46 protein-coding genes, 3 tRNA genes and 3 pseudogenes (1 of these 52 running past the window's edge) are annotated in these 57,671 nt (G+C 36.4%); 42 read left to right on the top strand and 10 right to left on the bottom strand.

Annotation, left to right across the window (positions count from 1 at the left end; translation table 11 throughout):
* From ACFIKI_RS04460 to ACFIKI_RS04415, 10 genes and pseudogenes are all read left to right on the top strand, one after another.
* Positions 1-169: the final stretch of a twin-arginine translocase subunit TatB gene (locus tag ACFIKI_RS04460; RefSeq protein ID WP_375665851.1), read on the top strand. The gene continues 272 nt to the left of window position 1, outside the view; the window shows 169 of its 441 coding nt (coding positions 273-441); its start codon lies off the left edge, out of view; its stop codon occupies positions 167-169.
* Positions 166-948 (top strand): twin-arginine translocase subunit TatC, encoded by a 783-nt coding sequence (tatC, locus tag ACFIKI_RS04455; protein ID WP_375665850.1) that lies wholly within the window; start codon positions 166-168, stop codon positions 946-948. The genes ACFIKI_RS04460 and tatC overlap by 4 nt, the downstream gene beginning before the upstream one ends.
* A 61-nt stretch (positions 949-1,009) precedes the next feature.
* Positions 1,010-2,287 carry a serine--tRNA ligase gene (serS, locus tag ACFIKI_RS04450; RefSeq protein WP_375665849.1) on the top strand — a complete coding sequence of 426 codons (1,278 nt, stop codon included), beginning with the start codon at positions 1,010-1,012 and terminating at the stop codon, positions 2,285-2,287.
* A gap of 133 nt (positions 2,288-2,420) precedes the next feature.
* Positions 2,421-3,080, top strand: a complete 660-nt coding sequence (locus ACFIKI_RS04445) for a protein-L-isoaspartate(D-aspartate) O-methyltransferase (RefSeq protein WP_375665982.1) — start codon at positions 2,421-2,423, stop codon at positions 3,078-3,080.
* Between the two features lie 155 nt (positions 3,081-3,235).
* Positions 3,236-4,417 carry a peptidoglycan DD-metalloendopeptidase family protein gene (locus tag ACFIKI_RS04440; protein WP_375665848.1) on the top strand — a complete coding sequence of 394 codons (1,182 nt, stop codon included), beginning with the start codon at positions 3,236-3,238 and terminating at the stop codon, positions 4,415-4,417.
* Between the two features lie 671 nt (positions 4,418-5,088).
* Positions 5,089-5,550: a preprotein translocase subunit YajC gene (yajC, locus tag ACFIKI_RS04435; protein ID WP_375665847.1), complete on the top strand. Its 462-nt coding sequence runs from the start codon at positions 5,089-5,091 to the stop codon at positions 5,548-5,550.
* Between the two features lie 463 nt (positions 5,551-6,013).
* Positions 6,014-6,400, top strand: coding sequence for an Mth938-like domain-containing protein (locus ACFIKI_RS04430; protein WP_375665846.1), 387 nt, complete (start codon positions 6,014-6,016; stop codon positions 6,398-6,400).
* Positions 6,401-7,291: 891 nt separating this feature from the next.
* Positions 7,292-7,758, top strand: a pseudogene (locus ACFIKI_RS04425) (SMI1/KNR4 family protein).
* Positions 7,759-7,848: 90 nt separating this feature from the next.
* Entirely contained in the window at positions 7,849-8,481 is a 633-nt protein-coding gene (locus tag ACFIKI_RS04420) for a DUF6990 domain-containing protein (protein WP_375665845.1), read from the top strand.
* A gap of 34 nt (positions 8,482-8,515) precedes the next feature.
* On the top strand, positions 8,516-8,872 hold the full coding sequence (locus ACFIKI_RS04415) for a hypothetical protein (protein ID WP_375665844.1): 357 nt from the start codon (positions 8,516-8,518) through the stop codon (positions 8,870-8,872).
* A gap of 386 nt (positions 8,873-9,258) precedes the next feature.
* Here ACFIKI_RS04415 and ACFIKI_RS04410 read toward each other — a convergent pair whose 3' ends face one another.
* The 4 genes from ACFIKI_RS04410 to ACFIKI_RS04395 all read right to left on the bottom strand — a co-directional run bounded on the left by ACFIKI_RS04410 (position 9,259) and on the right by ACFIKI_RS04395 (position 13,510).
* Positions 9,259-9,903, bottom strand: a complete 645-nt coding sequence (locus ACFIKI_RS04410) for a hypothetical protein (RefSeq protein ID WP_375665843.1) — start codon at positions 9,901-9,903, stop codon at positions 9,259-9,261.
* Positions 9,875-10,156: a hypothetical protein gene (locus ACFIKI_RS04405; protein WP_375665841.1), complete on the bottom strand. Its 282-nt coding sequence runs from the start codon at positions 10,154-10,156 to the stop codon at positions 9,875-9,877. Before ACFIKI_RS04405 ends, ACFIKI_RS04410 begins: the two co-directional genes overlap by 29 nt.
* A gap of 574 nt (positions 10,157-10,730) precedes the next feature.
* Positions 10,731-12,515: an MFS transporter gene (locus tag ACFIKI_RS04400; RefSeq protein WP_375665840.1), complete on the bottom strand. Its 1,785-nt coding sequence runs from the start codon at positions 12,513-12,515 to the stop codon at positions 10,731-10,733.
* Positions 12,516-13,102: 587 nt separating this feature from the next.
* Complete coding sequence (locus ACFIKI_RS04395; protein WP_375665839.1) at positions 13,103-13,510, bottom strand: radical SAM protein; 408 nt, start codon at positions 13,508-13,510, stop codon at positions 13,103-13,105.
* A 2,234-nt stretch (positions 13,511-15,744) separates the two neighbouring features.
* Between ACFIKI_RS04395 and ACFIKI_RS04390 the strand changes: the two genes are divergently transcribed.
* Positions 15,745-16,605 (top strand): phytoene/squalene synthase family protein, encoded by an 861-nt coding sequence (locus ACFIKI_RS04390; RefSeq protein ID WP_375665838.1) that lies wholly within the window; start codon positions 15,745-15,747, stop codon positions 16,603-16,605.
* A gap of 815 nt (positions 16,606-17,420) precedes the next feature.
* On the opposite strand, the gene ACFIKI_RS04385 is transcribed toward ACFIKI_RS04390, so the two are convergent.
* Entirely contained in the window at positions 17,421-19,310 is a 1,890-nt protein-coding gene (locus ACFIKI_RS04385) for a peptidyl-prolyl cis-trans isomerase (RefSeq protein WP_375665837.1), read from the bottom strand.
* 156 nt (positions 19,311-19,466) lie between these two features.
* Here ACFIKI_RS04385 and tpiA point away from each other — a divergent pair, with 156 nt between their 5' ends.
* From tpiA to ACFIKI_RS04315, 14 genes and pseudogenes are all read left to right on the top strand, one after another.
* Positions 19,467-20,231: a triose-phosphate isomerase gene (gene tpiA / locus ACFIKI_RS04380; protein WP_375622166.1), complete on the top strand. Its 765-nt coding sequence runs from the start codon at positions 19,467-19,469 to the stop codon at positions 20,229-20,231.
* 82 nt (positions 20,232-20,313) lie between these two features.
* Positions 20,314-20,766, top strand: coding sequence for a preprotein translocase subunit SecG (gene secG / locus ACFIKI_RS04375; RefSeq protein WP_375665836.1), 453 nt, complete (start codon positions 20,314-20,316; stop codon positions 20,764-20,766).
* Between the two features lie 128 nt (positions 20,767-20,894).
* Complete coding sequence (locus ACFIKI_RS04370) at positions 20,895-22,523, top strand: CTP synthase (protein WP_375665835.1); 1,629 nt, start codon at positions 20,895-20,897, stop codon at positions 22,521-22,523.
* Positions 22,524-22,559: 36 nt separating this feature from the next.
* Complete coding sequence (gene kdsA, locus ACFIKI_RS04365; RefSeq protein WP_375665834.1) at positions 22,560-23,396, top strand: 3-deoxy-8-phosphooctulonate synthase; 837 nt, start codon at positions 22,560-22,562, stop codon at positions 23,394-23,396.
* A gap of 71 nt (positions 23,397-23,467) precedes the next feature.
* A complete protein-coding gene (gene eno, locus ACFIKI_RS04360) occupies positions 23,468-24,736 on the top strand; it encodes a phosphopyruvate hydratase (protein WP_375665833.1) in 1,269 nt (422 codons plus the stop codon).
* A 116-nt stretch (positions 24,737-24,852) separates the two neighbouring features.
* Positions 24,853-25,260, top strand: coding sequence for an NINE protein (locus tag ACFIKI_RS04355; protein WP_375665832.1), 408 nt, complete (start codon positions 24,853-24,855; stop codon positions 25,258-25,260).
* Between the two features lie 381 nt (positions 25,261-25,641).
* Positions 25,642-26,077, top strand: a pseudogene (locus tag ACFIKI_RS04350) (TM2 domain-containing protein).
* Between the two features lie 181 nt (positions 26,078-26,258).
* Positions 26,259-26,588: a septum formation initiator family protein gene (locus ACFIKI_RS04345; protein WP_375665830.1), complete on the top strand. Its 330-nt coding sequence runs from the start codon at positions 26,259-26,261 to the stop codon at positions 26,586-26,588.
* A gap of 118 nt (positions 26,589-26,706) precedes the next feature.
* Positions 26,707-27,747 carry a pyruvate dehydrogenase (acetyl-transferring) E1 component subunit alpha gene (pdhA, locus tag ACFIKI_RS04340; protein WP_375665829.1) on the top strand — a complete coding sequence of 347 codons (1,041 nt, stop codon included), beginning with the start codon at positions 26,707-26,709 and terminating at the stop codon, positions 27,745-27,747.
* A gap of 16 nt (positions 27,748-27,763) precedes the next feature.
* Positions 27,764-29,128, top strand: a complete 1,365-nt coding sequence (locus ACFIKI_RS04335; protein WP_375665828.1) for a pyruvate dehydrogenase complex E1 component subunit beta — start codon at positions 27,764-27,766, stop codon at positions 29,126-29,128.
* Between the two features lie 14 nt (positions 29,129-29,142).
* Positions 29,143-30,486 (top strand): pyruvate dehydrogenase complex dihydrolipoamide acetyltransferase, encoded by a 1,344-nt coding sequence (locus tag ACFIKI_RS04330; protein ID WP_375665827.1) that lies wholly within the window; start codon positions 29,143-29,145, stop codon positions 30,484-30,486.
* 222 nt (positions 30,487-30,708) lie between these two features.
* Complete coding sequence (gene lpdA / locus ACFIKI_RS04325; protein WP_375665826.1) at positions 30,709-32,169, top strand: dihydrolipoyl dehydrogenase; 1,461 nt, start codon at positions 30,709-30,711, stop codon at positions 32,167-32,169.
* A 67-nt stretch (positions 32,170-32,236) separates the two neighbouring features.
* Complete coding sequence (gene lipA / locus ACFIKI_RS04320; RefSeq protein ID WP_375665825.1) at positions 32,237-33,199, top strand: lipoyl synthase; 963 nt, start codon at positions 32,237-32,239, stop codon at positions 33,197-33,199.
* 2 nt (positions 33,200-33,201) lie between these two features.
* Positions 33,202-33,663 (top strand): type II toxin-antitoxin system RatA family toxin, encoded by a 462-nt coding sequence (locus tag ACFIKI_RS04315; RefSeq protein WP_375665824.1) that lies wholly within the window; start codon positions 33,202-33,204, stop codon positions 33,661-33,663.
* A 610-nt stretch (positions 33,664-34,273) separates the two neighbouring features.
* On the opposite strand, the gene ACFIKI_RS04310 is transcribed toward ACFIKI_RS04315, so the two are convergent.
* The 3 genes from ACFIKI_RS04310 to rirA are packed head-to-tail and all read right to left on the bottom strand — an operon-like array spanning position 34,274 to position 36,417.
* A complete protein-coding gene (locus ACFIKI_RS04310) occupies positions 34,274-34,762 on the bottom strand; it encodes a CinA family protein (RefSeq protein WP_375665822.1) in 489 nt (162 codons plus the stop codon).
* Positions 34,759-35,949, bottom strand: a complete 1,191-nt coding sequence (locus tag ACFIKI_RS04305; protein ID WP_375665980.1) for a bifunctional 2-C-methyl-D-erythritol 4-phosphate cytidylyltransferase/2-C-methyl-D-erythritol 2,4-cyclodiphosphate synthase — start codon at positions 35,947-35,949, stop codon at positions 34,759-34,761. Before ACFIKI_RS04305 ends, ACFIKI_RS04310 begins: the two co-directional genes overlap by 4 nt.
* Before the next feature lie 24 nt (positions 35,950-35,973).
* A complete protein-coding gene (gene rirA, locus ACFIKI_RS04300; protein WP_375665821.1) occupies positions 35,974-36,417 on the bottom strand; it encodes an iron-responsive transcriptional regulator RirA in 444 nt (147 codons plus the stop codon).
* Positions 36,418-36,586: 169 nt separating this feature from the next.
* On the opposite strand from rirA, the gene ACFIKI_RS04295 reads away from it, so the two are divergent.
* The 8 genes and pseudogenes from ACFIKI_RS04295 to ACFIKI_RS04260 all read left to right on the top strand — a co-directional run bounded on the left by ACFIKI_RS04295 (position 36,587) and on the right by ACFIKI_RS04260 (position 47,770).
* Positions 36,587-38,851 (top strand): ATP-binding protein, encoded by a 2,265-nt coding sequence (locus tag ACFIKI_RS04295; protein WP_375665978.1) that lies wholly within the window; start codon positions 36,587-36,589, stop codon positions 38,849-38,851.
* A 1-nt stretch (position 38,852) separates the two neighbouring features.
* Positions 38,853-40,211: a sigma-54-dependent transcriptional regulator gene (locus tag ACFIKI_RS04290; RefSeq protein ID WP_375665820.1), complete on the top strand. Its 1,359-nt coding sequence runs from the start codon at positions 38,853-38,855 to the stop codon at positions 40,209-40,211.
* 4 nt (positions 40,212-40,215) lie between these two features.
* A complete protein-coding gene (gene trkA, locus ACFIKI_RS04285; protein ID WP_375665819.1) occupies positions 40,216-41,592 on the top strand; it encodes a Trk system potassium transporter TrkA in 1,377 nt (458 codons plus the stop codon).
* A gap of 12 nt (positions 41,593-41,604) precedes the next feature.
* Positions 41,605-42,412, top strand: a pseudogene (locus tag ACFIKI_RS04280) (hypothetical protein).
* A 147-nt stretch (positions 42,413-42,559) separates the two neighbouring features.
* A complete protein-coding gene (clpP, locus tag ACFIKI_RS04275) occupies positions 42,560-43,192 on the top strand; it encodes an ATP-dependent Clp endopeptidase proteolytic subunit ClpP (RefSeq protein ID WP_273791156.1) in 633 nt (210 codons plus the stop codon).
* A gap of 183 nt (positions 43,193-43,375) precedes the next feature.
* Positions 43,376-44,650: an ATP-dependent Clp protease ATP-binding subunit ClpX gene (clpX, locus tag ACFIKI_RS04270; RefSeq protein ID WP_375665818.1), complete on the top strand. Its 1,275-nt coding sequence runs from the start codon at positions 43,376-43,378 to the stop codon at positions 44,648-44,650.
* Positions 44,651-44,833: 183 nt separating this feature from the next.
* Positions 44,834-47,260 (top strand): endopeptidase La, encoded by a 2,427-nt coding sequence (lon, locus tag ACFIKI_RS04265; protein ID WP_375665817.1) that lies wholly within the window; start codon positions 44,834-44,836, stop codon positions 47,258-47,260.
* A gap of 231 nt (positions 47,261-47,491) precedes the next feature.
* Positions 47,492-47,770, top strand: a complete 279-nt coding sequence (locus ACFIKI_RS04260; RefSeq protein ID WP_212112126.1) for an HU family DNA-binding protein — start codon at positions 47,492-47,494, stop codon at positions 47,768-47,770.
* Positions 47,771-48,669: 899 nt separating this feature from the next.
* Here the strand turns inward: ACFIKI_RS04260 and trmFO are convergent.
* The gene (trmFO, locus tag ACFIKI_RS04255) at positions 48,670-50,082 is read right to left on the bottom strand and encodes a methylenetetrahydrofolate--tRNA-(uracil(54)-C(5))-methyltransferase (FADH(2)-oxidizing) TrmFO (RefSeq protein WP_375665816.1); all 1,413 of its coding nucleotides are present in this window, start codon (positions 50,080-50,082) and stop codon (positions 48,670-48,672) included.
* 164 nt (positions 50,083-50,246) lie between these two features.
* On the opposite strand from trmFO, the gene ACFIKI_RS04250 reads away from it, so the two are divergent.
* The 6 genes from ACFIKI_RS04250 to ACFIKI_RS04225 all read left to right on the top strand — a co-directional run bounded on the left by ACFIKI_RS04250 (position 50,247) and on the right by ACFIKI_RS04225 (position 56,237).
* Positions 50,247-50,329 (top strand) — tRNA-Leu (locus ACFIKI_RS04250).
* A gap of 134 nt (positions 50,330-50,463) precedes the next feature.
* On the top strand, positions 50,464-51,891 hold the full coding sequence (gene tig, locus ACFIKI_RS04245; RefSeq protein WP_375665815.1) for a trigger factor: 1,428 nt from the start codon (positions 50,464-50,466) through the stop codon (positions 51,889-51,891).
* 125 nt (positions 51,892-52,016) lie between these two features.
* Positions 52,017-53,516 (top strand): Asp-tRNA(Asn)/Glu-tRNA(Gln) amidotransferase subunit GatB, encoded by a 1,500-nt coding sequence (gatB, locus tag ACFIKI_RS04240; protein WP_375665814.1) that lies wholly within the window; start codon positions 52,017-52,019, stop codon positions 53,514-53,516.
* Between the two features lie 181 nt (positions 53,517-53,697).
* The gene (locus tag ACFIKI_RS04235; protein WP_375665813.1) at positions 53,698-54,096 is read left to right on the top strand and encodes an NADH:ubiquinone oxidoreductase subunit NDUFA12; all 399 of its coding nucleotides are present in this window, start codon (positions 53,698-53,700) and stop codon (positions 54,094-54,096) included.
* Between the two features lie 88 nt (positions 54,097-54,184).
* Entirely contained in the window at positions 54,185-54,610 is a 426-nt protein-coding gene (locus ACFIKI_RS04230) for a DUF2155 domain-containing protein (protein WP_375665976.1), read from the top strand.
* 895 nt (positions 54,611-55,505) lie between these two features.
* Complete coding sequence (locus ACFIKI_RS04225) at positions 55,506-56,237, top strand: rhomboid family intramembrane serine protease (RefSeq protein WP_375665812.1); 732 nt, start codon at positions 55,506-55,508, stop codon at positions 56,235-56,237.
* Here the strand turns inward: ACFIKI_RS04225 and ACFIKI_RS04220 are convergent.
* Positions 56,234-57,064, bottom strand: a complete 831-nt coding sequence (locus tag ACFIKI_RS04220) for a TrmH family RNA methyltransferase (RefSeq protein ID WP_375665811.1) — start codon at positions 57,062-57,064, stop codon at positions 56,234-56,236. The two genes, ACFIKI_RS04225 and ACFIKI_RS04220, sit on opposite strands and share 4 nt — an antisense overlap.
* Positions 57,065-57,270: 206 nt before the next feature.
* On the opposite strand from ACFIKI_RS04220, the gene ACFIKI_RS04215 reads away from it, so the two are divergent.
* From ACFIKI_RS04215 to ACFIKI_RS04205, 3 genes are all read left to right on the top strand, one after another.
* Positions 57,271-57,354 (top strand) — tRNA-Tyr (locus ACFIKI_RS04215).
* Between the two features lie 31 nt (positions 57,355-57,385).
* A tRNA-Gly gene (locus ACFIKI_RS04210) sits at positions 57,386-57,459 on the top strand.
* A 120-nt stretch (positions 57,460-57,579) separates the two neighbouring features.
* Positions 57,580-57,671 (top strand): GTP-binding protein (locus tag ACFIKI_RS04205; RefSeq protein ID WP_002972655.1); only part of this gene is annotated, 92 nt, incomplete at its 3' end.

Genomic DNA, 57,671 nt, shown 5'->3' with positions numbered 1-57,671 from the left:
CGATAATTGGGATGTTAAGGAAACACACCATAAATCAAAAAAAGATAAAGAAATTTTGGAATGTGATCAAAAGGTAATCAAGAAAGATATGACAGTTTCTATAGCTGCTCATCATTCTGAAAACATTTTTGTTTCTCCTAAAGATAAAGAAAAAGAAGATGTGTCATGAATGTAAAAAAAGATGAAGTTGATGCTAATATGGCGCCACTTTTAGAACATTTAATTGAACTTCGTCAGCGAATTATTTCTGTCTTGGTTGCATTTATGATCGCTTTTATGATGTGTTTTCTTGTTAAAGATTATATTTTAAATTTTTTACTATGGCCATATCAGTGGGCAATGAAAATAGCAGAGGGTAATCCTGAGGGGATTCGTTTACAATCAACGCAAGTATGGGAAACTTTTTTAACGAAGATGAAGCTTTCTGTTTTTGGGGGAATCATTTTATCTTTTCCCTATACGGCTTTTCAGTTTTATAGTTTTATTGCACCAGGGCTTTATAAAAATGAGCGTATGGCTTTTTTACCATTTCTCATTGGGGGGCCTATTTTATTTTGTATTGGGGGAGCGTTTGTTTATGGTCTATTAGCGCCAATAATACTATGGTTTAGCCTTTCTCAACAATTTCTTCCAGATGTTCATTTAAAAATAGAGTTTATAGTGCGTATTTCTGATTATTTGGGCTTTATGACATCGTTTATCCTAATTTTTGGTTTGATTTTTCAATTACCTCTTGTCATCAGTCTTTTAACAAAAATTGGATTTGTAACGTCTCATGATTTGGCGTCTAAACGAAAATGGGCTATTTTGCTCTCTTTTATTATTGCGGCAATCATAACGCCGTCGGATTTTTTTACAATGTTTGCAGTGGCTTTACCAACGATAGCACTTTACGAGATTTCAATTTTAATTGCTTACAGTATAGAAAAGAGAAGAAAATCCGCTTAAGAAAAGTGTATAATCTTATGCGATAAGGAATGAATAAAAACAATATAAATGAGGAATTTTTATGCTTGATATTAAGTGGATTCGTGACAATCCTGAGAAATTAGATAAAGCACTCGTAAGTAGAGGTCTTGAGCCACAAGCTGAAAGGTTAATACAACTTGATCTTGTACGTCGGTCGCATATTGCTAAGGTGCAATTGGCGCAGGAACGTCGCAATGCTGTTTCAAAGGAAATAGGACAGGCTTTGGCTATATCTGATCAGCAAATGGCTGAACGTCTTAGAGCTGAAGTTGAAGAGATTAAAGCTTTTCTTTCCTCTGCAACAGTAGAAGAAAAACAGCTGACGGAGAGTCTTGAGAAAATTCTTTCAGCACTTCCAAATATTCCATTAGATGATGTGCCAGAAGGTAAAGATGAAAGTGATAATGTCGTCATTCGACATTTTGGTACACCTCCAACATTCAATTTTACACCAAAGGAACATTTTGATCTTGGACAAGATCTCAAACAGATGAATTTTGAACGAGCTAGTCGCTTGTCTGGAACACGTTTTACAGTACTTTCAGGGGCGTTAGCACGGCTAGAACGAGCATTAGGCCAATTTATGCTTGATGTGCATGTGAATGAGCATGGTTATACAGAAGTCTCAATACCTCTTCTTGTTCGTGATGAGATTGTTTACGGAGCAGCACAATTACCGAAATTTGCTGAAGACCTTTTTCGTACAACAGATGGTCGATGGCTTATTTCCACAGCAGAAGTGCCATTAACCAATTTGGTCAACGATGAAATTCTTGAAATATCAGATTTACCACTGCGATTTTCTTCTTTATCTCCCTGTTTTCGTTCAGAGGCGGGAGCAGCCGGTCGTGATACGCGCGGTATGTTGCGTCAGCATCAATTTTGGAAAGTTGAAATGGTCTCGATTACCAGTGAAGAGCAGTCTTTAATTGAATTAGAACGTATGACGGAATGTGCAGAAGATATATTAAAACGGCTTGGTTTGCCTTTTCGCACAGTGGTTCTTTCTACGGGTGATATGGGGTTTGCAGCGCGTAAAACCTATGACATCGAGGTTTGGCTTCCTGGTCAAGAATGTTATCGTGAAATTTCTAGCTGTTCAGTTTGTGGAGATTTTCAAGGTCGTCGTATGAATGCGCGCTATCGTAAAGACGGCGATAAAAAATTGCATTTTGTTCATAGCCTTAATGGTTCTGGTACGGCTGTTGGACGTTGTCTTATTGCCGTACTTGAAAATTATCAACAGGCTGATGGATCAATTATTATTCCAGATGTTTTACAACCTTATATGGGAGGCATGCGCTGTATTACTGCTTAATTTTACGAAAGGAGAGACAATATGCGTTTATTGCCAAGAGGTGATGATACACAGACGCAAGTTTTTGCCATTTTAAAAGAAGCAGTTTGTCAGTATGATAAAAGTGCACCTCCATTGGAGATTGAATGATACTATGGGGCAAAAGGGTATTTTACAATTTCGTGAGGAGTTAGCCGCTCTTGTACTGAAAATGCGTAGCAAAGGCATCGATGATATGCGATTTTTTTCGGCATTAGAGAAAATTCCGCGTCAACAGTTTGTTTCTGCTCCTTGGTTTAATAGTGCTTATGATAATAAAGTTATTCCTCTTGAGTGTGGTGAATATATTGAACGTTTGGAAGAGCAACTCTTAATTCTTTCGGCATTATCGTTGAAAAAAAAGCATCGTGTCTTAGAAGTCGGTACAGGATCTGGTTTTTGTACTGCTCTTATGGCATGTCTGAGTGACCGTGTGACAACGATTGATCGTTATAAAACGCTTGTTGATTTGGCACGCCAAAAATTTCAAACTTTGGGAATTGAAAATATTGTTATACGGCAGATTGATGGAAGTCATCGTGTGACAGGTTTGGGATCATTTGATCGCATTCTTATTTGGCCCTCACGTTCTGATGAACCAAAGGAATTTTTAGAACTTTTAGCTGAAAATGGAATTCTCATTCAGGCGATAGGACCTGACGAAGGGGTACAAACGGTGACGCGCTATACAAAAATTGGTAGTCGATTTGAGTGTTTAGAACTGTTTCAAGTGCGTTACCAACCTTTTATTAAAGGCATTGCAGAGATACTTTAATTTTTAAAAGCTAAGAAATTTTTGCGAATTGTCTACGTTAAATTCATTTTGATCTTATATAAAGATATTTATGAATAAAACATCTCATTTTAACTCTTCAGTAATTTAAAAAAGCTTTAATGGAGTGAGTTGATTATTGATGAGTGAGCAAAACGATGTGTCTAAAAGCTTTAGATAATATTTTCCAGCATAATTTTCAGAGAATAACTTTATTAGCGGTGGTAACTATTGTTGCTGGTTGTAGTTCTGGTACACAGCGTTTTTCCAATACGTTCTCTCATCGTACGGTATCGCCTCAATCAAATATATCGAGCACTATGCCTACAGATCCGCAAATGCTATCGTACGGTAGTGGTATGATACAGAGCACTGAATTGCCACCTGTGGAACCAAGTGATGATTTGTGGAGAGATGAAAATTCTCCCTATAATTCTACATTGCAAGATAGAACAGCTTCTTTAGATGGTCGCGTTATGGGGGCACCTGCACGTAATCTTGGAACGCTTTCTCGTTCACAAATGGATAACTCTCCTATTTTTCGGCAAAATTCCTATATTGTCCAGAGTGGAGATACACTGCTCAGTATTGCACGACAAATAGGGGTCAATGTTGAGGCATTAAAATTAGCAAATGGCATAAACAGCAATTCCATTTACATCGGTCAAGTCCTTGTGGTTCCCAGTAGGCGTACATTAGTAACTTCAAATGCGCACAATAATAATGATTGGGCGGGGGAAACAGCAGAATCTTCATTCCAATCTCAAGTTACGTCCTCTATAAAACACAAAAAGGCTTCTCCTATATATAAAGCTCCTGTAACAACACCACCTTCTGCAAAGACAAACAGATCAAGTTCTGAAAACAACTCTTCTAAACAGATGATGCGGTTGAACCATGAGACTGGTTTATCAAGTACTGTTACGAATACAGATAATATTATGACTCCGCAAGCCACAGGAATTTCTAAGATGCGTTGGCCAGTACGAGGGCGTTTATTAAGCCAGTTTGGTCAAAAAAAAGGAACAATAATGAATCGAGGAATAGATATTGCTGTGCCTGAAGGGTCATCGGTAAAGGCGTCAGAAAATGGCGTCGTTATCTATGCGGGAGATGGATTAAAAGAGCTTGGTAATGTTGTTATGATTCGACATGAAGATAATATTATTACTATTTATGGATGTAATAGTAAGCTTGTTGTTAACAAAGGACAAAGGATAAGACGCGGTGATGAAATTGCTAAGTCTGGTGTTTCAGGAAATGTTAAGACTCCACGTGTCTATTTTGAGATGAGGAAGAATTCATTACCTGTTGATCCTCTTAAATATTTAGAAAACTAATTTATTGATGATTTTTAAATTTGAGCGATTTTATAGTTTATAGAAACTTTATGAAAAACAATTGATTTTCTTATATAAAATGATACTACAGCAAAAAAACACAGGTTTAAGGAAAACAGTTAGTTGGATTCATTAGATATTACCGTCTTTGTATTTATGAAGGTAATAGCATCATACTATTGTCAGCTCCCAGTATTCTAACCGTTCTTGCGTTTGATAGGGGGCATGAAAGAGAGATTTTACGCTTTCTTAAATAGTTTTTATCGACAGGCTCGTTTCATATGTGTGACATGCAAGAAAATCATTTTGATAATTCAGGGGGATTGAAATAAGAGAGTTTTAGTGTATTTAAATCTACTATTTGACATCAAAAACGATGAATTCTCTCTATATTTAAAGTTTTTTTCATAAGAGAAATTATTTTATATCATTTATTGGGGTAATGAGAAGGCTTATATTCTAGGATATATAATAGAGGGAAATAAATCTGTTTTTTTTAGATTTTTCTTGTTGTATTCTGTCTCTTAAGGATTTATTGCACTTTTATAAAGCTGGGATTAGATCATGTAGTCATCATTTTTTATGATAGATTCTTTAGAAGTTTTTTTCTGAATCAGAGTTTTATTTTAATAGAGTGGGAAATACCTGAGGTTTAACTATAGGAGATAAAAATGTTTATTACGAACGCTTATGCTCAAGTTGCAGGCGATGTTTCTGGTGGATTTTCATTTGTTAGTGCTATCCCGCTCATTTTAATTTTTGCAATTATGTATTTTTTTATAATCCGTCCACAGCGTGCACAAATGAAAAAACGACAAGAAATGCTTGATGCAGTACGTCGTGGTGATACTGTTATAACGGGTGGTGGTATTATCGGCAAGGTTACAAAAGTTTACAACGAGAGTGGTGAATTAGAGCTTGAAATTGGTGAGAATATGAATATTCGTGTTCTTCGCTCAACATTGGCTGATGTCCGCGTTAAAGGTCAACCGATTGCAGAAAAAAAATCAAAGCTTAATGCTAAAACAAAAATACCACAAAAATCTAAATCTAAAACGACAGCGAAAGAAATTGTAAGTGTATCGAAAGAGAAAAAAGCTATATCAAAGGAAAATAAGGAAAGTGCATCTTAAGGTGTAATTGCAGTTTATTACATTTTTTTAAGCATTTTTATAACAAGTATTGAAGTATAAAGACAGTTTCATTGGAGGAGAGGTTTTCATAGTCGCTACAGAGGGTTGAGCCTTTGTTTTCTTTAGATTATTAAAATAGTTGCTTTATTTATACAATATAAAATTTTCCTGTTCTTTAAACAACATCATTGTTTTTATAAAGAGAAGTTTTTTTATTTTTGAATAAATAAGCTGAAGCAATTTTTTTAAAGTTAGATTTATTTAAACCAGTATAGCATTAAATCGCAGTTTATTATCAAATTTTCATATATTTGTGAGTCAATTAGGGGAGGATATAAAAATTTCTATCTCAATACTCTTATAGGTTAGATTTAACATATCAATGTTTATGTCAACCTTTCATTAACTTTTATGGTAAGAAGTAAAAGGCAATTGGATTTTCAAAAATAAAAGGTGCATATTCATGTTCGATGCAATTCAAATTCGTGAAGCACATTTTCCAAGTCGCGCACCTATTGATGCGTATGGAAATGGTGGATTTCGTTTTGCTGATATGTCACATAGAGGTTCTATTATTTGTGTCCCATCAGGTATTTATGGCATTGATATGGCAGGGCCTATTCCTACTCAAGGAGATATATCTCGTGTTTTAGAAGAAGCTTCTGAGATCGAAGTTTTATTAATAGGTACTGGAGTTGAATTATTGCGATTACCTGAAGAGTTACGAGTCCTTTTATGGGAAAAACGTATTTCATCAGATACAATGAGTACGGGAGCGGCGGTGCGTACATTTAATGTTTTATTGGCTGAAGATCGTGCTGTTGCTGCGTTATTATTTGCAGTAGAATAAAGTGTCGTTTAATAAATAAGTGCTCTAGTTTATCATGAACAGCTTGCATAATTATTAATTTGATGAAGTTTGTGATCAGTACGTTTCCTGTAAAAAGGAAGCATTGTCATTTGTTCAGTCAAGAAGTGTTTTGCATTGTTTGTTGTTCTGAGTTTCACTATGCATGTTATGGTTATTTTAGCTTTTTTACTACAAATGAAAGTTTTAAGTCCGATAAGACAAATTTTATCAAAAAAGTTATTTATTTAATTTCTAAAAATTTCTTTCTAAAAAGAAAAAAGTAATTGGTGCAAATAATGAAAGAATGACATCAATAAAAATGCTATTATTATTTTTGAAATGTAAAGCAAGATAAACATTAATATTCACAAAATGTGATATGTTTTGTGTAGAAAAATCTATAAAAATTATACTTTATCTGATTTTACAGAATGATTTGATCAATATAGTTAATATTATTAAGTTTTGCACTTTAGAGGCTTTGGTTAGGGATATACGAATAAAGAAGCTAAAAAAATTGTTGGTTCGCAGTTTACAATTTCTTATAAAGATTTTTTGAAAAATTATGAAAAAACAGAGATTGATGGCGAGGAAATATTTAGCCTTTTGTTGTCAGTAGAACTAATTTTGTTGTGAAATTTTCTTTTGATGACTTTCAACTTCAGGATGGTGAATGCTTACTCTATTTCAAGAGAATATTTCGAGATATTCTTTATGACGAAAGTAATTTTTATAAATTTTTGCGAAAAATAATTAAAGTTTATGTGAAACAATTTTTTTATATAAAGTATAAATACTAAGTTACTGTTTTTCCGTTAATTAAAAAATGTGAATATTATCATTATTAGAAAAAAGCTAAAATATATTAAAGAATGATGATTGGGGGAGTTCATGAAAAATTTTATATTATCTGATTTCGAAAAATTAATTGATAAATATAGTGATCGTATCGATTTTGGCCCTCCCATTTATGATATACAGATTAAAAAGGCTGAAGAAACGATTGGCTTGCCATTTACAATCTCTTACAAAAACTGCTTGAAAAATTTTGGAATTTCAGAAATTGGTTGTGATGAAATATTGACCGTTTATGAGGAAAGTGTAGGGGCTCCTGTTGATTGTATTCCTGCTGGTGATCTTGTTTATCACCACTTACTCAATATAAAAAATGGTTTAGCTAGGCCACAGCAGCTCATTGTTTATGAAAATACTTTTGTGAAATACTTTACTTTGATTACTCTCAATTTCAAGATGGTGAATGTCCACTTTATTTCAGGTTTCCAGCTGGTGCTTCATATTATTATGCAAGCAATTTTTATGAATTTCTCTATAAAAGAATTAAGGTTAATTTTGAATAATTTTTTTAATATGAAGTTGAAAAAGCTATTGAATAAAAAATGGCGGAAGATTGATTGGTATGCGCTCTTCCCTCATTGAATTCGTTGAGAATGGAAGTGCATCATGATGCCAACCAAAGATGTAACAAAAATTTAAAAAAATTTGGTTGGGTACCCTATCGCGATGATATTGGTCATTACCATGCTTTTTATTATTTATCTGATCTCTTTGTAAGCATCGACTACGAGGTAAAATATGGATGGAGAGATAGAAAGCTTATGCTGGTGGCAAATCTCAGCACTATTCCCTATCTTCTTGCTTGGGAATATATTAAGGGGGAGAGACTTTGCTCTGAAAGTATACTTTTTTCAGAGGATAGATATTTTGATGTTAAAATGAAAGATCTTTCTGAAAACCGTATTCAGGAGTCCTTAAACAAAATAATCACTTGGGCAAAAACACAAAATATTGAACAAAAATTACACCAAGAAGCTTCCAATGGTAGCTCTAAAAGCTCTGTTGTTGCCCGTGTTTTGCTCGATGATATAGAGTCGCTGAAGCTTTGTAGTCCTACATCAAACTTAAATATAGCAGAATTTTCTGATTACAAAACAACAACATGGATTGAGCGCTTTCTTCTTTTTGTGCAAGCCTATAAAAATAGTGCGTTGGATGATATTTGGGTGCGTACAACACCTCAAAAACAGCTAATGAGCCTAACAGCGGCAACCAATATTTTTTAAAGTTCATGGTTGGATTGCAACAGCCCCTGGAAAAATGTGGTTAGCTTTACCTGATCGCTTTGTTAAATTTCATTTTGATTTGTGGTATCTCAATGATAAATCAAATGTCTATATTAATGCTATAACGTCTACAGAAGAGCTTTCTAGAGCCTGCTGGTATATTCATTATGGTAAGGCTTACGAACTTGTACGACCTGAGAATATTTATCCAACTTTTACCAGCTTTGGAAATGGTCTTAATATATGTTTTGATACACTCACAAAGCGAGAACTTATCAACATTTCTGAGAGAGTGATGCAGTGGGCACGCACTGAGAATTTTGAGGCAGAAATAAAAAAAGAGCGCCTATTCAAACATATCTTCAAGCATCTGGTTCTTGCCGCAATATGATCTGGCATTTGGCTTGCTTAGCGTTGATAGGTAAGATTAAGGCATTGAAATCTTATCAAAATTCTCTTGAAACAAACAAGGTTACTCAATATGCGACAAGCTATTTTCTCTTTAGCTGTGTTAATCGCGCTGTTGAATTTGCTGAAGAACATTTTATTCCGTGTAGACCTAGTGAAAAAGAAAATTTTATACGGCGGATGATGTCTTCTCATGAGACAAGCACCATATCGTTCTTTCATCGGTATGTCCTATATCTATTCACGAAACATAGCTGCTTCAGAGTGGGAAATACTATAATATTTGTAGCAATTTCTTTTAATTTATTCATATCAAAATACAAATCCGATACCTTTTGGCAAAATTTATCAAGATAAATAAACAATTCATCAGAGATGATATATCTTTTTTTCTCGAATTCTCATTAAATCATCAGTTTTATTATTTAACGGATGCGCTTCAAAATTACTTGCACGATTTCCTGCTAATTTGGTAGGCATATAATGATTTATGATGTTACAAAAACTACAATCTAAAGGGCCTGAAACATTACTTCCAACCATACCAACGTAGTTATTTTTATTCTCAAAACACTTATATAATTCTTTAATATTACTTGCAAATGGCTTATAGACAAAAGCACTATAGCTATATTTGTGAATTTTTTCATAACCACATTTCACGAATGTCTCATCAGCGATATTTAAGAAACCCAAATCTGGAATTTTTGAAGGAAATTTCACAGGCTGTTCTATTCCAAACAAATTATTCTTATCTATCCTATCAATAAAATAATTCCACTGCTCAAAATTAATACTTGCATTGAAATCAATAATAAATTTTACATTTTTGTTTTCATTAACAATTGCAATTGTATCATCCAAATACTGATTCGATGATTTCAATTTTATCAAATCGTAATTACGTATCTCATCATCAATAATTGCACCTATTCCTATCGTTTTAATAGATTTTATTAATCCAGAATTAGTAATTTTAGCCATTTCAACTTTTAAAAAAATCTTCCAACCCAAAGAAATAGCTTAAAGAATTTGCAAAGTGTTTACTTTTATTTATTGATCGTTCATTTACAGATTTTATAAAATTGTCCAGCATTTCTCCGTGACTAGGTGACAATGGCAACTCCATAGCAAAGGGCGAAATAACTTTATCCTGAGCAGTAAATAAAATTATCAGTTCTGTTTTTTCAACTAATACACCAGAAGAACTGTGAAAAGAATCCGATAGTTTATATTTATTGGTGTAAACTCTGATGCGTATATCCATATTTTATTTCACAGCCAGAAAAAAAATCCCGTATCATATTTAACTGAAATGTATTCTCATACTTTTTTCTATTTTCAAAATTAACTAAAATGAACTCGGGAGTAGCGATACATATTAGAGCTAACACTTCTGCCAAATCGAATCTCTCCGATAAAGTAATCGTCACACTATATGGTACGCTATATTTTTTCATACATTCTATGTTACGCACCCGCTTTTGTTTATATTTTTTACTGTCTAGATTTCTTATCTCTGAAATAACATCTGTGCCTATTTGTATCCCTAAAAAGAACGGATTACTCTTTAATAGCTTCAAATATGGTTGAATATATAGATATGCCCCTCTGTTGCAATCCGAAAATATTTTTTACAAATGAGACACATACAAGTATATTTATGAAGTAAATCATAATCGAGCTCAAAAGGCTCTCCACCAGAAAGAATAATAAAATCAGATTTTATGTCATTTATTGTATATAAAGATTCAGGCAACGCGTCATCTCTCACCATACATTCCATCGAATACGGACAATGATTGCAGCCCGCACTGCAATTTTTATTACAAATTACAATATTATCGCCCATGAAATTTCTTATTCAAGTTCATATAATCCAATACTAATTGTTTCATGAAAATATTTTGGTATAGACAAAGATCAGAAATTTTTTTAGCCACAAACGCTTTTATCATTGGTAAAGCTTCATCCTTTGATATAGACAGCAAATGAGAAATATAGTCTATCCGTTCTTCTAAATTGAGAGATAATTTTGGACTGGTGAAAAATGTTAAGATATCCAATTCCGGACTGGCTTCTTGGCATAAATCCCAATCCACTACCATAAAAGAACTATCAGGAGTAACAATGATATTATCAGGATGTAAATCTCCATGTGATAAGATTATATTCTTGCTTAATCGATCTTGAAAGATCTTATTGATTTGATCAATAATCGCCTTTTGATGTAGCAAATCCATTTGGCTCAATACAGTACCTCGGATAAACTCCCATTCGATTACTTCATCGCGAAGTGTTATCAAATTTGGTGCAGGATAGAGACTTTGTCGAAAAGAGCCATCCTTGATGTTTTCATTAATGCACGATGCTTCCGGATAAATTTGCCCATAGCAAAACTCTTGATGCTTGCGTTTCAAGAAATGTTGTTTTGACGATTGTGCATTTTCAGGCTGTAACCAAATGATTTCTTGTTTTCTGACAAAAATAATTAAAGTAGACACCCCAAAAATCACAGCCATAATCACTGCCAACCACAAATTAGCTTGCCAGAATGTTGAAAAAACATGACCGTATAAAAAACTGAATGCAAAGGATACAACAGCTGTAATAATGGCTGTGAATGATAAAACAGTCGCGATAGCTTTGGGATCAATCAGTGAATTTATAAGAAGAGACGACAGATAAGATCGATAAGCAGATTTAAAAACACATAGCAGTAAAAATCCTAATATAAGAGCCGCAATGATTTGAAATGACATGAGAAAAAAAGCAATGGTTACCATACAACCAATCATTAAGACGGGGAAAATAGGATTTTGAAACTTTGAAAAATACTTCTGAAACAATATATTGGAACTTGCTGAAAAAAAATTCCCAATGATAAAAATAATCGAAACTAAAATAGCAGGTTGAAATGGTAAAAAATCAGAAAATGCGATAGAAACAGTTCGATTATTAACCAAAATAGCAAAAGCTGAAACTGCACTTAAAAAAATAAGAGTGAAGCGATAAGGATTTTTGACTTCTTTACGGCTGGCGCACATAACTGTGAAAATACTCGGATGAGCGTTGATATGAAAATTATCTAATCCCTTCGTCAGTTTTGAAAACATAAAAATAGCAAAAATTAATGAAAGGACTTGAAAAATCACAGGCAATGCAGGATGCATATAATAAAGTATTCCCCCTAAAAAAATAAGTACTGTTGTCACACTATAGGTAACAGCAGCCACTTCGGACTTAACGGAAAACAGTGTGCGATGCTTTGGTACTACAGAAAAGAGTAAACTATCTTCCGCACCTGAGAAACAAGCGGCCGCTAATGTAATACACAACAAATAAGTGGCGTAAGCAAAATATGAATAATTCATAAAAAGAGCTAAAAAACCGCAAAGAAAGAAAAACAGCCCAGTATAAATAACGCGCTTACTTCCATAAACATCTGATAATAAACCCAAGGGGACCTCTAAGATCAAAGGAAGCAATAAAAAATAACTACCGATTAAAACGATATCCGCTTGCGACAAATGCAATTTTTCCGACAAAAAAAGTGGTAAAACAGCAACCACTAGAGCAGTAGACTTGCTAACACTATAAATCTTAAATTGCTTAACCTTATCCACAAAATACCTTCCCACGACATCCGCCAGATTCTTTCAAAGATTTTAAAACGTTTTGAGCAGACCAATCTATTGCCTCATAATTTTGTAGATTCCCAAAAGCTTCTGAATAAAAGCAATTTTTGAAATCTCCATTATAGTCCAATACCAAGGATGAAAATGGAAATAAACACATTAACGGCGACGAAACGTACGTAGAATTTTCGCCTAAGTAATAATTAATACAATTTACAAAATTTTGTGACGTCCATGAGATTTTCCTTTCTTAGAACTTTTTATCTATATAAATCTGGAGGGGGGATTCTTTCCTTGATAATTCATCTCTCAAATGAAAAAGTGAGCCGTTTGGCGGAAGAGTTTTGTTTCTTAAAGCCTTAGATCGATCCTTTGTATTATTTTTTCTGGAAAAACTAAATGACGACGTATCAAGCGGGTTGAATCCGATATAATTGACATCTTTGCTTATAAAAAAATCGATAAAATTAATAATATTTTCTAGAATCTCTTTGGTAACTGTCGCTCTTATTCCTATACTTTGCAGAGGTTGAAGATTCTTAATTGTTTCAATGTTTTTCCACACGCGATCAAATTTATTTGCCCCCCCGTATATCATAATATCCCTGGACACTAGTCGAGTCCATAGAAATAACAATTTCTTTTATGTCATACTGTGAAATCCATAAATTTTTATGCAATAAGATGCCATTGGTATTTAATTCAATAGGCAGACTTAGTTCATTCAACGTTAATAAAATATCTTTAAGCTTCGGATGCATTAAAGGTTCTCCCTCAGAAAGCATCACTGAGGCAGCTCCTTTTTCTTTCAACATTCTAAATAAGGGTATTAAACTTTCTGGAGTATGCCAATTTTTTTCCTTAATCTTCCAGCAATCGCACATGATACAAGGGCTATTGCAATTCTGGATAATATGTATAATAGGTGTTACAGGTCCCCATAATTTTTTAAGATCAAAAATCGAATCTGACGCACTAATCAAGTTTTCCTTCTTTAAAAGAAAACTATTCTTTTCTAGTTCTCTTAACAAGATTGAAAAATCTGATGCTAAAATCTCTGTCTCTACATTAAGCTTTGCCGCAACAGTTTCAATTTTCTGATTCTGTAAAAAACTGAATCAATTAAAATTATAGCTGAATCATTAAGCACAATAGTCTGAAAATCATTTAATCTAGTTATGCTATTCTCGTCGAGATTAATACGAAACATTTCCCCTCCTAAATTGTTTCTTAATAATACAATGGATTAAGGGCGCTGCTGCACCCTTATCCTGCTTTTTTATTTTTTTCTATCTCGCACTAATGGTTTATAACAAATTAAAGTTGCACTCTTCACAGTGCCAATCACCTGCGTTTTTTATATGACATAATATCCCCCCCCTCATATTATTATTATGTACCTTATTTATATTCAAGACAATTAGTATTTTGTAAAAAACCTAAAAAATTACAACTTTATAATTGTAAAGTCAATTTAACTGTATTACGCAATATTCAGTTTGGAAAACAAATTGGCCTATACCGGTATAAATCGAAAAACTCTTGTGCTCAGCTAATTTTCATTTTAATTATTAAGTTCATTCAAAAAGTATTATTCCTGATTTCAATGGCTATTTCACTTCAATCGCAATAAGAAATATGCAATGCTCTGCTTTATCAAGTAATTTTAAAAAGTTTTTTTGGAGCTGAAATAAAGAATAGTTGTTGCGTAAATCAGCTTCTCAGAAGAAAAATTTTTCAATTATTTTTCTGTTTTAATTGTAATTTTGTAAAATACTACTTGTGGTAAAATTACCTTTAAAAGAGGTTCTACTCGACGCAAAAATACAAACTTTTATTTCTTATTAAAGATACAATCATATTGATTTATAATGATAATCTAGCGTTATTCATATTGAATTAGACCCTCGAATAACGCAAGTTTCTCTCATTCCAAACCTGTTTATGTTGAATCAATCAAAACCACTCGCTTGCACATAACAAGCAGGATGAATGTGTGGATCAAATTTGTATAAGAAAGAACTAAAAATGGTTCTTATTGTCTTAAGTGCCAAGGTCTGTAGCAACATTGGGGGGACAAATAGTATGGTAAGTTTGCTCCAAGCTTAAAGATGGTATGCACAATGGATTTTATATTATGCACGAGAGTTTTAACATTATACTATTTGTAGAGCAGTAGCGAAATAGATTTAGAAGTATTGAAGAGATAAAAAAGCACGCGAGTTGTTAATACAAGTGAAGTGTATTCGGTTTGTATGAGGAGGAGGTGTGTGATCCCATTAAAGAATGCAATAAATAAAAGCGTGAGGCAATGCGTAATCTCCATTAATTAGTGATACATAATTGAATATATGGAAAAAAATTATAGGAAGGGTTACACTTTGATTGATAAAAAGAGAAAAAATAACTTGTAGGGCATAATCCTTAAAAAGTTTTTTATGTGTTGTCATAGTTGCTGATTCAATAACCTTTGGGTGGGTTATAGTAGTGATGTATTGGTATTTTTTTCAATTGACATCTTCAATAATATACACAAATGTGCTCGTATTTTTACGACATTTTTTGCCTTTTGCACATCGCTCTTGAATTAGAATGAATAGACGTTAGCATATAGATTCTCCAATATTTTTCTCTTGTTCAATTTTTTGCACGTGATATTCTTAGATATTCTGATATTGAAAGATAAAAGGCTTTCTCAATTATATGTAAAATGTCATACAGATGAGATTTGATGCAATTAAGTTTATAGGCTTTAAGATGCTTATGACTTATCTGTTTTGTGTTTCGGTGAACATATAAGGGTGAATAAAAAGATTTTGTGAAAATTACTTTATTTATTAATTTTTATGCTAAAAATACCCATTATATTTTATAGTAGAAAGTTTGTTGTTAAGCATATTATCTTGATGTAATTGATTCTGCAGAGAAAAAAGCAAAAATAGATCCAGTTTGTCTATTTTATTATACTTTGAGAATATTCTTTCTCACAGGGGAGATATTTTAGTGCAAGGCAACTTTTTAAAGTTAAAAATAGTTTGGATGTTTGGAATGGGTAAAGAGAAGTTACTAGAAAAAAGTATTAGTTTATAATACATTAAGAAACACATTTAAAAATCTTATTTTCTGAACTGTATTTGCTTATCCTTCATTTTTTAATATGAATAAAAAGAGGGTATTAATTTAATTGCTAAAAAAGGGACGTTAATAGGTTCATAGAATGATAGGCTCTCTTCCTTATTGTCTTGATATTTTACGTACCATAGATCGTGATCGCTATATATCGGTTTTATTTGCGCCTAAAAAAAAGCGCCAAGCATTGGCTGCTCTTTATGTATTTAATGCTGAAGTTTCTCGTATTCGCGAAAGTGTACATGATCCATTCATAGGAGAAATACGGTTACGTTGGTGGTATGATGCTATTGCTCATGGTGAAATGCAAACGAGTGGAAACAATCCGATTTTGAATGATTTATTAAAAGCAATCACTCTTTTTAATTTACCTAAGACAGCTTTTTTACGTTATTGTGATGCACAAATTTTAGATCTTTATCACAATCCAATAGAAACACTTCATGATCTAGAGCATTATTGTGGTGAGACAGCAGGCATAATTTTACAGCTTTCTTGTCAGATATTAGATCCTGATACTGCACAAGAGTTTACAGATATCTATGAGCATGGAGGGATTTCTCAAGGATTAAGCGGTGTATTACGTCTTTTATCATTCATGCAATCACGATATCAATATTATTTACCTACTGATATATTAAAGGCTATAGGAGTGAATAGGGAAGATTTGGAATCCCATCATCTCAGTGATCAACAAAAGGGTCGTATTGTTGAAGCTATGGTAGCATTATCACGCGATCATTATACCCAATTTTACGAGTATTCTTGTATTTTACCGAGAGTTCTTAAGCCAGCTTTTCTTCCATTGGTCATTGTACCGGCTTCTCTTCAAAAAGCTATACAGCTGGGGGCAGCAATTTTTCAAGAGAGTGCAACTTTGCCATTGATGTATCGCTATTGGTTGATAACAAGGGCAGCAATAAGCGGCAATTTTCCAAAGATATTGTAAAAGAATATTACTACGTTAGAATGCGTAACATGTAGACTGATTTTTTCATAGGAAGATAAAGGAGCTATTGTGATTCCAAACCATTTTTTTGTTATAAAAAATGTTGATGTTTTGGTTGTTATGAACGCAAAAGAATAAGAAATTTTGTGATCTTGAAAATACGGTATATTTCTTCATCAGTAGTATGTTTTATTCAGTATATTGGATGGGTGAGATGCAGAGAAAGAAAAACATGAAATAAAATTTCTATTTTATGAGAGAAGTTATCTTAGCAGTCTATAAGTCTATAAAAACTCTTATTTTTGAGAAATTATAACATCATAATTGATGACTGTTATGATTTATGAATATATTGATTTATAATGATAATTCGTTTTTTCTCATATTGAATGAGAGTCTTGAATAGAAAAAGATTTCTCCATTTTTATAATGAATTTTAAAAATAGTTTTTTCTCTGTTATAAGTTGGGTGTGTAAATGAAATCATTTAAGGAAGAAGCAATACGCTTCCTATGAATGAATATTAAGAGTAGAAATATGCTGAGCTATGAATGACGATAGGGATGACATTTATAGCTTAATAGGTGACAACCTTTGGATGAATAATGTTTTTTAATGCGTTGCAAAAACAACTCTACATTCCATTGACTATTTTCTCGCAAATCCATACATGTACTGATTTGCGAGAGAATGAATCATTATACAAACGCTGATCCTAAGATATGCAAACAAGAGATCTATCTTACCTCTTCAACTATAGACGAAGAGCTGATGGAAAATTTATCAAATAAGTTCTTTAAATTATATAAAATCTTTTTATTGGAGAGCGTTAAAGATCTGATTATAATTTGTGCTATTAATTTCCAAAGGATGTTCTTTATTGGCAACTTGTAGCATTTCTAACTTGAGATCTTCTCTTATCATCATATCTATATTGGCGCGGGCCTCAGTTGAAAGAGTATGAGACGTGATATCTTTAGGCGTGGTTACAGTCTTTATTTGATAAATGATACGGTTTGTTGCAACCGGACCCTTTATGATGCCATAATGACCTTTGGGAGCGGAAAATAATGCTTTAATGCCTTCAACGCCAAGGGTTTCAGATGAGTCTTGACGCCGGAGGGCTGGTGTTGTTTGTTTTGTAACACCAAGGCTACGAGCAAGAGCAACAAGACTTTTTCCTTCCGTGAGCTGTTTGAGAGCATTTTGGGCTTTTTCATCAAGAAGACGTTGGGTTTCCTCATTTTTCCATTGAGAAAGAACATCTAGCTTAGCCTCTTCAAGTGTCTTATCGCGGGCAGGAATAATTTTATCGACCTTGTACCAGAGATACCCACCATTTTGAAAAGAGAGAGGATCAAGATCGACTCCTTCGTTTGATTGATAGATGGCATTCAGTAAAATATCTTTTTGAGGTAAATCCGTAAGTATTGTACCTTCAAGCGTTTTTCCCGTTTTATCAATGGTAATTGTGCGCAAAGATAACTTGTATTGGTCAGCTAACTCTTTGAGAGAAGCACCCTCAAAACGAGCATTTTCAATGGCTACATAATTGTTACGGATATCATCAGTAGCACGATTTTTGGCAAGTATTTGGCGAATATTTTCTTCTACACTTTCAAAAGGAAGAGAGCTTGAAGGTTCAATATGCGTAACGCGAACGATAACAGGTCCCTGTAAGTCATTTATTACAGGACTGACTTGTCCTTGTTGGAGTTCAAAAATTTCAGATGTCAGATGATTAGGAAGTTCATTTTCTGCGAGAGGCCCTTTTTTTATGTCATTAAGAGTCTTTTTTTCAGCTTTTACCAGTTCATCAAAACTCAATCCATCAGCTATTTTTTTTGCTGCATTATCGGCTTCTTCGCGTGAGGGGAATCGCAGTTCTTCGAATGTACGCTTTTCAGGTGTTACAAAACGTGAAGCATTTTGTGTATAATAGGCTTTCGCCTCATCTGTTGAGATATCTTTAGGTTTTACAAAATCATTAAGTTCCATAGATAGCAAAGAGACAGTACGGTATTCTGGAGCACGAAATTGACTTTGATGTGTTTCAAACCATTTTTGTAATGTTTCGTAATCTGGATCAGCAATTGTTTTCTTTTCTTTTAGATCAATAACGAGATAATCAGCAATACGCATTTCTCCTTGATAAAGAGCAAGTGCTTTATAAAAGAGATTTGGTGCCTTCATATCAGAAAGTAAAGCAGCAATAAGCTGATTACGCTTTTCTTGTTTGGTGTAATAATTAAGAAAAGCACTTTCACTAATGTGTAAATGCTGAAGATAGTTATAAAACAAGTTTTTATCAAAAGTGCCATTTACCTGGAACATCTTATCAGAACCAATCGCATGAGCTATTCTATCTTTTGAAAGACTTATTTTCATTTTACGTGCTTGTTCATCAAGCAGTACATTTTGTTGTAATTGATTAAATACAAAAGCAGGAATTTGGTATTGCTGCATTTCATTTGCTGTAAACATTCGTCCAAGATGAGCAGCATATGCTAAACGTGCGCTTTGATCGGCGAGTGCAAGACGATAATCATCAACAGTTACTGTGGACTTTCCAGAAGAAATAAGATCCCTTTCACTTTTTTTGTGTAACTGCGGTACCCCCCATAAAAGAATGAAGCATAAGAGTAAAATAGCAAGGAAAATTCTAAAAATCCAAGAATTTGTAGCATTTCTTATGATGTCAAGCATTGTTCAAGTCCATTTTTAATGTGAGTTATTATCAAAGCTGGAATGGAATTTGCAATAAAGAGATGAAAGATGCAAGCTTTAAAGACTTGCTTTCATTTTATAATTTGGTAACTACAGATAAACAAAATGTATTGTAAGAGCTCTTGAGGTGAAAATATGTCTCAAAATATTCGGCCTTTTCTTGCTGGAAATTGGAAAATGAATGGAACGAGTGAATCGCTTGGAGAGTTGCGTGCTATTGCTACAGGCGTTAGTTCTGATCTAGGTCATCTATTTGAAGCCCTAATTTGTGTTCCAGCAACGCTTTTATCGCGTGCGTCTAATACGCTGAATGGTGAAAATCTCCTTTTAGGAGGACAAAATTGTCATTTTGATGATCATGGTCCTTATACTGGAGATATTTCAGCTTTTATGCTTAAAGAAGCGGGAGCAAGTCATGTTATTATTGGGCATTCAGAACGTCGTACAGTGTATCAAGAAAATGATGCGATTGTCTGTGCCAAAGTGCAAGCTGCGTGGCGAGCAGGTCTTGTGGCTCTTGTATGTATTGGTGAAACATTGGAGGAGCGTAATAATAATAAAGTGCTGGATATTCTCACGCAGCAGCTCGAAGAATCTCTCCCAGATGATGCAACAGCAGAGAATACCATTATCGCTTATGAACCAGTTTGGGCGATAGGCACCGGCAATACAGCGACTCCAGAAGATATTGCAAAAGTACATCATTTCATTCGAGATAAGGTGCGCTCTCGTTTTGGTAATGAAGGCAATAAGATACGTTTGCTTTATGGTGGATCCGTAAAGCCATCCAATGCATTTGAGCTTTTAAGCATTGCTCATGTTAATGGTGCTTTGATAGGTGGAGCAAGCTTAAAAGCGATTGATTTTTTAACTATTTGCGATGTTTGTCGTAAACTATAGCAGAGAAATTTGAGTTTCCCCTTGGATTGTGCGTTATTTATGTGTAAATAGCTATTAAAGAGTTATTTGAAGAGCAGGGTTTATGCAAACAGTACTTATAGTTATTCATTTTTTGATTGTGATTACTTTGGTTGGTGTTATATTAATTCAACCTTCAGAAGGTGGTGGGTTAGGTGTGAGTAATAGCTCAGGGTTGATGAAAACTCGTGGATCTCGAAACCCTTTAACGCGTTTGACGGCTATTTTAGCCTGTTGTTTTTTTGTTGTGTCTATTGGACTTACCGTGGTGAGTAATATATCAAATTCTAGTTCTGATATTTTAAAGCGTATACCGATTAATTCAGAGCAGAATTCTACCAATAAAGGTTCAGGATCAGTCCCATCATCAGATGGTGAGTCTTCCCCTTCTATTCTTGAACAGCTAGGAGGCAATTCGCATTCCCCGCAGGAACAGAAACAGTCCACAAATCCTGAAGCAGAAAGTCCAGTTCCACAGGTTCTTGAAAATACAGTTCCAGATAACAGTACAAAATAGTTTTTAAAGAAAATATAGGCTTTTTAAAAAAGGTGATTTTTTCACTTTTTTTATTTAAGAAGAAAAATTATTTCTTTTTGCATTTTTTGCTGGAAAAATCATTATAAATTGCTTATCACCATAAGCCCATGGCACGTTATGTTTTTATTACTGGTGGTGTGGTTTCTTCCCTTGGAAAAGGCATCGCAGCGGCGGCGTTAGCAGCGTTATTACAGGCTCGAGGCTATCGCGTACGTCTTCGCAAACTTGATCCTTATTTAAATGTTGATCCAGGTACGATGTCACCTTATCAACATGGTGAAGTATTTGTGACCGATGATGGTGCAGAAACAGATCTTGATCTTGGTCATTATGAGCGTTTTACTGGGCGTTCTGCAAATAGCCAAGATAGTATTACAACAGGGCGTATTTATCGCAATATCATTGAACGAGAGCGGCGTGGTGATTATTTGGGGGCAACAGTCCAAGTTATTCCTCATGTTACGGATGAAATTAAGAGATTCATTACGATGGGAAATGAAGAATTTGATTTTGTTTTGTGTGAGATAGGTGGAACGGTTGGTGATATTGAAGCAATGCCTTTTCTAGAAGCGATTCGTCAGCTTCGCAATGAGCTACCGAGACAAAATGTCGTTTATGTCCATCTCACATTAATGCCTTATATTCCTTCGGCAGGTGAATTAAAAACGAAACCAACACAACATTCTGTCAAAGAATTGCAAGCAGTTGGTATTTCTCCTGATATTTTGCTTGTACGTGCAGATCGATCTATTCCAGAAACAGAACGGTGCAAATTATCACTTTTTTGCAATGTTCGCTCCAATGCAGTCATTCAGGCATTAGATATGCCAACAATTTATGATGTTCCTATGGCATACCATAAGGAGGGGTTGGACTCTGAAGTTCTTTGCGCTTTTGGAATCGATTCGGCACCTTCCCCCAAGATGGATCGTTGGGAAGATATTACGCATCGTATTCATCAGCCTGAAGGAGAAGTTACGATTGCTGTTGTAGGAAAATATACGGGCTTAAAGGATGCTTATAAATCTCTGATTGAAGCGATTGCGCATGGTGGTTTAGCGAATAGAGTGAAAGTTAATATTGAGTGGATTGATTCGGAACTTTTTGAAAAAGAAGATTCTGTTTCAACTTTACAAAAAGCCCATGGAATTTTGGTTCCAGGTGCTTTTGGGGCACGAGGGGCAGAAGGGAAGATTCGAGCAATTCAATTTGCGCGAGAGCGTAAAGTTCCATTTTTAGGGATTTGTTTTGGGATGCAATTAGCTTGTATAGAAGCTGCGCGCAATATTGCACAGATTGAGAATGCTTCATCAAGTGAGTTTTGCGAAACAGAAAATCCAATTGTAGGTTTAATGACAGAATGGCTTAAAGGGGACGTTCTTGAAAAACGTACAAGACATGGTGACCTCGGTGGCTCTATGCGTCTTGGTGCTTTTGCTGCTGAATTAAAAGAAGAGAGTCATATTGCTCAAATTTATGGGATGACCAAGATTGTCGAGCGACATCGTCATCGTTATGAGGTCAATATTGATTATAAGGATAAGTTAGAACAGTGTGGTTTGATTTTTTCTGGGATGTCTCCTGATGGTATTTTACCAGAAACGATAGAATATGTAGATCATCCATGGTTTATTGGTGTTCAATATCATCCAGAATTAAAATCTCGTCCTTTTGATCCACATCCGCTTTTTTCTTCTTTTATTGAAGCCGCTGTAGAACAAAGTCGATTGGTTTAATGCATAAATTGGATTACTTTGCTTTTGAGGGATAAAATGACTAAACCAAATGCCCGTGTGAAAGTTGGAAATATAATTTTTTCAAATGAAATGCCTCTTTCATTAATTGCAGGGCCGTGTCAGATGGAAAGTCGTGATCATGCTTTTGAAATGGCTGGTCGTATTAAAACAATTACCGATCAGCTTGGTATCGGGTTTGTTTATAAATCAAGTTACGATAAAGCCAACAGAACCTCTTTGGGGGCGGCACGTGGTATTGGTCTTGAAAAAGCAATGTCCATTTTTTCTGATTTAAAAAAAGAGTTTAATTGTCCCATATTAACTGATGTGCATACAGAAGAGCAATGTACAATTGTTTCTTCTACAGTTGATATTTTACAAATACCGGCTTTTTTATGTCGTCAAACAGATCTTTTGGTAGCAGCTGCTAAAACAGGGTGTGTTGTTAACATTAAAAAAGGTCAGTTTTTAGCGCCGTGGGACATGGAGAATGTTTTAAAAAAGGTTGTTTACAGTGGTAATCCGAATGTTATGCTTTGTGAGCGAGGCACGTCATTTGGTTACAACCGACTTATTTCTGATATGCGTTCGTTGCCTATTTTACGTTCATTTGGAGCTCCTGTTATTTTTGATGCAACGCATTCTGTTCAAGAACCTGGGGGGCAGGGGGCTTCATCTGGTGGACAGCGTCAATTTGTTGAAATTTTAGCGCGTGCGGCTGTTTCTGTTGGGGTCGCAGGTATTTTTTTAGAAACACATCAAGATCCAGATAATGCACCTTCTGATGGATCCAATATGATTAAAGTTGATGATTTACAAAGATTGCTTGAGACTTTAATGGAATTTGATTATCTGTCAAAAAAGTTGAGTTGAGAAGAGAAAAAATATTTCATTAATAGGGCATTATAAATGAATCGCGACTTTTGTTGGATAAGGAAACATATATGACTATAATTGTTGATATCATTGGGCGTGAAGTTCTTGATAGCCGTGGTAATCCAACGGTAGAAGTTGATGTTCATTTGGAAAATGGGGCTTTTGGTCGTGCTCTGGTTCCATCGGGAGCCTCAACGGGAGCCCATGAGGCTATAGAACTTCGTGATGGTGGTTTGCGTTATCAAGGGAAAGGTGTTGAAAAAGCGGTTTCTGCAGTCAATGGCGAAATTCTTGAAGAACTTGGTGGGCGAGATGCAACAAATCAAATCGCTATTGATCAAGCAATGATTGCTTTGGATGGAACGCCAAATAAAGCCCGTCTTGGTGCCAATGCACTTCTTGGTGTTTCATTAGCGGTTGCAAAAGCAGCGGCGGATTCATTAAATTTACCTTTGTATCGTTATATTGGTGGTACACAAGCACATATTCTTCCAACACCTATGATGAATGTTATTAATGGTGGCGTTCATGCTGATAACTTGATTGTTTTTCAAGAGTTTATGATTATTCCTATAGGAGCTCCTACTGTAAAAGAAGCTATCCGTTATGGCGCTGAGGTTTTCCATACATTGAAAAAGCTTTTAAAAGATGCGGGTTATAATACCAATGTTGGTGATGAAGGTGGTTTTGCACCTCAATTTAAAAGTGCTGATCAAGCAATTGATTTTATTATGGAATCTATCATGGCATGTGGCTATAAACCAGGTGAACAAATTGCCATTGGTTTAGACTGTGCTTCAACCGAATTTTATAAAAATGGTTCGTATTTTTATAAAGGTGAGGGGAAATGCCGTGACACCCAAGAGCAGGTAGATTATTTAGCGCAGCTTGTGAAAAATTATCCTATTATTACAATTGAAGATGGAATGGCAGAGGATGATTGGGAAGGTTGGAAGCTACTTACTGACACAATTGGAGAAAAATGTCAGCTTGTTGGCGATGATTTGTTTGTAACGAATTCAGCACGTTTGCGTGATGGTATCAAAATGGGGGTAGGCAATTCTATTCTCATAAAAGTTAATCAAATTGGTACATTGAGTGAAACACTTGATGCTGTAGAAGTAGCACATAAAGCAGGTTATCGTGCCATTATATCTCATCGTTCAGGCGAGACAGAAGATTCTTTCATTGCAGATCTTGCTGTTGCAACGAATTGTGGACAAATTAAAACAGGTTCTCTTGCACGTTCGGATAGATTAGCCAAATACAATCAACTTATTCGTATTGAAGAAATACTGGGAGCCCAAGCGCGTTATGCTGGTGATGTATATCGTTGATAGTTGTGAGCACAAAGTGTGAGAGTATGATATTATTTAGATTATGAAATTGAGATTTCTTATCAAAGACATGTACTCAGTAATTTTATAGGTATTTAAAGTTTATAGGGATTAAGATGAGAGGTATAATTATTACTCAAGATCAAGGAATGTATCTCGTTTCGGGTGATGACGGTAAGCGTTATCAGTTTGCGACTTGGGATTGGTTGGGAAAGAAACCACCAAGGATTGGTGATACTGTTGATTTTGTCTATGAAGGGGGTGTTGTCAGTTCTGTTTTTCCATTGTTGAGATCAGGTACAGAGAACTCAAAGATAATGTTTGCACTTCTTTGTTGGGTTGCAGGTATCTTTGGTGTTCATCGCTTTATGGTTGGGAGAGTTCGGACGGGTACTTTAATGCTCGTTTTATCTTTATCATTGTTTGGATTGATGATTAGCGGTATTTGGGCGATTGTTGATTTTATACTCATTATTGCTGGAAAATTTACGGATAAAGATGGGAATCAGATTACAGATTTGTGAAAATCTTATAATAAAAAAAGGTAATTTAGCTCGCTTTTTATTTTTATAAATATATTAAGTTGATTAATGCCGAACTATGTCTCTATACCTTTTTAAGGAGAGATTAAAGAACTATGCACAGTTGAATAAAAATATTGAAAAGGACAATGCTATTTTATATGGGTAAAGCAAAGGTATAAATCAACTAAAGCATGTTTTTTGTTACTGCTTATAGCTGGGGGAAATATTAGATCATTAGGGAGTTCCGAACTATTTTAAATTCATGTTTATCACGGTGAGTACGAGTTGTATTTACACAGTGAGGTTAATCCGCATATTATCGAATTAGAAATAATCTCTTTATGAATAACACATAAGGAGCAGCTTTATAGGTGGGCAAGAATGAAAGGTAAGATTATTGGTCAGAATCAAGGAGATTATTTCGTTTCAGGGGCTGACGGTAAGCGTTATCAATTTTCAAGTTTCGATTGGTTAGGAAAAAATACCAAAAGTGGGTGATGCCGTTGACTTTGTGTGTGAAGATAGTATCGCTAAATCTGTTTTCCCTCTTTTGAGTGAATCGCAGTCAAAAAAATCAAGATTGGCGAGAGCACTTGTTTGTTGGTTTTTTGGATGGTTGGGAATTCATCGCTTTATGGTTGGTAAAGTTGGAACTGGCATTGCAATACTTCTTATAAATATACTAAGTATAATCAGTCTACCATTTACTTTTGGGTTAGGGATTATTTTTATAGTTACACCTTGGGTATTGATTGATTTTATAGCCATTTTAACAGGAAATTTTAAGGACAAAGATGGGTGTAAAATCACAAGTTAGTGGGATATCCAATATTTATAATATAAAAGTGGGTCATTCAGCTTACTTTGATTGTCTTAAGGGGGGAGAAATTGAACATAATAGATTATTTAGTATAGATTTGGTAATGAGGTATTAATCAAAATCGTGCATAGTTGGGCTGATTATTAAGAAATTTGTGCTGTAAAGACTGTGCTATTTTATGTGGACAAAGCAGAAACGTCGATCAATCAAAGTACGCTTTGTACTACCTCTTATGACGGTGGGAGTCTTAAGCTATTTCAGTTACCACATTTATCATGGTGAGTATGGGTTGTATTCACGCAGTGAAGTTAATCAACATATTAGTGAATTAGAAGAGGAGCTTCATAAAATAGAAGTTGAGCGGATATTCATTGAAAAGCGTATTTCTCTTTTACGCAATGGACATATTGAAAAGGACATGTTGGATGAGTATGTCCGGAAGAATTTAAACTTTTCTAAGCCAAATGAATTGACAATCTTAACACCTTGCACATGGAGCCCAAAGTGAATGAGAAATCGCTTAATTTAAACAACAATCACCGATGATATTGTTTAAGTCGATTGATAAGGCTTGTAACTTTTGTTCGTAAAGGTTATTCCTACACAATCATAAAAGGGAGTTTAATATGGCAGAACGACTTAAAAAAAATTCTGCGTCGGTGGCGCGCACTGCATTATCAAGCACCACAAAGAAAGCACCAATAGCAGATTTTACAAAAGAGGAAGAAATTATTGCCTATCGTGAAATGCTTTTAATTCGCCGTTTTGAAGAAAAAGCAGGACAACTTTATGGTATGGGGCTTATTGGGGGATTTTGTCACCTTTATATTGGACAGGAAGCCGTTGTTGTTGGAACATTGAAAGCGGCAAAAGAAGGTGATCAGGTTATTACCTCTTACCGTGATCATGGACATATGTTAGCGGTTGGGATGAGTCCGCGTGGTGTTATGGCAGAATTAACGGGGCGCCAAGGTGGCTTTTCCAAAGGGAAAGGTGGCTCGATGCATATGTTCTCTAAAGAAAAGAACTTTTATGGAGGACATGGTATTGTTGGTGCGCAGGTTCCCATTGGTTCAGGTTTGGCATTTTCGAATCAATATCTTGGTAAAGATAATGTGACATTGGTTTATTTTGGTGATGGTGCTGCAAATCAGGGGCAGGTTTACGAGAGTTTTAATATGGCTTCACTTTGGAAGCTTCCCGTTGTTTATATTATTGAAAACAATCAGTATGCTATGGGAACATCAGTTTCACGTGCATCTGCAGAAACTGATTTTTCCCGACGCGGTCTTTCTTTTGAAATTCCAGGTATTGTTGTTGACGGTATGGATGTTCGATCAGTAAAAGGAGCTGCTGATGAAGCAATTTCTTGGGCACGATCAGGTAAAGGACCGATCATTCTTGATATGCAGACCTATCGCTATCGTGGTCATTCCATGTCTGATCCAGCAAAATATCGTTCCAAGGAAGAAGTCCAAAAAATAAAAGAGGAGCACGATCCGATCGATCAAGTAAAAAGTCGGATTCTTAAAAAAAATTGGGCGAGCGAAGACGATTTAAAATCTGTTGAGAAAGAGGTCCGTGCAATTGTTGCTGATGCGGTAGATTTTGCACAAAGTGATCAAGAGCCAGATGCTTCTGAGCTCTATACTGATATTTTAGTTTGATGCGAGGGAAGCAAGTATGTCTATTGATATTTTGATGCCGGCGCTTTCGCCAACCATGGAAGAAGGTAAACTGTCTAAATGGCTTAAGAGAGAAGGTGATAAGGTTAGCTCTGGCGATGTTATTGCTGAAATTGAAACGGATAAGGCGACAATGGAAGTAGAGGCCGTTGATGAAGGTACTCTTGGTAAAATTTTTGTTCCTGAAGGTTCAGAAGGCGTAAAGGTTAACACTGTTATTGCGACTTTGTTAGAAGAAGGTGAGCGTGCTGAGGATATTTCGCAACCTATTGATACAGCACAAAAAACTAAAGAATCTTCTTTTTCTCTTCCTTCGTCAGTTCCGCAGTCTCCATCTTTTGATACGCCTCCTGATTTTGATATTCCAGCTGGAACACAAATGGTTACAATGACAGTTCGTGAAGCGCTTAATCAGGCTTTGGCTGAAGAAATGCGACGTGATGAAACAGTTTTTCTTATGGGGGAAGAAGTCGCGCAATATCAAGGCGCCTATAAGGTTAGTCAAGGTTTGTTGGAAGAATTCGGAGAACGCCGAGTTATTGATACCCCCATTACAGAGCACGGCTTTGCTGGATTGGCTGTCGGGGCTGCTTTTGGTGGGTTACGTCCCATTGTTGAGTTTATGACATTTAATTTTGCGATGCAGGCGATGGATCAAATTATTAACTCAGCAGCCAAAACACGTTATATGTCTGGTGGACAAATGACCGCTCCTATGGTTTTCCGTGGTCCCAATGGTGCGGCTGCCCGTGTTGGTGCTCAACATTCTCAATGTTATGCTGCATGGTATAGTCATATACCAGGTCTGAAAGTTGTTATGCCTTATAGCGCTGCAGATGCAAAAGGTTTGCTGAAAGCGGCTATTCGTGATGATAATCCTGTTATTTTTCTTGAAAATGAGATTTTGTACGGGCATCAATTTGATGTTCCTCAACTGGATGATTTTCTTTTGCCGATTGGTAAGGCACGTATTCATAAGTCTGGACAAGATGTGACAATTGTTGCATGTGGAATTGGGATGCATTATGCTGTTCAAGCGTTACCAGAAATTGAAAAACTTGGTATTGATGTTGAATTGATTGATTTACGAACCATTCGCCCGATGGATCTTCCAACAATTCTTTCTTCAGTTAAAAAAACAGGTCGTTTGGTCACAATTGAAGAGGGATTTCCTCAGTCATCCGTAGGAACTGAAATAGCAACGCGTGTTATGCAGCAGGCTTTTGACTATCTTGATGCGCCAATTGCTACGATTTCTGGCAAAGATGTTCCGATGCCTTATGCCGCTAATCTTGAAAAGTTGGCTTTGCCTAATACTGCTGAAATTATTGAGGCCGTTAAGGCTGTGACATACAGAGCATAACGGAGGAAAGCATAATGCCCATTAAAATTACAATGCCAGCGCTTTCCCCTACGATGGAAGAGGGAAATTTAACAAAATGGAATATTAAGGAGGGAGATAAGGTTTCCTCTGGTGATGTTATTGCTGAAATTGAGACGGATAAAGCGACAATGGAAGTCGAAGCCGTTGATGAAGGTAGGGTTGCTAAAATTGTTGTTCCTGCTGGAACGCAAGGCGTTAAAGTAAATGCTTTAATTGTTGTTTTAGCAGAAGAAGGTGAAGATTTAGCTGAAGCTGCAAAAGTTACAGAAGAAATCTCTTCTTCTACAAGACAAGAACCAGAGAGCATCAAACAGACAGATTCTTTGAAACAGACGGACTCAAAGGGAATAAAAATGTCTCATGAATCATCAACTGGGCAATTAATACAGCAAGATAAAAAGAAAGATCGTTTTTTTGCTTCTCCCTTAGCGCGGCGATTAGCATCTCAGGCAGGTCTTGATTTATCCCTTATTTCTGGAAGTGGTCCGCATGGGCGTATTATTAAGCGCGATGTAGAAAAAGCTGTGAGCAGCGATATTTCTAAAGTGTCTTATTCATTACAGATAGGGGAGCTAACAGCTACAGGTGCTTCGGACAAACAGATATTGAAACTCTTCAAAGAGGATGAATATAGCTTCGCTCCCCATAATAATATGCGTAAAACAATCGCGACACGTTTGGTGGAATCAAAACAGAAAGTCCCACATTTCTATGTAACGGTAGATTGTGAACTTGATGCGCTATTAGCACTGCGTACACAACTGAATACTGCTGCACCAATGGTTAAAAGTCAGGAAGAAACTCAGCCTACTTATAAGCTTTCTGTTAATGATATGGTGATCAAAGCTGTCGCACTTGCTTTGAAAGCGGTTCCTGAAGCGAATGTCTCTTGGCTTGAAGGCGGAATGCTTCATCATAAACATTGTGATGTTGGGGTTGCTGTTTCTATTCCCAATGGATTGATTACGCCGATTATTCGCCATGCAGAGGAAAAGCCGTTATCGCTTATTTCCAAAGAAATGAAGGATTTTGCAACGCGTGCGCGTGAGGGCAAGTTAAAAATGGAAGAATATCAGGGCGGAACAACAGCTGTATCCAATATGGGGATGTATGGTGTGAAAAGTTTTTCTGCTATCCTTAATCCACCGCATGCGACGATTTTTGCGATTGGTGCAGGAGAGCAGCGCGCCGTTATTAAAAATGGTGCATTGGCGGTTGCGACAGTTATGTCAGTTACACTTTCTGCTGATCATCGTGCTGTCGATGGTGCTTTAGCAGCAGAGCTTGCACAGACTTTTAAGAAGATGATTGAAAATCCATTAGCAATGTTGGTTTGAACTGTTTATACAGTTCTTCACGTAAATTGTGAGAGAGTGTGTTAAGAGAGTAAAAACAAATTCAAAGAGTTCGGAGAGCAATGTTATTGCTATTTCTGGTTTGGGTAAAGCATTTACCTGAAGCTTTAGGCAAAAGACATAAGATAATTCTGTCATGTTGTTTTGCAGTCTTAAGTTCAAAAAATGCATATCCATTTTATATATATCCATGGAGGAATTACTGTGGCAAATCTTTATGATGTAATTGTGATTGGATCAGGTCCAGGAGGATATGTGACCGCAATTCGTGCAGCACAATGTGGCTTTAAGACTGCGATTGTTGAACGTGAACATTTGGGAGGGATTTGTTTAAATTGGGGATGTATTCCAACAAAGGCTCTTTTACGTTCAGCGGAAATGAAACATTTTGCTGAACATGCAAAAGATTATGGACTAAAAATTAATGGTTCAATTGAGGCAAACATCAAAGATGTTGTGGCACGTTCACGGGGTGTTTCAGCACGTTTAAATGCTGGTGTTGGTTTTTTAATGAAAAAAAACAAAATTGATATTATCTGGGGTGAAGCAAAGTTTACTAAAGAAGCAAAGGGAAGCCTTCCTGCGGAAATTATGGTTTCTTCATCCTCCAAACCGATTATGCAACCGCAAAATCCAGTCCCTAAAGGGACGTTAGGGGAGGGAACTTATCAAGCAAAGCATATCATTATTGCAACGGGCGCACGTCCTCGTGTCCTTCCTGGTATTGAGCCAGATGGAAAACTCATTTGGACTTATTTTGAAGCTATGATACCGCCAGCAATGCCAAAATCGCTTTTGGTTATAGGGTCTGGGGCTATTGGCATTGAATTTGCTTCTTTTTATCATGATATGGGGGCGACAGTAACTGTTGTTGAAATGATGCCCCATATCATGCCTGCTGAAGATATTGAAATTTCAACGTTTGCTCGTAAACAGTTAGAGAAAAAAGGTTTACGCATTCTTCGTCAAGCAAAAGTAACAAAGGTTGAAAAATCTTCCGATTCTGTAAGTGTACATATTGATGTTCAAGGTAAAATAGAGTCAATGACTGTTGACCGGTTGATTTCCGCTGTTGGGGTGCAAGGTAATATTGAGAATCTTGGTTTAGAAGCTTTGGGAATAAAAACCGATCGCGGGTGCATTGTAACTGATGAATGGAGTTGGACGGGGGTGGAAGGCATTTATGCTATTGGTGATGTAGCAGGTCCTCCTATGTTGGCTCATAAAGCAGAAGAAGAAGGTGTGATATGTATTGAGCATCTTGCAGGTTTGAAAAGTGCTCATCCACTTGATAAAAGAAAAATTCCAGGGTGTACATATTGTACACCACAGGTTGCCTCTGTAGGGCTTTCAGAAGCGGCAGCAAAAGAAGCAGGTTATGATATACGTATTGGTCGTTATTCTTTTGCTGCGAATGGTAAGGCGATTGCTTTGGGTGAAGATCAAGGGTTAGTAAAAACGATTTTTGATAAAAAAACAGGACAGCTTCTCGGGGCCCATATGGTAGGGGCTGAGGTAACAGAACTGATACAGGGTTTTGTTATTGCTATGAATCTTGAAACAACAGAAGAAGAATTAATGCATACTGTCTTTCCACATCCGACCTTATCGGAAATGATGAAAGAAAGTGTATTAGATGCTTATGGTCAAGTTTTAAACGCTTGATGACTGGATTGTATGAAAAATTTTATATTTTTGATTGTTACTTCGTATTTATAAGGCAAAGGCTTAAATGGTTACGGTTGTTGATAGAGTTACAAATAGACGATTGCGTCATCCTGAAAAGGCACATCGTCCTGATACAAGCGTTCAAAAAAAGCCAGATTGGATTCGTGTAAAAGCGCCAACATCACCAATTTATAAGGAAACACATGGTATTGTACGTACGCATAAGCTAGTGACTGTATGTGAAGAAGCTGGTTGCCCTAATATTGGCGAATGTTGGAGCCAGAGGCATGCTAGCTTTATGATTTTAGGTGAGATATGTACGCGTGCTTGTGCTTTTTGTAACGTTGCAACAGGTATTCCGCTTGCTGTTGATGATAATGAGCCAGAACGTGTCGCTAATGCTGTTGCACGGATGGAATTAAAACATGTTGTCATTACATCTGTTGACCGTGATGATCTTGTTGATGGTGGTGCTGAGCATTTTGCGAAAGTTATTTATGCGATTCGTCAAAAAACTCCTAAAACAACAATTGAAGTTCTTACACCTGATTTTCGTCATAAGGATGGCGCTTTAGAAGTTGTTGTTGCTGCTAAGCCTGATGTTTTTAATCATAACTTAGAAACAGTTCCTTCTAAATATTTGAAGGTTCGTCCAGGAGCGCGTTATTTTCATTCAATTCGACTCTTACAACGCGTTAAAGAACTTGATCCAACAATCTTTACAAAATCAGGTATTATGGTTGGCCTTGGAGAGGAACGAAATGAAATTCTGCAATTAATGGATGATTTGCGTTCTGCTGATGTTGATTTTATGACAATTGGACAGTATTTGCAGCCTACGCGAAAACATCATCCAGTTGTTCGTTTTGTCCCTCCTGAAGAGTTTGAGTCTTTTGCTAAAATTGGTAAGGTAAAGGGATTTTTACATATGGCTTCCAATCCTCTGACACGTTCATCTCATCATGCAGGAGATGATTTTGCCATTTTGCAAAAAGCGCGTGATAAAAAATTTGCCTTACAGAGATAATTATGCCAACTTTTTCAACACAACGGCAAGTTGCCTATAGTGCTCGTGAGATGTTTGATCTTGTGTCAGATATTGAACGTTATCCTGAGTTTTTACCAATGTGTGAGGCTTTAATAATACGCTCTCGCAAAGAGTGTGATGAAAAGACATTGCTTCTTGCAGATATGACAGTTGGCTATAAGGTTATTCGAGAAACTTTTACGACCCAAGTTTTTCTTCAGCCGAAGAAAAATTTGATAGAGGTTAAATATATTGATGGTCCATTTAAATATCTTGAAAACCGTTGGTCATTTTATAATATTGAAAATACGAATGCATGTAATGTAGAGTTTTTTATTGATTATGAATTTAAAAGTAGAATATTCGGACGCGTGATGGGCTCAATGTTTGATCTTGCGTTTTGTAAATTTACCGATGCTTTTGAGAAGCGTGCGCATCAGATTTACGGCTCGGAAGTAACATAATCTATTCTGTTATTTTTTAACAATACTCATTGTTTATAAAAGCGTGAAAGTGAAAACCGGTTTCTATCTTTACTATTTGTTTTTAATTCAGCTTTCAAAAGCGTATTGAAGGAATATCATTTTAAATGATGAAGATGGTGCACAGCTTCACGCTTTTGTCTTTTTCTTTCTTTTTAAACAGGGTTACATTTCTTAAACAAAATTCTCCAAACAGAATACGTTTGTGTTACACATTCGGGTGCTTGTTTTAAAGAAATATTTCTCAGCATGCGTCATACCCATTTCACGATAGTACTCATAAATAGTATAAGTCCCCGTAAAGTATATAAAATCCATTGTGCACCACATTTTACACTGATGAAGAAGTAAGCCTGCATTATTTATTTGCTGTTTCTCAGATGTTGCTACAGCTTTTGGTACTTGAGGAAGGCATAAGGGCTCTTTCTTTAGTAATTTTATCCACACTGCTTTCCTTGCTTGTGATGTGCAAGTGAATAAATTTGATTAATTCAATATATCCAAGTTGTGATACAACAAACTATTTTTTTCAAAAGATTGACGATTATAGACTCAATTTGGAATAGAGAGTTTTGAAATTGGTGTAGGGAATTCAGTGAAGCACTTCCAGAATCATTTTAAAAGCATTTTCAACAGTTGCATAGCGGATAGCATTGCGCTCAAGATGAGCAAAGTGCATTTCTTTGTGCTGGGAAGAGTGATTTTTGTAAGCAACCGCACAATGCACAAGTCCTATAGGTTTATTGAGACTTGCGCCTCCTGGACCAGCAATTCCTGTTACAGAAACTGCAATGTCAGCTTGTGAATGTTTTAATCCACCTTCAGCCATTGCAAGAGCAACTTCTTTTGAAACGGCACCATAGGTTTTTATAAGTTCAGCACACACGCCCACCAGGCGTGTTTTAGATTCATTTGAATAAACAACAAATCCACAATCAAGAACATCTGACGATCCCGCAATATTTGTGAGGCTTGCAGCAATGAGCCCTCCTGTACAAGACTCTACAGTTGTTAACAGCAAACCTTTTTGACGAAAGGTATTAAGGACTTCATGTGCTTGTTTTTCACAAAAATATGTCATTGTGGAATTTCTCCTGGATAAAGAACGCTTACTGTTGCAAGAGCAGCAATTCCTTCACCACGACCAATAAATCCGAGCTTTTCATTTGTTGTTGCTTTAATAGAGATTCGATCAGGTGTCATTGCAAGTATTGTCATAAGATTTTCTGTCATGGCATGACGATAGGGACCAATTTTAGGATTTTCAGCGATAATTGTGATATCAACATTAGCGATACGACCACCTGCTTTTTTTAGAATACCAAGAGCATGACGAAGAAAAATTTCTGATGATACATTTTTCCATCGAGGATCAGAAGGAGGAAAATGTGTACCGATATCTCCAGCACCTTGAGTTGCAAGAAGGGCATCTGTTAATGCATGAAGAGCAACATCCGCATCGGAGTGTCCATTTAATTTTTTATGAAAAGGGATTTTTATACCACATAATATAAGAAAATCTCCATCCTCAAAAGAATGAACATCATAACCATTGCCGGTGCGAATATCAGGAAATATTTGCATTTTCTTTTGGAGATATAAATGTGCAGTATTAAAATCTTCATGCCATGTAATTTTTATATTATGAGGGTCACCTGGAACAGTAAGCATAGGAATTCCAAACCATTCGGCAATTGCAGAATCGTCAGTGAATTCTTGTTTGCAAGATTTCTTTGCTTGTTGATGGGCCGCTAAGATATGTTCAAAGGGAAAACACTGTGGGGTTTGTGCACTATAAAGATGAGTGCGTGGAATTGTTTCTAGAACACGCTGATTATTTACACGTTTAAGGGTATCAGAGATGGGTAGAACAGGAAGAACACCTTCTTGAGGAGTAACGGTAGTATGAATATTATCCAGGAGTTTGTTATCGATAAAGGGGCGTGCACCATCATGAATATGCACATATTTGGGATAAAATTTTCTGAGGGCTTGAAGTCCATGTAAAGTAGAGATTTGACGTGTATTGCCTCCTTCAACGATAATAAGGCGCTCTTTAAAATCGGTGAGTGCTTGTTCACAGATTTGACGATCTTCTGGATGAATAACGAGGATGATCGTTGTGATGGCTGGATGCTGCAAAAAACAATGCACGGTATGATAAATGATCGGCTTTTGTCCTAGAAGCCGATATTGTTTTGGAATTTTTTGTGGAGATTCTGCTCTTTCTCCGCGTCCAGCGGCTAATATTATTGCTGCAATAGAAATACTTAATCTCCTTATGTTATAATCCTAGTTTACTCTTTTATCATTAATTTTAAAATGATTTTGAAAGGGTGGTCGTTGTAGATCAGCCAAAGATATCACTGATAACACTTCAAAAAAAGCATTTAATGCTTTTTGAAGTGCGGTATTTAAACCACAAAAATCTATCAATGGGCAAGTCGGTTCTGCTGTATCGAAACATTCTGCTAGGGAAAAGTTATCCTCTGTTACTTTTACAACATCGGCAACTGAAATCTCTGCTGCGGGTTTAGCCAATTTAACACCACCATTGCGTCCACGCACTGTTTGTATAAAACCCGCTTGAACAAGCGGTTGAAGGATTTTAAATAAAAAAAGTTCTGAAACAGCATATGCTTTAGCAATTTCTGGAACACGACTGAGAGCTCCCTGATTATCTGCACAATACATGAGCATCCGAAGAGCATAATTTGTTTGTTTTGTTAATCGCATCTCATTTCCTTTATAAAGTATCATCGAACGTAGTTTATTTTAAAGAAATTTTTCAAAATGTAGAAGTTCTTACTCATTATTTGCCCTATTTTAAATGTAGTATTAGTATTGTCAATTTTTGTCACAAAAGATTATATAAAGATAATGGATAAGGGTATGTAAGTTTATGATGAATGTAACATCTGTGACGAATCTTCAAGACATAGATAAAAATATTTATAATGATGAGTTGTATCGTTTAAGTAAGGTATATATCTTTTTAGGGATTACAATTATTGTATTGGCTTTACTTACAGCTTCTGTTTCTTTTATTATTCTTATTGGATTAACCCCTGTTGTTCCCAGTAGAACAGTAACCCTTATTCTTATAGGGATTAATAGTTTTTGGGTTTTAGGGCTTGTTATCATCGTTTTTTATGAGATGATTCCGATCATTCGTGCTTGGCGTTCAAGGCGTGCAGGCTCGCGTCTTCATGTGCGTCTTATTTCATTATTTGCACTTGTTGCAACAATGCCAGCTGTTGCTGTAGCTCTTGTATCGGGGCCAGCACTGAATTTGGGACTTGATCGATGGTTTGATACAACAACGCGGCAAATCGTGGGTTCTTCTATTGATTTAGCAAATGCTTATGCAGATGAAATGCTTCAAAATTTAAAAAATTTATCTTATGCTATGGCATTTGCACTTGATAACAAAAAACTTTTAGAACGTAATCCAGCTGAATATCGGATGCAATTGACGCGTCATGCTATAGGACGCAATTTGCGTGGTGCATTTTTGTTAAGTTCTAGTGGAACTATTTTTGTCTCGAGTGCTCTTGGTGATGAGGATAAACTGCCAATCCCTCCTTCTCATCTTATTGAACGTGCAACCAGTGCGAGGCCTTTTTCTTTTCAACCAGGCGTTCATGATTATTTTGGTATTATTTTAAAATTTACCAATATTCCAAACACATTTTTATATTTGGTGCGTGATGTTGATGAAGGCGTTTTATCTGCTTTGCGTTTGACAGAGGTCAATACAGATCGTTATCGTGATTTAAATGAAAATCGCCTGCTGACACAGATTGCATTTGGCATGCTTTATTTGTGTCTTTTTTTTAGTTTATTCTTATCAGCTATTTGGGCTGCTATTGCTGTGGCTGATCGCTTAGTACGTCCTATTCGTCTTCTCATTAGTGCTGCTGATGATGTTGCTTCTGGAAATATGGAAATTTTCGTGCCAGTGCGAGCAAAAGATGGAGATATTGGGCAATTATCCAAAACTTTTAATTATATGGTCAGTGAATTGAAAAGTCGACGCAATGAGTTGATTGCAGTGCGTGATCAAATTGATGAAAGACGGCGTTTTTCTGAGGCGGTGTTATCGGGTGTAACAGCGGGAGTAGCGGGGATAGATGATAATGGTGATATTACAATTATCAATCGATCTATTGAGGCGATGTTTGATATTCGCTCTGAGCACGTTGTTGGACAAAGTCTTTTATCTTTAAGCGCTGAAATTGGGCAGGTTTTTCAGTTTGCGCGTTCATTGGATCGTAAAAATCATCGTGAGCAGGTTACTTTAAACGTTGCAGGAAAAGAGCGTGTCTGTAATGTCCAAGTTACGATGGAGGAGGAAGATGGACAGGGGCAATCTTGGGTTCTAACAATTGATGATATTACAGACCTTGTTGCCGCACAACGTACAGCGGCGTGGGCAGATATTGCACGGCGTATTGCACACGAAATTAAAAATCCCCTCACACCTATTCAGTTATCTGCTGAACGTATTCGTAAACGTTATAACACCGTTATTACACGAGATAGAGAGGTTTTTGAGCGGTGTATTGACACAATTATTCGACAGGTTGGAGATATTGGGCGTATGGTTGATGAATTTTCCTCTTTTGCACGTATGCCAAAACCACAAATGCATGTTTTAGATATACGCGAATTGTTACGCGAAGCATGTTTTTTGATAGAAGTGACACGACATGATATTCATTTTGAGCAAGACTTAGGAAGCCTACCACTTATGGGTGCATTTGATAATCGTCTCATTGTACAGGCTTTTTGCAACGTTATCAAAAACGCAAGCGAATCCATAGATTCGGTTATGCGAGAGGAAAATATTCACGGTCATATTCTTGTCCGTTCTTATCATCAAGAAGAATGGGTAGTTGTGGATGTTGTTGATAACGGGAAAGGACTTCCTAAAGAGCAAAGACAAAAGTTATTAGAACCCTATATAACAACACGGGAAAAAGGAACAGGGTTGGGGCTAGCTATTGTGCGCAAAGTTATTGAAGATCATGGTGGTTCCATGGAGCTTCATGATGCACCGGAGAGTTTTTATGAAGGTCGTGGTGCAATGATCCGTTTGATATTTCCGGCAGATGGGGGTAAGCAGGATAGTATTATACAAGCTATAAATCATGAGATAGGGGAATAGTATGGTATCAGATATCTTGATTGTTGATGATGAAGTAGACATTCGTGAGCTTGTTGCTGGCATTTTAGATGATGAAGGTTATGAAACGCGTGTTGCTTGTAACTCCGATGAAGCATTGGCTCAAATTAGTGAGCGTATTCCAAAGCTTATTTTTTTGGATATTTGGTTACAGGGGAGTCGTCTTGATGGCTTAGCACTGCTTGATGAAATTAAAACGCAATATCCAGCTCTTCCGGTCGTTATGATCTCTGGTCATGGTAATATTGAGACGGCTGTTTCTGCGATAAAGCGAGGGGCATATGATTTCATTGAAAAACCTTTTAAAGCTGATAGACTTGTATTGGTTGCGGAACGAACACTTGAAAACTCAAATTTAAAACGTGAGCTTTTAGAGTTGCGAAAGCGCTCGAACGAAACATTAAAACTGCTCGGAAAATCAACAGTTATAAAAAATTTGCGTCAAATCATAGAAAAAGTAGCCCCAACCAATAGTCGCATTATGATAACAGGTCCTTCAGGCGCAGGAAAAGAGACCGTTGCACGAACTATTCATGCACTCTCAACGCGTTCGAATGGACCATTTGTTACAATAAATGCTGCAACGATTACTCCGGAAAGAATGGAAATAGAGTTGTTTGGCAGTGAAATGGAGGGAAGAGAGCGCAAGATTGGTGCCTTAGAGGAAGCACATGGTGGAATATTATATCTAGATGAAATTGCTGATATGCCGCGTGAGACTCAAGGTAAGATTCTTCGGGTGTTAACGGGGCAAACATTTGAGAGAGTTGGCGGTACAAAACGTGTTAAGGTAGATGTTCGTATCATTTCTTCGACAGCACAAAATCTTGAAAGCCTCATTTCTGACGGGCGCTTTAGAGAAGATCTTTTCCACCGTCTTTCTGTTGTTCCTATTGCTGTTCCGCCGCTTTCAGCACGTCGTGAAGATATTCCAGAACTTGTCCATCACTTTGTAAAAACAATATCACAGCAAGTTGGGATTAAGCCGCGTGAAATCAGTGATGATGTGATAGCTATTTTGCAAACGCATGCTTGGCCGGGTAATGTAAGGCAATTACGTAATAATATTGAGCGTCTTCTTATTCTTGTGCGGGATGGTGATGGCCCTATAACAGCAGACTTTCTTCCCAGTGAAGTGAATGATTCTTTGCCACGTCTTCAAATGGATTCAGATGAGAGTATCATGGATTTACCGTTGCGCGAAGCACGGGAATTGTTTGAAAAAAGATATTTAGTGGCGCAGATTGGACGTTTGGGTGGAAATATATCGCGTACTGCTGAATTTATAGGTATGGAGCGTTCAGCTTTGCACCGTAAACTTAAAGCACTTGGAGTTTCTTAAGGCTATGCGTGTTATTATTTGCGGAGCAGGACAGGTTGGTTATGGGATAGCAGAACGTCTTGCTGCTGAAAATCACGATGTTACTGTTATTGATATTGAAACGAGATTAATTGAAAAAATTCGCGATACATTGGATGTGAGAGGTTTTGTTGGTCACGGTTCACGGCCTGAAGTTCTTTTGGCTGCCGATGCAGACAAAACTGATATGTTGATTGCGGTCACTTTGTTTGATGAAGTGAATATGGTAGCTTGCCAGGTAGCACATTCATTATTTAATGTTCCCACAAAAATTGCTCGTATTCGCTCACAATCTTATTTAGAACCACGTTATAAGACGCTTTTTTCCAGAGAAAATATTCCCATTGATGTAGTTATTTCACCAGAAGTTGAAGTTGGGGAAATGGTTTTACGCCGTATTGCTTTACCTGGTGCAATAGATGTTCTTTATTTTTGTAATGATGATATTGTTGCGTTAGCTTTGGAATGCATGGAAGATTGTCCAGTTATTAATACACCTTTGCGTCAATTAACAGAGCTTTTTCCAGATCTTCATACGACAGTTACCGCTATTAAACGTGGCGCGGAATTATTGATTGCACATTCAGAAACGCAATTACGCGTTGGTGATATAACCTATCTTGTTGTTGCACGTGAACAGATGCGTCGTGCTGTTGGGCTTTTTGGTCATAAAGAACGAGATGCCCACCGCATGATTATTGCAGGGGGGGGGCACATTGGTCTTTATGTTGCACAGGCTATTGAAAAACGTCTCCATAAATTAAAATTGAAGATTATAGAATCGCATAGAGAAAGAGCCCTCACAATTGCTGATCAGCTTGAAAAAACAACTGTTTTATATGGTAATGTGTTAGATCCAGTGATTCTTCAAGATGCGGGAATTGATCAGGCTGATTTAATGATTACATTAACTAATCAAGATCAGGTTAATCTCTTAAGTGCTATTATTGCGAAAAGATTGGGTTGCAAAGCCAATATGGTACTGATTAATAATGTTGCCTATCAAGAATTTAGTCGTGCTGTTGGTGTGGATGCATATCTTAATCCCCATAGCGTTACAATATCGAGAATTTTGCAACAAATGCGCCGTGGGCGTATTCGTTCTGTTCATTCGGTTTTTAATGGTCGAGCAGAAATTATTGAAGCTGAAGTGATGCAAACATCTTCATTAGTTGGTAAGTCATTATCAGAGCTCAATTTATCAGATGGTTTGAGAATTGGTGCAATTTATCGCAATAAGACAATAATACAGCTTTCGGCAGATACGCGTATTTTGTCTGGTGATAGAATAGTGATTTTTTCTCTTGCTGAGTGTGTTCGTGATGTTGAACAACTTTTTCGCGTAAGTTTAGAATATTTTTGATATATTATATATATGGATATTTGTACTTTTTGGTATAGTGGGCAATTAAGATTGGTGGATAGGCTTTGTTTGTCCTCAATGGTTAAAACTGGACAGCGCGTTAAGCTTTTTAGTTATGATAAAAAATAGATAATCTTCCTGCTGGTGTTGAGTTGCATGAAGCCGAATCAATTTTACCACACTCAGCAATTTATCGCCTTGATCCCGATTTTTCTGACAATAAACTAGGATGTACAATTATTCAGTTCTCGGATTTTTTTCGTGTTATGCTGATGAAATATCAACAAGGTGTTTGGTTAGATACAGATGTTTACCTTGTTAAACAATTTCATCCAGATGCGGATAAGGTTTGGTTGGCAAGAGAAAATAATACCAGAGTAGGCGTTTCTGCACTTTATTTTCCACCCAATAACCCTATTATAAAAATATTTGAAGATTATTGGGCAGGCACAGAAATTATTCCTCATTGGCTTGGGTTTAAGCGTCGTGTTTGGAGACCGTTCTGGTTAAAGAGAAAAAAATGCCAATTTTACCGGGAAGTCTTGGCGTTACGATATTTGGCAATGATGGTATTTCACGATTAGCAAAACGATATGGTTTTTTTCATGAAGCAAAGGAAAAGAAAACTTTTTATTATTGGACTGGGCAAAAAACTGAACGTATTTTTGAACCAGCTTTTGGTGTCAATCCGCTTACAGATCCACGCTTAATAGGATTTCATATTCACAGAAAGACAAAAACCACGCAAAAACCTCAGGAAGGAAGTTTTTACCATTGGGCGGTATCTCGCATTCCTGATGTTTATGATTTGTTTAGGTAGAGTTATTATTGCTATTTTAATGATTAGGATTTTAATCTATCTTAAACAGCTCTTGATTGTAGCTTGCACAAGAGAGTAATGTTAGCCTATGGATAAAAACATTGAATGTGTAAAGAGCGGTTGTTATATGAACGGAAAGTAAAAAATATGAGTGATCCAATGAAAACAGCATTAAGTCTTGTTCCTATGGTTATTGAACAAACTAATCGTGGTGAACGGGCCTATGATATTTTTTCCCGTCTTTTAAAGGAGCGGATTATTTTTATTAATGGTCCTGTTGAAGATGGTATGGCAATGCTTGTTTGTGCACAATTGCTTTTCTTGGAAGCGGAAAATCCTAAAAAAGAAATTAGTCTTTATATTAATTCTCCAGGCGGTGTTGTGACATCTGGTATGGCTATTTATGATACTATGCAGTTTATTCGTCCTCCTGTTTCTACGCTTTGCATGGGGCAGGCGGCATCTATGGGATCTTTATTATTAACAGCTGGAGCAAAAGGTCATCGTTTTACATTGCCAAATGCACGTATTATGGTGCATCAGCCATCTGGTGGTTTTCAAGGTCAGGCTTCAGATATTGAACGACATGCACAAGATATTATAAAGATGAAACGGCGTTTAAATGAAATTTATGTTCAACATACAGGTCAGGATTATGAGGTTATTGAGAAAACTCTCGATCGTGATCATTTTATGACAGCAGAGGAAGCCAAAGCGTTTGGTTTAGTTGATGATGTTATACAATATCGTGCAGAAACTGAAAAAGAAGAAAAAGATTAAGAATTTTTATAGAAAAAATAGCTACTTTAAAATAAAGAGTTTTATAAAAAATATCGCAAAATTTAGAAAAACACCTAAAAATATTGAGACATGCATGGTTTTTTATATGTCTTTTAATTTTCATGATGAAAAGCTTCCTTGAAAAGGCGAAGTATTCATATATCGTGGTGAAAGGAAAGAAAAATGAGCAAAATTAGCAATAGCGGGAACGAATCGAAAAATACTCTCTATTGCTCGTTCTGCGGCAAGAGTCAGCATGAGGTGCGTAAGCTCATTGCGGGGCCTACTGTATTTATCTGTGATGAATGTGTAGAGCTTTGCACGGATATTATTCGGGAAGAAAATAAGTCTTCAGCGATCAAGGTGCGTGATGGTGTTCCTACTCCACAGGAAATTATAACAGTTCTTGATGATTATGTTATTGGTCAGCAGCATGCAAAACGTGTTCTTTCTGTTGCTGTTCATAATCATTATAAACGTTTGGCGCATCAGTCTAAAAGCAATGATGTTGAGTTGGCTAAATCAAATATTCTTCTTGTTGGTCCAACGGGATGTGGTAAAACATATCTTGCACAAACATTAGCACGTATTATTGATGTACCTTTTACGATGGCGGATGCGACCACTTTGACTGAAGCAGGCTATGTGGGAGAAGATGTTGAAAACATTATTTTAAAGCTTCTTCAAGCCGCGGATTATAATGTTGAGCGTGCGCAGCGTGGTATTGTTTATATTGATGAGGTTGATAAGATTTCTCGTAAAGCAGATAATCCTTCTATTACAAGAGATGTTTCTGGGGAAGGAGTTCAGCAAGCGTTATTAAAAATTATGGAAGGAACGATTGCTTCTGTTCCTCCTCAAGGTGGACGTAAACATCCGCAACAAGAGTTTCTTCAGGTTGACACCACAAATATTTTATTCATTTGTGGGGGAGCTTTTGCAGGTTTAGAACGGATTATTTCAGGGCGTGGTGAAAAAACTTCTATTGGTTTTTCTGCGACCGTTAAGGCACCTGATGAGCGTTGTGTTGGTGAAATTTTTCGTGATTTAGAGCCTGAAGATCTTATAAAATTTGGTTTAATACCAGAATTTATTGGGCGTCTTCCTATAGTGGCTACCTTAGAGGATTTAGACGTTAACGCTCTTGTGCAAATTTTATCACAACCTAAAAATGCATTAGTAAAGCAATATCAGCGTCTTTTTGAAATGGAAAATGTTGAGTTAGCATTTCATGAAGATGCTTTGCGTGTTATTGCGAAGAAAGCAATAGAACGTAAAACTGGTGCACGCGGTTTACGTTCTATTATGGAGAAGATCCTTCTTGAGACGATGTTTGAATTACCGGCTCTTGAAGGCGTTCAAAAAGTGGTTATTTCGAGTGATGTCGTTGATGGGAAAGCGCGTCCTCTTTATATTTACTCAGAACGTGCAGAAGATAAAGAAAATGTATCAGCATGACATTGTGCGATGCACAATATAAAAGGTGGTAATGAAGGGTATTTGATGGGTATTTCTAATAATATCATTATAATGCTTGATTTATGTATGAGTAATTACCACTTCATGTACAGTGAAGAGCTGAGGTTTTCTAAAGGTGGGCTGGTTGTTGTAGATAGCTCATAGGCTCCAGAAAGGAGAATTATGCAATATATTGATGAAAAGACAGATGAAGTAAGAGATGGGGTTTATGCTGTTTTACCTCTTCGTGATATTGTTGTCTTCCCCCATATGATTGTTCCACTTTTTGTGGGCCGTGAAAAATCAATTCGTGCTCTTGAAGAAACGATGGCGGTTGACAAGCAAATACTATTGGTGACACAAAAAAATGCTTCTGATGACGATCCAAAATCAGAAGATATTTATCATATTGGTACATTTGCTAATATTCTGCAACTTTTAAAGCTTCCTGATGGCACTGTAAAGGTTTTGGTTGAAGGGACTGCCCGTGCAAAAATTAGTCAATTTGCTTTAAGTGAAGGTTACCATCAGGCTTTTGCAACTGTTACAGAAGAACCTAGAGAGAATGATGTTGAGATTGAAGCTCTTTCAAGGTCAGTGATCGCTTATTTTGAAAATTATGTAAAGCTTAATAAAAAAATCTCTCCTGAAGTTGTTAATGCGATTGGTCAAATTGATAATCCTTCTAAGCTTGCTGATACGATTACCTCTCATTTGATGATTAAACTTGGAGAAAAACAGGAAATATTAGAGCTCTTACCTGTACGGGCTCGTCTTGAACGTGTTCTGTCCTTCATGGAAGGAGAAATTTCTGTTTTGCAGGTTGAAAAACGTATTCGTTCGCATGTTAAACGACAAATGGAAAAAAACCAACGAGAATATTATCTCAATGAGCAGATGAAGGCTATTCAGAAAGAGTTAGGAGCAGGTGACGATAGCCGAGATGAGCTCTCTGAACTAGAAGAACGTATTAAGAATACAAAACTTTCCAAGGAAGCACAGGAAAAAGCTGGGGCCGAATTGAGGAAATTGCGGAATATGTCTCCTATGTCTGCAGAAGCGACAGTTGTACGTAACTATCTTGATTGGTTATTAGCAATGCCTTGGGGTAAAAAATCTAAAGTTAAAAACAATTTAGATTTTGCTGAAAAGGTTATGAATAATGAACATTTCGGTCTTGAAAAAGTTAAGGAGCGAATTATTGAATATTTGGCCGTACAGAGCCGTGCATCAAAGATAAAAGGCCCCATTATTTGCTTGTTAGGTCCTCCTGGTGTGGGAAAAACATCATTAGCGCGCTCTATTGCAAAGGCAACGGGGCGTGAATATGTTCGTATTTCTTTGGGAGGTGTACGGGATGAAGCAGAAATTCGCGGACATCGCCGAACATATATTGGTTCGATGCCTGGAAAAATTATTCAGTCTATGAAAAAAGCAAAAAAATCTAATCCGCTTTTCTTGCTTGATGAAATTGATAAAATGGGACAAGATTTCCGTGGAGATCCTTCATCCGCTTTACTAGAAGTTCTTGATCCTGAACAAAATGGCACATTCATTGATCACTATTTGGAAGTTGAATATGATCTCTCTGATGTCATGTTTATCACAACTGCGAATACACTTAATATTCCAGGTCCGTTAATGGATCGAATGGAAATTATTCGTATTGCTGGTTATACTGAATGTGAAAAAATGGAAATTGTTAAGCAGCATCTTTTACCAAAGGCATTAAAAGATCACTGTTTGTCTAAAAAAGAATTCAGCATTTCTGATGAAGCACTAAGGTCGATTATTCAGTTTTACACGCGTGAAGCAGGCGTTCGTAACCTTGAGCGTGAACTCATGAAAGTTGCCCGTAAATCTGTTACAAAAATTCTCAAAACGCATCAAAAGTCTGTGAAAGTTACAGAAAGCAATATTAATGATTTTTTGGGTATTAAGCGTTATCACTATAATCAGATTGAAGGAGAAAATCAAATTGGTGTTGTGACAGGTCTTGCGTGGACAGAAGTTGGTGGAGAGTTATTGACCATTGAAGGAGTCATGATGCCCGGTAAAGGCAAGATGACTGTAACTGGAAATTTACGTGATATCATGAAAGAGTCCATTTCAGCGGCAGCATCTTATGTACGTTCTCGTGCTGTTGATTTTGGTATTGAACCTCCACTTTTTGAAAAACGCGATATCCATGTTCATGTTCCAGAGGGGGCAACACCAAAAGATGGACCATCTGCTGGGATTGCGATGGTGACAGCAATTGTTTCGGTCCTTACAGGGATAGCAGTGTATAAAGATATCGCAATGACTGGTGAAATTACTTTACGTGGACGTGTTCTACCCATTGGTGGATTAAAAGAAAAACTCTTAGCAGCTCTTCGAGGAGGGATAAAAAAAGTCCTTATTCCTGAAGAAAACGCAAAAGATTTGGTTGATATTCCTGATGATGCCAAAAATAACATGGAAATTATTCCGGTAAATCATGTGAGTGAAGTTTTGAAACACGCTTTGGTTCATTTTCCTGACACTATTGAATGGGAGGAGCCTTCTACAGTGACTGTACCTATCAGGTCAGAGAGCAGCGATAGTGAAGGAATACAGATTGCGCACTGATTCACTCATCTTATTTATGACTGCATTTTTTAAGTGGTAAAAGGCGTTGTCGTGGTTATTATTCTGTTTTTTGTTGAAGAAAAGTGAAAAAATCCGTGAATAACTGTGATTATTTCTAAAAAACAATGTTTTGGATAAAAATAAGACTTCTGTTTGCTGTACTTTTCAATAAACTGACCAATAACATGATTAAATCATGTTGTCAGGTAATATAGGGAAAGGAAATGTTCTATGAATAAAAGTGAATTGGTTAGCTCCGTTGCTGAAAAGGCAGGTGTTTCGAAAGCGCAAGCTGGTGCTGTGGTTGATGCTTTTATGGCTTCTGTAACAGAAGCTTTGGCTTCAGGGGGAGATGTTCGTCTTCCAGGTTTTGGCTCTTTTGAAGTTTCTCATCGTGCTGCTACGAAGGGGCGTAATCCTTCAACTGGTGCTGAAATCAATATTCCAGCGCGTTCTGTCCCCAAATTTTCTGCAGGGAAAAGCCTTAAAGAAGCAGTTAATAAAAAATAATTTAAACAACATTTAAAAAACCCGATTTATTTATAAGCGGGTTTTTTTAACACATATGTTGTGCACGTTTTCATATAAAAATTGTGAATCTTTATGGTATTTTTCTTATTTTATGGATTGCTAGTATTTTTGAGAATGATTTTAAATACTGCATAAAATATAAAATACCGTAGAGTTGGGATGTATTGTTTTTAGCCTTTTTAAATGAAATATTGCTCTGTATGGTTTATAAAATGTGATGTTAACTTTTATTATACTAAAGTACTTATTTCAAAATAAGATTCGTAAATAGTGTAAGGCAAAAAACTCTGTGAAGTGTATCAATATATAAAAGCTATTATGTGCAACCATTTTTACGCTTAATAAAAGTGCAAGTTAAAGAATCATACGATATTCAGGTTTCTCATTCAATAGTGTGATTTTTCTTGGCACTTGAAATGGAGGATATATATTCAACACCGTCTTAAAATATTTTTTTCTTCATTACATAAGAGTTAAGATGAGAAAATATTACAAATTTTGAGGAAGAAAATTAAAAAACAGAAAAATTTTTATTATCAAATAATGTACATTATATAGTATATAAATTATTAATAACGATAAAAGTACAGTATTTTTCGTATTTTCTATCTATTTAATTTTTAATCTCTTAATATATTTATATAATTATTTTATTTTTTGTCATTGAAACACATTAATTTATTGATAGCACTAAGGGTTTTTTATAGTCAAAAATTATTTTACAACCTCTATGTTACAGCACCTATGCTATTGAATGAATAATGAAATGTCGAATCGTATTTATTAATTGGGGGAGACAGTAAAGGGCTTTAGGATGATTTTTTCACGAGAGTCATAGAGATCTATTTTAGAGGATAAGGGACGAATCGTGTACTTTTTTATAAACAGGAGTTCTTTGATTCTTTATCTGTTAACCACCGAATACAATCATTAAGAGCTCTCGCTGTTATAGCTTGCTTTTTTACTAATTTTTTCTCTTTACTTGGCAAGCGTTTTTTTGAATGTTTAACAGAAGTAATAGGGGGGAAAAGTCCGAAATTGATATTCATTGGCTGAAAGGACTGTCTTTCTATTTCTTCTATTACAATGTGCCCCCCCGTAATATGATTCAAAAGGGCTCCGAATGCAGTGGTTTGTGGTGGGAGGCAAGGACTATTATCATGATATTCTGCAGCGGCAAAACGTCCAGCAAGAAGCCCTATTGCAGCTGATTCTACATAACCTTCACATCCGGTAATTTGCCCTGCAAAGCGTAGTCGTTTTGTTTGTTTTAAACGAAGGGTTTGATCAAGAATAATTGGAGAGTTGAGGTAGGTATTACGGTGAAGTCCACCAAGACGCGCAAATTCTGCTTTTTCAAGACCGGGAATCATTCTAAAAATGCGAATTTGTTCACCATATTTCAGTTTTGTCTGAAAGCCCACCATATTGTAAAGGGTTCCAAATTTATTATCTTGGCGTAATTGAACGACAGCATAGGGTTTAACTGTAGGGTTATGGGCATTGGTTAAGCCCATAGGTTTCATAGGACCATGTCTTAAAGTTTCAAGTCCGCGTTCAGCCATAATTTCAATTGGTAGGCATCCATCAAAATAGGGCGTTTTTTCAAAGTCACGAAACTCTGTTTTATCTGCATTTTTTAACGCTTGAACGAATGTTTCATACTGTTCTTTATTTAAGGGACAATTAAGGTAATCTTTTCCTGTTCCCTCAGGTCCAATTTTATCATAGCGCGACTGATACCAACAAATATTCGTATCAATACTATCGGTATGGATAATAGGTGCAATAGCATCAAAAAAAGAGAGTGATTCTGTTCCAGTTATTGCTTGCAATTCTCGAGCAAGTGCAGATGAGGTAAGGGGACCCGTTGCGATGATAACATGTTTCCAAGCTTTAGGAATTTTTTGAACTTCTTCACGTTTAATCGTTATAAGAAGGTGGTTTTCGAGTGCTGCTGTAACGGTTTTTGAAAATCCATCACGGTCAACGGCAAGAGCACTCCCTGCGGGGACTTTATTGGCATCAGCAGCTTTCATAATCAACGATTTCGCTAATCGCATTTCAGCATGGAGAAGTCCTACTGCATTTGTTGATGAATCATCGCAACGAAATGAATTTGAACAAACCAGTTCTGCTAATTTATCGGTTTTATGGGCATCTGATTTTTTCTGGGGTCGCATTTCATACAAAATAACAGGAATTCCTGACTGAGCGATTTGCCAGCTTGCTTCACACCCTGCAAGACCGCCACCGATGATATGGATTGGAGTATCAAATGTCTTTAGCATAATCGACTTTTAGCGTAAGCAGCCATATATGAAAAGCATAGATTTTGTTTTTGTTATTTATGAGAATGATGTATATTCGTTTTTTTAATATATTTGTTTGCTTTTTTTCTCTAATTAATGGTATAGAAACGCCGTTTGTATAAGGTTATTAGCTTGTCAGTTTGGCGGATGTGGCGAAATTGGTAGACGCACCAGATTTAGGTTCTGGCGGGAGACCGTGGGGGTTCGAGTCCCTCCATCCGCACCAAAGCAATCCCTTAAGTGCTACGGATTTCTACGTGTCTGGAATTCCGCTTCATGGTGATGTAACACTCGACGTGTTAAGATGTAATGATTATTAGAGTGGGCATGTCCCTCTCCTTAGAAAAATGAAGGTGTTTAATGCAGGTTACCGAGACGCTTAATGAAGGACTGAAGCGCGAAATTAAGATCGTGGTTCCAGCAAAAGATTTAGAAGAAAAGTTGAATGAACGATTGGATGATACCAAGGGTAAGATTAAGCTTAATGGTTTTCGTCCTGGTAAAGTGCCTGGTGGGCATTTACGAAAAATGTATGGTAAATCTTTTATGGCGGAGATTCTCAATGAGATACTCAGTGATGTGCCACGTTCTATTTTAGCGGACCGCAATGAACGTGCAGCGATGCAGCCAAAAATTGACATAGATGAAGATGAAAAAATTCTAGATGGTAAAGCCGATTTTACTTTTAGTTTAAAGTATGAAGTTTTACCGAAAATTGAAATTAAGGATTTTGAACATATTGAAGTTATCCGTGAAATTGCAACTGTCCCTGAACAGGATATTGATGATCAAGTCAATCGCGTCCTTTCTTCTACGCGTAATTATTCCCTAAAAGAGGGGCGTTCTGAAGAAGGTGATCGTATTACCATAGATTATCAAGGTAAGCTTGAAGGCGTTCCATTTGAAGGTGGGGAAGATAGTGATGCACAACTGATTCTTGGGTCAAAACAATTTATTCCTGGCTTTGAAGAGCAATTGGTTGGTGTGAAGGCTGGGGATGCAAAAACGATTTCTGTTAAATTTCCTGATAATTACAGTGCGGCACATTTGGCAGGGCGGGACGCAGAGTTTGATATTACTGTTAAAGCTGTCTTTAAGCCAGATGAATTGAAAATTGATGATGAAGCAGCGCAAAAAGTTGGTTTAGAATCTCTAGCTCGCTTACGTGAGGTCATTCGTGGGCAGATTGAAAGCCAATATGGTTCAATGACACGTCAAAAAGTTAAGCGTCAAATTCTTGATGCTTTAGATGCTGATTATAATTTTGAGATTCCAGAAGAACTTTTAGAAATTGAGTTTAACAATATATGGGCTCAAGTTAATGATGATTTGAAGAAGGCTGGGCGCAGTTTTGAAGATGAAGGTGTTACAGAAGAAAAGGCACGGGAGGAATATCGTGTTCTTGCACAACGTCGTGTTCGTCTTGGTTTGGTGCTTTCTGAAATTGGAATGAAGGTAGGTGTTAAAGTTAGTGAGGATGAGCTAAAAGCAGCTGTTTTTGATCAGGTTCGCCAGTATCCTGGACAAGAAAAAGAGATTATGGATTTTTTTCGTAAGACTCCAGAAGCTGTTGAAAATCTGCGTGCTCCGATTTTTGAAGAAAAGGTCATTGATTATTTGTTAGCACAGATAAAAGTGACAGATAAAGAAGTGACAGTTGAGGAATTGATGAAAGAATATGACGAATCAGAAGACATTGAAGAAAAGCCGGCAAAGAAAAAATCTGCAGTGAAGAAAAAGTCCGCAGAGAAAACATCAGCTAAGAAAAAAGCTCCTAAAAAAGCTTAATATTCGCGCAAGTAAAACAAGTCCGATAGAATCGGGCTTTTTGTGAAATTTATATCCTAGGATTGTACTGAGGATGGTTTTAGATAAGCCATGAGGTATATTTAAATATTGGTAATGGATTGGCAATGAGCATCATTGATACGCGGATTCCTGATTCTAAGCGTTTTATTTCTGGAGTTACAGGTGATTGGGAAGTCATCATTGGCATGGAGGTTCATGCGCAAATCATATCAAATTCGAAACTTTTTTCAGGAGCATCAACCAAATTTGGTGCAGAGCCGAACAATCATGTATCACTTATTGATGCAGCCATGCCAGGTATGTTGCCTGTTCTTAATCAAGAATGTGTTCGTCAAGCAGTTCGAACGGGGTTAGGATTAAAGGCGCGTATTAATTTAAAATCTGTTTTTGATCGTAAAAATTATTTTTATCCAGATTTACCGCAGGGGTATCAGATTTCTCAATTTCGCTATCCCATTGTAGGAGAAGGAAAGATTATTATATCGGTTGGTCCAGATTCGGAAGGACAATTTGAGGATATTGAAGTGGGAATTGAGAGGTTGCATCTTGAACAGGATGCTGGAAAATCGATGCACGATCAGCATCCAACGATGTCTTTTGTGGATCTTAATCGTTCTGGTGTTGCTCTTATGGAAATTGTTTCTAAACCTGATATGCGCTCATCAGATGAAGCCAAAGCCTATATGACAAAATTGCGTACGATTGTTCGTTATTTGGGCACCTGTGATGGCAATATGGATGAAGGCTCTATGCGTGCAGATGTCAATGTATCTGTTCGTCGTCCTGGTGAGGATTTTGGAACGCGCTGTGAAATTAAAAACGTTAATTCTATTCGCTTTATTGGTCAAGCAATTGAATATGAAGCGCGTCGTCAGATTGCAATTTTAGAAGATGGAGGCGTTATAGATCAAGAGACTCGGCTTTTTGATGCCGCTAAAGGTGAAACACGCTCTATGCGCTCAAAGGAAGAAGCGCATGACTATCGTTATTTTCCTGATCCTGATCTTTTACCATTAGAGCTTGATCAAGCATTTGTAGATGCTTTAGCAGCAGATTTACCAGAATTACCCGACGCTATAAAAGTACGTTTTGTCACGGAAATGGGACTGACGGTGTATGATGCTTCCATTCTTGTGACAGAAAAAGCTATTGCTGATTATTTTGAAGAGGTTGCCCGTGGTCGTGATGGAAAAATAGTTGCCAATTGGGTGATTAATGATCTTTTAGGAGCCTTAAATAAAGATAATCGTGAAATTGAAGAGTCACCAGTCTCGCCAAATCAATTGGGAAGCATTATTGATCTCATAAAAGAAGGAATTATTTCTGGAAAAATTGCCAAAGATCTTTTTGAGATTATTTGGAATGAGGGGGGGGATCCACGCCAAATTGTAGAAGAACGCAATATGAAGCAGGTAACAGATATCAAGGCTATTGAGAAAGCTGTTGATGAGATTGTTGCCAATAATTCTGATAAAGTTATGCAAGCAAAACAAAAACCTGCTTTAGCTGGTTGGTTTGTTGGACAGGTAATGAAAGCAACAGGTGGTAAGGCAAATCCTCAAACCGTTAATGAATTGGTTAAGATGAAACTTGGCATAGATTAAATTTTATGGGGTGGAGAAGAATCCGTAAATATAGTATCATTTTTGAAATGAAGGGAGAGCAAGTTATCTTATCAATTGGAGTTGTGGCTGAGTTTACTGGTATTTTTTCGGTAATTTCAAGCGTTAACAATTTTATTCCAATAATTGATTTCATGAGCATATTGAAGAAATGGAATAGAAAATGGGTCGTTTTTTAAAGCAAATCTTTACGTGGTGGGATGGTAATACCATCGGTACGCGTTTTTTTACATGGCGCAAAGGTAAGCGGATAGGGGAAGATCAATTTGGAAATATATATTACGAGGGGGGGCTTCATAAGGATGGTTATCCGCATCGTTGGGTTATTTATAAAGATTATTCTGAAGCTTCTACTATTCCACCAGGTTGGCACGGCTGGATTCATCATCGCTGTGAGTGTCCACCAACACAGGAAGATTATCAACCATATGAATGGGAAAAGCCTCATGTTGCAAATATGACAGGAACGAGTGAGGCCTATCGACCAAAGGGGGCTATTCCTTATAATGATGCGCGTCCTTGTGTACATGAAGATTATGATGCATGGTCACCTAAAAAATAAAATGTTTTAATATGGGCATGTATTTTTGTCTTATTTGACTCTATGTTATGACAAGAGTTATTTTAAAGGTGCGATTGATTTCGATATGATGAGGTTTTTTTTATTGTTAGGGTTGAAGTATTTTATATATATTTTTTTAATGGGAGTTTTAGTGTTTTTATCCTTAAATGGTGGAGTGCGGGCTGAACGTATTAGCAATGGAATTGCTGTTTTTGCAGGTCTTGATAAAATTACGGGGCGAACCACACGTTTTGAAGTTACTCTTGGTAAAATTTATCAGTATGGTGCATTACAGGTAACACCCCGTGCTTGTTATACGAGCTCTAAAGATGAGCCAACGCGTACAACTGGTTTCGTTGAGGTCAATGAACTAACATTAGATAAAAAGATACGGCGTATTTTTACAGGGTGGATGTTTGCAGATAGTCCTGGTTTGAACGCTGTTGAGCATCCTATTTATGATGTGTGGTTAAACGATTGCAAGCAGAGTACTCAAAATCTATCTCTTCAATGATTAGTGTTTTATGCAATTTTTAATACATTGATTTATAATGATAGTTTATCATTTTAAAACTTGAAAGAGAGGTTCGAATTCCTCTGATCCTCTTATTTTGAACTTTTTTATATTGAATCAATTAAAACTATTCTTTTTTTACGTTACAAGTGGCAATGTATGGATTAAGGCTGTTTAAGAAAGGAATGGAGTTTTTCTCATAAACTGTTTAAATCCAAGAACGCATCATTGAAATAAATGTATTGTTTTTTTGAGTGTTTCATAGAAGATGATTTTTGAATTATATCTGTTAGAGATGAAATGAATATCTTGTCCTTATTTGTTAAAGAGATGAACCGACACCTTTGCATTTATGGGAGAAGAATACCAACATATCAAATGAATACACCAATTATGATATTTAGAGAATGCAAATATATTGGTAGGTTTTATTCTTATAGAGATGTCGTTTTTCATTCAAAGCGTCAAGCTATGTTGTTGGAGAAACTGAGATTAATTGAGATCTAGGATTATTTAAAGTCTCAATTGAAGTATAGCGTGATTAAAAAATTGCAACAATTGGTATATTTATAACAAAAAGCAACATTTATGTATTTGATATTTTTATTATATAGAGTGCTTCATAAGTAAGTTTGTTTATCTGTAAGTTCTTATATATTGTATTACAAACTTCGCATTTAAATAAACACGATATCACTAATTTTGTAAATCATGTTCTTGATATTCATGCTTTTCAAAATTTTTTGTATAAGATACATGTTTTTTACGTAGAGCTATTGAAAATCAAACAAGGGAAATTGAGAGGACTTAAATTAAAAGTTTCTTTATTCAAGATGAATATATTTATTTTGTGTAAAAAATTTCCAATTCTCTAAAGAATATGAGATTTTACATCATGAAAATTTCTGATCCTCACTATAATCATGCTTCCCGATTATCGAAACAACCTAAAGAACCTTTATTGAATGTTCCATTTATTATAGTTGTGTTGATAGCATTTTGTTTTTGTCTTTATTGCATTCCTCAGTATTTTTTTTCTCATAAGGTTTATGTTGAAAGTCTAGAGTTTTTTTCATTTACACCAGCATTGTTTAAGATGGATCCTTTAGCATTTTGTTATACTATGGTGAGTTATTCATTTATGCATAGTAGTTTTAAACATGTTTCTCTTAATATGGTTTGGCTTTTGGTATTTGGCTCTCCTTTGGTAAGACATTTTGGTGTTTTACGCTTTTTAATTTTTTGGGTATTGACGGCAGTTGTGTCTGTTTTGACTTATTTTACATTTCATCAAGAAAGTATCATATCACTTGTTGGGGCATCAGGTGCAGTATCTGGAATGATGGGTGCTATTGTACGTTATGGTTTGCCCAGCCGCTATTTAGGTGTTAATGTGCAGAATGAAGAATTTGGGGGGGATTTATTGTCCATCAAAAAAGCTCTACGTTCCAAGGGGGTACTTGTTTATATGAGTATGTGGCTGATAGCTGACTTTATCATAGGTATTTCTTCCATTCTGTTTGAAGAAAATGGTATCTCAATAGCATGGGAAGCTCATATTGGCGGTTTTTTTGCGGGTTTTTTATTGGTTGGCTTTTTTGATGTTTCACAAAAAATTAAAAATTAGAATCTAAGATATTTATGCGCCACATAAAGTGCTATTGTCGCTGCGTTTGAAACATTTAATGATTTAATATTTCCTGGCATATCAAGGCGTGCTAGAGCGCAAACAGTTTCACGTGTTTTTTTACGCAAGCCCTTACCTTCTGCTCCTAAAACAAGAGCAATTTTATTCCCTGTTAATGTTATTTCTAGAGATTGGTCACCTTCTGAATCGAGACCAAAGCTTGTAAAACCTGTTTTATGGAGTTTTTGAAGAGCTTCAGCGAGATTTCGTACGGTAATATAATGAATCATTTCCAGAGCTCCAGATGCAGCTTTTGCAAGAACGCCGCTTTCGTGAGGAGAGTGACGGCAAGTTGTAATAAGCGCTTTAGCTTTAAATGCAACTGCAGAGCGCATAATAGCGCCGACATTATGTGGGTCGGTAATTTGATCCATAACAATGACAAGATCAGTATTGGTTAGCTCCGATAGTTTGCATGGTTTAAGAGGGGAAGTTTCCAAAACAACACCTTGATGAACTGCCGCACTCCCAACCAACGAATCAAGATATTTAGGGGTGCATAATGTAACAGGGCAAGGATAATCTGATTCGGTTATATTTAATCGTTTTAAGGCATTTTGTGTAACGTAAAGACATTTAAAAATTCTTTTTGGGTTTTGTAAAGCAGCATGAACTGAATGAATGCCATAAAGATGGATTATTCCTTGCTGTAAAGAAGCGGCTTCCTTTTTCAGGTGTATAAAAGATCGAGAAGGAGCGCTTTTTGCATCGCGATATCGGCGACGTAAACGAGCATAATGAGAATTTTGTGATGTTTTTTCTTTCATAACTTCTTTATAGCGTGTTTATAAGAAAAATAGATAGAAAAAATCTATGATTTAAAGTTATTGAGCAGGAAATTTGTACAGAATTGTATTTATTCTGTTGACAGATACAATAGTAATCGTCATAACCACTTCGCAATCAGATTGAATGGGTTGGGGATTCAAGATGGTTGTCGTGATGCCTCATCGAGCAACTTTATCGGTGTAATGGAGGGGTGCCCGAGTGGTTAAAGGGGGCGGACTGTAAATCCGTTGCGTATGCTACGTTGGTTCGAATCCAACCCCCTCCACCATTCATCGAAGGAGAGTTAGTACGTGGGTCATGCGGGTATAGCTCAATGGTAGAGCAGCAGCCTTCCAAGCTGAATATGCGGGTTCGATTCCCGCTACCCGCTCCAAATGGTTGTTGATGATTAGGCAAGTAAGTATGATGGAGGATATTCCATTTTTCATTTAGTTCTACAGTCCTGTTTCTAGGTGTTAACAAAAATAGAGAATAAAACAAGAGATTAATGGCGATGGCGAAGAGCAAATTTGAACGAACGAAACCGCATGTTAATATTGGTACGATTGGTCACGTTGATCATGGGAAGACCTCGTTGACAGCAGC

This window comes from Bartonella sp. TT121SHDZB, assembly GCF_042193415.1.
Taxonomy (GTDB): Bacteria; Pseudomonadota; Alphaproteobacteria; order Rhizobiales; family Rhizobiaceae; genus Bartonella.
This window is presented reverse-complemented; position numbering and strand designations above follow the sequence as displayed.

Bases quoted from the DNA above. Each gene is read 5' to 3' on its own strand.
- tatC (WP_375665850.1), top strand. From the start codon at position 166: ATGAATGTAAAAAAAGATGAAGTTGATGCTAATATGGCGCCACTTTTA.
- serS (WP_375665849.1), top strand. From the start codon at position 1,010: ATGCTTGATATTAAGTGGATTCGTGACAATCCTGAGAAATTAGATAAA.
- ACFIKI_RS04445 (WP_375665982.1), top strand. From the start codon at position 2,421: ATGGGGCAAAAGGGTATTTTACAATTTCGTGAGGAGTTAGCCGCTCTT.
- ACFIKI_RS04440 (WP_375665848.1), top strand. From the start codon at position 3,236: ATGTGTCTAAAAGCTTTAGATAATATTTTCCAGCATAATTTTCAGAGA.
- yajC (WP_375665847.1), top strand. From the start codon at position 5,089: ATGTTTATTACGAACGCTTATGCTCAAGTTGCAGGCGATGTTTCTGGT.
- ACFIKI_RS04430 (WP_375665846.1), top strand. From the start codon at position 6,014: ATGTTCGATGCAATTCAAATTCGTGAAGCACATTTTCCAAGTCGCGCA.
- ACFIKI_RS04420 (WP_375665845.1), top strand. From the start codon at position 7,849: ATGGAAGTGCATCATGATGCCAACCAAAGATGTAACAAAAATTTAAAA.
- ACFIKI_RS04415 (WP_375665844.1), top strand. From the start codon at position 8,516: ATGTGGTTAGCTTTACCTGATCGCTTTGTTAAATTTCATTTTGATTTG.
- ACFIKI_RS04405 (WP_375665841.1), bottom strand. From the start codon at position 10,156: ATGGATATACGCATCAGAGTTTACACCAATAAATATAAACTATCGGAT.
- ACFIKI_RS04390 (WP_375665838.1), top strand. From the start codon at position 15,745: ATGATAGGCTCTCTTCCTTATTGTCTTGATATTTTACGTACCATAGAT.
- ACFIKI_RS04385 (WP_375665837.1), bottom strand. From the start codon at position 19,310: ATGCTTGACATCATAAGAAATGCTACAAATTCTTGGATTTTTAGAATT.
- tpiA (WP_375622166.1), top strand. From the start codon at position 19,467: ATGTCTCAAAATATTCGGCCTTTTCTTGCTGGAAATTGGAAAATGAAT.
- secG (WP_375665836.1), top strand. From the start codon at position 20,314: ATGCAAACAGTACTTATAGTTATTCATTTTTTGATTGTGATTACTTTG.
- ACFIKI_RS04370 (WP_375665835.1), top strand. From the start codon at position 20,895: ATGGCACGTTATGTTTTTATTACTGGTGGTGTGGTTTCTTCCCTTGGA.
- kdsA (WP_375665834.1), top strand. From the start codon at position 22,560: ATGACTAAACCAAATGCCCGTGTGAAAGTTGGAAATATAATTTTTTCA.
- eno (WP_375665833.1), top strand. From the start codon at position 23,468: ATGACTATAATTGTTGATATCATTGGGCGTGAAGTTCTTGATAGCCGT.
- ACFIKI_RS04355 (WP_375665832.1), top strand. From the start codon at position 24,853: ATGAGAGGTATAATTATTACTCAAGATCAAGGAATGTATCTCGTTTCG.
- ACFIKI_RS04345 (WP_375665830.1), top strand. From the start codon at position 26,259: ATGTGGACAAAGCAGAAACGTCGATCAATCAAAGTACGCTTTGTACTA.
- pdhA (WP_375665829.1), top strand. From the start codon at position 26,707: ATGGCAGAACGACTTAAAAAAAATTCTGCGTCGGTGGCGCGCACTGCA.
- ACFIKI_RS04335 (WP_375665828.1), top strand. From the start codon at position 27,764: ATGTCTATTGATATTTTGATGCCGGCGCTTTCGCCAACCATGGAAGAA.
- ACFIKI_RS04330 (WP_375665827.1), top strand. From the start codon at position 29,143: ATGCCCATTAAAATTACAATGCCAGCGCTTTCCCCTACGATGGAAGAG.
- lipA (WP_375665825.1), top strand. From the start codon at position 32,237: ATGGTTACGGTTGTTGATAGAGTTACAAATAGACGATTGCGTCATCCT.
- ACFIKI_RS04315 (WP_375665824.1), top strand. From the start codon at position 33,202: ATGCCAACTTTTTCAACACAACGGCAAGTTGCCTATAGTGCTCGTGAG.
- ACFIKI_RS04310 (WP_375665822.1), bottom strand. From the start codon at position 34,762: ATGACATATTTTTGTGAAAAACAAGCACATGAAGTCCTTAATACCTTT.
- rirA (WP_375665821.1), bottom strand. From the start codon at position 36,417: ATGCGATTAACAAAACAAACAAATTATGCTCTTCGGATGCTCATGTAT.
- ACFIKI_RS04295 (WP_375665978.1), top strand. From the start codon at position 36,587: ATGAATGTAACATCTGTGACGAATCTTCAAGACATAGATAAAAATATT.
- ACFIKI_RS04290 (WP_375665820.1), top strand. From the start codon at position 38,853: ATGGTATCAGATATCTTGATTGTTGATGATGAAGTAGACATTCGTGAG.
- trkA (WP_375665819.1), top strand. From the start codon at position 40,216: ATGCGTGTTATTATTTGCGGAGCAGGACAGGTTGGTTATGGGATAGCA.
- clpP (WP_273791156.1), top strand. From the start codon at position 42,560: ATGAGTGATCCAATGAAAACAGCATTAAGTCTTGTTCCTATGGTTATT.
- clpX (WP_375665818.1), top strand. From the start codon at position 43,376: ATGAGCAAAATTAGCAATAGCGGGAACGAATCGAAAAATACTCTCTAT.
- lon (WP_375665817.1), top strand. From the start codon at position 44,834: ATGCAATATATTGATGAAAAGACAGATGAAGTAAGAGATGGGGTTTAT.
- ACFIKI_RS04260 (WP_212112126.1), top strand. From the start codon at position 47,492: ATGAATAAAAGTGAATTGGTTAGCTCCGTTGCTGAAAAGGCAGGTGTT.
- trmFO (WP_375665816.1), bottom strand. From the start codon at position 50,082: ATGCTAAAGACATTTGATACTCCAATCCATATCATCGGTGGCGGTCTT.
- tig (WP_375665815.1), top strand. From the start codon at position 50,464: ATGCAGGTTACCGAGACGCTTAATGAAGGACTGAAGCGCGAAATTAAG.
- gatB (WP_375665814.1), top strand. From the start codon at position 52,017: ATGAGCATCATTGATACGCGGATTCCTGATTCTAAGCGTTTTATTTCT.
- ACFIKI_RS04235 (WP_375665813.1), top strand. From the start codon at position 53,698: ATGGGTCGTTTTTTAAAGCAAATCTTTACGTGGTGGGATGGTAATACC.
- ACFIKI_RS04230 (WP_375665976.1), top strand. From the start codon at position 54,185: ATGAGGTTTTTTTTATTGTTAGGGTTGAAGTATTTTATATATATTTTT.
- ACFIKI_RS04225 (WP_375665812.1), top strand. From the start codon at position 55,506: ATGAAAATTTCTGATCCTCACTATAATCATGCTTCCCGATTATCGAAA.
- ACFIKI_RS04220 (WP_375665811.1), bottom strand. From the start codon at position 57,064: ATGAAAGAAAAAACATCACAAAATTCTCATTATGCTCGTTTACGTCGC.